At 71.4% G+C, this 57,671-nt stretch carries 45 protein-coding genes (2 of these 45 cut by a window edge); 31 read left to right on the top strand and 14 right to left on the bottom strand.

Annotated elements, in window-relative coordinates; genetic code table 11:
* On the top strand, positions 1-1,109 hold the 3' portion of the coding sequence (pruA, locus tag B082_RS0118090; protein ID WP_018553228.1) for an L-glutamate gamma-semialdehyde dehydrogenase. The gene continues 523 nt to the left of window position 1, outside the view; 1,109 of the gene's 1,632 nt are visible here — the last part of the coding sequence; the start codon falls outside the window, past its left edge; the stop codon is at positions 1,107-1,109.
* A 114-nt stretch (positions 1,110-1,223) separates the two neighbouring features.
* On the opposite strand, the gene B082_RS0118095 is transcribed toward pruA, so the two are convergent.
* The 4 genes from B082_RS0118095 to B082_RS0118110 all read right to left on the bottom strand — a co-directional run bounded on the left by B082_RS0118095 (position 1,224) and on the right by B082_RS0118110 (position 4,974).
* The gene (locus B082_RS0118095; RefSeq protein ID WP_018553229.1) at positions 1,224-2,429 is read right to left on the bottom strand and encodes a lysophospholipid acyltransferase family protein; all 1,206 of its coding nucleotides are present in this window, start codon (positions 2,427-2,429) and stop codon (positions 1,224-1,226) included.
* Positions 2,429-3,289 carry a phosphatidate cytidylyltransferase gene (locus B082_RS0118100; protein ID WP_018553230.1) on the bottom strand — a complete coding sequence of 287 codons (861 nt, stop codon included), beginning with the start codon at positions 3,287-3,289 and terminating at the stop codon, positions 2,429-2,431. The genes B082_RS0118095 and B082_RS0118100 overlap by 1 nt, the downstream gene beginning before the upstream one ends.
* Positions 3,286-3,858, bottom strand: coding sequence for a CDP-alcohol phosphatidyltransferase family protein (locus B082_RS0118105; protein WP_018553231.1), 573 nt, complete (start codon positions 3,856-3,858; stop codon positions 3,286-3,288). The genes B082_RS0118100 and B082_RS0118105 overlap by 4 nt, the downstream gene beginning before the upstream one ends.
* Positions 3,859-3,960: 102 nt before the next feature.
* Positions 3,961-4,974 carry an NADP-dependent oxidoreductase gene (locus B082_RS0118110; protein WP_018553232.1) on the bottom strand — a complete coding sequence of 338 codons (1,014 nt, stop codon included), beginning with the start codon at positions 4,972-4,974 and terminating at the stop codon, positions 3,961-3,963.
* A 118-nt stretch (positions 4,975-5,092) separates the two neighbouring features.
* Here B082_RS0118110 and B082_RS0118115 point away from each other — a divergent pair, with 118 nt between their 5' ends.
* Positions 5,093-5,974, top strand: coding sequence for a LysR family transcriptional regulator (locus tag B082_RS0118115; RefSeq protein ID WP_026249920.1), 882 nt, complete (start codon positions 5,093-5,095; stop codon positions 5,972-5,974).
* 257 nt (positions 5,975-6,231) lie between these two features.
* Positions 6,232-6,363 carry a hypothetical protein gene (locus tag B082_RS40260; RefSeq protein WP_018553234.1) on the top strand — a complete coding sequence of 44 codons (132 nt, stop codon included), beginning with the start codon at positions 6,232-6,234 and terminating at the stop codon, positions 6,361-6,363.
* Positions 6,364-6,382: 19 nt separating this feature from the next.
* On the opposite strand, the gene B082_RS0118125 is transcribed toward B082_RS40260, so the two are convergent.
* Positions 6,383-7,948, bottom strand: a complete 1,566-nt coding sequence (locus B082_RS0118125; protein WP_018553235.1) for a purple acid phosphatase family protein — start codon at positions 7,946-7,948, stop codon at positions 6,383-6,385.
* Positions 7,949-8,078: 130 nt separating this feature from the next.
* Between B082_RS0118125 and B082_RS0118130 the strand changes: the two genes are divergently transcribed.
* The 13 genes from B082_RS0118130 (at position 8,079) to B082_RS0118190 (ending at position 27,657) form a co-directional block, all read left to right on the top strand.
* On the top strand, positions 8,079-9,152 hold the full coding sequence (locus B082_RS0118130; protein WP_037710418.1) for a 3-isopropylmalate dehydrogenase: 1,074 nt from the start codon (positions 8,079-8,081) through the stop codon (positions 9,150-9,152).
* Between the two features lie 234 nt (positions 9,153-9,386).
* Positions 9,387-10,475: a branched-chain amino acid aminotransferase gene (locus B082_RS0118135; RefSeq protein ID WP_018553237.1), complete on the top strand. Its 1,089-nt coding sequence runs from the start codon at positions 9,387-9,389 to the stop codon at positions 10,473-10,475.
* 338 nt (positions 10,476-10,813) lie between these two features.
* Complete coding sequence (cimA, locus tag B082_RS0118140; RefSeq protein WP_018553238.1) at positions 10,814-12,421, top strand: citramalate synthase; 1,608 nt, start codon at positions 10,814-10,816, stop codon at positions 12,419-12,421.
* A 368-nt stretch (positions 12,422-12,789) separates the two neighbouring features.
* The gene (locus B082_RS0118145) at positions 12,790-13,764 is read left to right on the top strand and encodes a LacI family DNA-binding transcriptional regulator (RefSeq protein WP_018553239.1); all 975 of its coding nucleotides are present in this window, start codon (positions 12,790-12,792) and stop codon (positions 13,762-13,764) included.
* 106 nt (positions 13,765-13,870) lie between these two features.
* Complete coding sequence (locus tag B082_RS0118150) at positions 13,871-15,547, top strand: ABC transporter substrate-binding protein (RefSeq protein ID WP_018553240.1); 1,677 nt, start codon at positions 13,871-13,873, stop codon at positions 15,545-15,547.
* A 30-nt stretch (positions 15,548-15,577) separates the two neighbouring features.
* A complete protein-coding gene (locus B082_RS0118155) occupies positions 15,578-16,639 on the top strand; it encodes an ABC transporter ATP-binding protein (RefSeq protein WP_018553241.1) in 1,062 nt (353 codons plus the stop codon).
* A complete protein-coding gene (locus B082_RS0118160) occupies positions 16,636-17,616 on the top strand; it encodes an ABC transporter permease (RefSeq protein ID WP_018553242.1) in 981 nt (326 codons plus the stop codon). Before B082_RS0118155 ends, B082_RS0118160 begins: the two co-directional genes overlap by 4 nt.
* 4 nt (positions 17,617-17,620) lie before the next feature.
* The gene (locus tag B082_RS0118165) at positions 17,621-18,601 is read left to right on the top strand and encodes an ABC transporter permease (protein ID WP_018553243.1); all 981 of its coding nucleotides are present in this window, start codon (positions 17,621-17,623) and stop codon (positions 18,599-18,601) included.
* Complete coding sequence (locus B082_RS0118170; protein WP_018553244.1) at positions 18,598-19,611, top strand: ABC transporter ATP-binding protein; 1,014 nt, start codon at positions 18,598-18,600, stop codon at positions 19,609-19,611. The genes B082_RS0118165 and B082_RS0118170 overlap by 4 nt, the downstream gene beginning before the upstream one ends.
* A gap of 32 nt (positions 19,612-19,643) precedes the next feature.
* Positions 19,644-21,062 (top strand): GH1 family beta-glucosidase, encoded by a 1,419-nt coding sequence (locus B082_RS0118175; RefSeq protein ID WP_018553245.1) that lies wholly within the window; start codon positions 19,644-19,646, stop codon positions 21,060-21,062.
* Positions 21,063-21,117: 55 nt separating this feature from the next.
* Positions 21,118-22,995, top strand: coding sequence for a discoidin domain-containing protein (locus tag B082_RS0118180; RefSeq protein ID WP_026249921.1), 1,878 nt, complete (start codon positions 21,118-21,120; stop codon positions 22,993-22,995).
* A gap of 107 nt (positions 22,996-23,102) precedes the next feature.
* Entirely contained in the window at positions 23,103-26,180 is a 3,078-nt protein-coding gene (locus B082_RS0118185; RefSeq protein WP_018553247.1) for a glycoside hydrolase family 3 protein, read from the top strand.
* Positions 26,181-26,253: 73 nt separating this feature from the next.
* Positions 26,254-27,657 (top strand): hypothetical protein, encoded by a 1,404-nt coding sequence (locus B082_RS0118190; protein WP_018553248.1) that lies wholly within the window; start codon positions 26,254-26,256, stop codon positions 27,655-27,657.
* A gap of 71 nt (positions 27,658-27,728) precedes the next feature.
* Here B082_RS0118190 and B082_RS0118195 read toward each other — a convergent pair whose 3' ends face one another.
* Entirely contained in the window at positions 27,729-29,327 is a 1,599-nt protein-coding gene (locus B082_RS0118195; RefSeq protein WP_018553249.1) for an adenosine deaminase family protein, read from the bottom strand.
* Between the two features lie 136 nt (positions 29,328-29,463).
* The gene (locus B082_RS0118200; protein WP_158688882.1) at positions 29,464-29,871 is read right to left on the bottom strand and encodes a hypothetical protein; all 408 of its coding nucleotides are present in this window, start codon (positions 29,869-29,871) and stop codon (positions 29,464-29,466) included.
* Between the two features lie 334 nt (positions 29,872-30,205).
* Here B082_RS0118200 and B082_RS0118205 point away from each other — a divergent pair, with 334 nt between their 5' ends.
* Together B082_RS0118205 and B082_RS0118210 are read left to right on the top strand one after the other, a co-directional pair.
* The gene (locus B082_RS0118205; protein ID WP_018553251.1) at positions 30,206-31,081 is read left to right on the top strand and encodes a GH25 family lysozyme; all 876 of its coding nucleotides are present in this window, start codon (positions 30,206-30,208) and stop codon (positions 31,079-31,081) included.
* Between the two features lie 150 nt (positions 31,082-31,231).
* Positions 31,232-32,359, top strand: a complete 1,128-nt coding sequence (locus B082_RS0118210) for a glycoside hydrolase family 3 N-terminal domain-containing protein (RefSeq protein WP_018553252.1) — start codon at positions 31,232-31,234, stop codon at positions 32,357-32,359.
* Here B082_RS0118210 and B082_RS0118215 read toward each other — a convergent pair whose 3' ends face one another.
* Both B082_RS0118215 and B082_RS0118220 read right to left on the bottom strand, forming a co-directional pair.
* A complete protein-coding gene (locus B082_RS0118215) occupies positions 32,360-32,611 on the bottom strand; it encodes a DUF397 domain-containing protein (RefSeq protein WP_018553253.1) in 252 nt (83 codons plus the stop codon).
* Positions 32,608-33,438 carry a helix-turn-helix domain-containing protein gene (locus tag B082_RS0118220; RefSeq protein ID WP_018553254.1) on the bottom strand — a complete coding sequence of 277 codons (831 nt, stop codon included), beginning with the start codon at positions 33,436-33,438 and terminating at the stop codon, positions 32,608-32,610. The genes B082_RS0118215 and B082_RS0118220 overlap by 4 nt, the downstream gene beginning before the upstream one ends.
* 111 nt (positions 33,439-33,549) lie before the next feature.
* Between B082_RS0118220 and B082_RS37480 the strand changes: the two genes are divergently transcribed.
* The 3 genes from B082_RS37480 to B082_RS0118235 all read left to right on the top strand — a co-directional run bounded on the left by B082_RS37480 (position 33,550) and on the right by B082_RS0118235 (position 36,252).
* Entirely contained in the window at positions 33,550-34,017 is a 468-nt protein-coding gene (locus tag B082_RS37480; protein ID WP_018553255.1) for an ATP-binding protein, read from the top strand.
* Between the two features lie 14 nt (positions 34,018-34,031).
* Positions 34,032-35,606: an FAD-dependent oxidoreductase gene (locus B082_RS0118230; RefSeq protein WP_018553256.1), complete on the top strand. Its 1,575-nt coding sequence runs from the start codon at positions 34,032-34,034 to the stop codon at positions 35,604-35,606.
* A gap of 88 nt (positions 35,607-35,694) precedes the next feature.
* Complete coding sequence (locus B082_RS0118235) at positions 35,695-36,252, top strand: DinB family protein (RefSeq protein WP_018553257.1); 558 nt, start codon at positions 35,695-35,697, stop codon at positions 36,250-36,252.
* A gap of 82 nt (positions 36,253-36,334) precedes the next feature.
* Here the strand turns inward: B082_RS0118235 and B082_RS0118240 are convergent, their stop codons facing one another.
* Positions 36,335-36,946: a YceI family protein gene (locus tag B082_RS0118240; protein WP_018553258.1), complete on the bottom strand. Its 612-nt coding sequence runs from the start codon at positions 36,944-36,946 to the stop codon at positions 36,335-36,337.
* A gap of 226 nt (positions 36,947-37,172) precedes the next feature.
* Here B082_RS0118240 and B082_RS0118245 point away from each other — a divergent pair, with 226 nt between their 5' ends.
* Complete coding sequence (locus tag B082_RS0118245; protein WP_018553259.1) at positions 37,173-37,712, top strand: hypothetical protein; 540 nt, start codon at positions 37,173-37,175, stop codon at positions 37,710-37,712.
* Between the two features lie 40 nt (positions 37,713-37,752).
* Positions 37,753-38,823 carry a DUF4185 domain-containing protein gene (locus B082_RS0118250; RefSeq protein ID WP_018553260.1) on the top strand — a complete coding sequence of 357 codons (1,071 nt, stop codon included), beginning with the start codon at positions 37,753-37,755 and terminating at the stop codon, positions 38,821-38,823.
* A gap of 65 nt (positions 38,824-38,888) precedes the next feature.
* Here the strand turns inward: B082_RS0118250 and B082_RS0118255 are convergent, their stop codons facing one another.
* The 3 genes from B082_RS0118255 to B082_RS0118265 are packed head-to-tail and all read right to left on the bottom strand — an operon-like array spanning position 38,889 to position 42,406.
* Positions 38,889-39,644, bottom strand: a complete 756-nt coding sequence (locus tag B082_RS0118255; RefSeq protein ID WP_018553261.1) for a copper homeostasis protein CutC — start codon at positions 39,642-39,644, stop codon at positions 38,889-38,891.
* A complete protein-coding gene (locus B082_RS0118260; RefSeq protein WP_018553262.1) occupies positions 39,641-41,164 on the bottom strand; it encodes a M81 family metallopeptidase in 1,524 nt (507 codons plus the stop codon). Before B082_RS0118260 ends, B082_RS0118255 begins: the two co-directional genes overlap by 4 nt.
* Before the next feature lie 21 nt (positions 41,165-41,185).
* A complete protein-coding gene (locus B082_RS0118265; protein ID WP_199783816.1) occupies positions 41,186-42,406 on the bottom strand; it encodes an ROK family transcriptional regulator in 1,221 nt (406 codons plus the stop codon).
* A gap of 286 nt (positions 42,407-42,692) precedes the next feature.
* Between B082_RS0118265 and B082_RS0118270 the strand changes: the two genes are divergently transcribed.
* From B082_RS0118270 to B082_RS0118290, 5 genes are read left to right on the top strand one after another with little or no spacing between them, the layout of a single operon-like run.
* Positions 42,693-44,510: a peptide ABC transporter substrate-binding protein gene (locus B082_RS0118270; protein ID WP_018553264.1), complete on the top strand. Its 1,818-nt coding sequence runs from the start codon at positions 42,693-42,695 to the stop codon at positions 44,508-44,510.
* 50 nt (positions 44,511-44,560) lie between these two features.
* Positions 44,561-45,520 (top strand): ABC transporter permease, encoded by a 960-nt coding sequence (locus B082_RS0118275; protein ID WP_018553265.1) that lies wholly within the window; start codon positions 44,561-44,563, stop codon positions 45,518-45,520.
* Positions 45,517-46,419, top strand: a complete 903-nt coding sequence (locus B082_RS0118280; protein WP_018553266.1) for an ABC transporter permease — start codon at positions 45,517-45,519, stop codon at positions 46,417-46,419. The genes B082_RS0118275 and B082_RS0118280 overlap by 4 nt, the downstream gene beginning before the upstream one ends.
* On the top strand, positions 46,416-48,125 hold the full coding sequence (locus B082_RS0118285) for a dipeptide ABC transporter ATP-binding protein (RefSeq protein ID WP_018553267.1): 1,710 nt from the start codon (positions 46,416-46,418) through the stop codon (positions 48,123-48,125). The genes B082_RS0118280 and B082_RS0118285 overlap by 4 nt, the downstream gene beginning before the upstream one ends.
* Positions 48,122-49,060: an ROK family protein gene (locus tag B082_RS0118290; protein ID WP_018553268.1), complete on the top strand. Its 939-nt coding sequence runs from the start codon at positions 48,122-48,124 to the stop codon at positions 49,058-49,060. The genes B082_RS0118285 and B082_RS0118290 overlap by 4 nt, the downstream gene beginning before the upstream one ends.
* Positions 49,061-49,134: 74 nt before the next feature.
* Here the strand turns inward: B082_RS0118290 and B082_RS0118295 are convergent, their stop codons facing one another.
* Complete coding sequence (locus B082_RS0118295; protein WP_018553269.1) at positions 49,135-50,364, bottom strand: glycoside hydrolase family 64 protein; 1,230 nt, start codon at positions 50,362-50,364, stop codon at positions 49,135-49,137.
* Positions 50,365-50,713: 349 nt separating this feature from the next.
* Here B082_RS0118295 and B082_RS0118300 point away from each other — a divergent pair, with 349 nt between their 5' ends.
* From B082_RS0118300 to B082_RS0118310, 3 genes are all read left to right on the top strand, one after another.
* Complete coding sequence (locus B082_RS0118300; RefSeq protein ID WP_026249923.1) at positions 50,714-54,586, top strand: endo-alpha-N-acetylgalactosaminidase family protein; 3,873 nt, start codon at positions 50,714-50,716, stop codon at positions 54,584-54,586.
* Between the two features lie 101 nt (positions 54,587-54,687).
* Positions 54,688-56,070 carry a S1 family peptidase gene (locus B082_RS0118305; protein ID WP_026249924.1) on the top strand — a complete coding sequence of 461 codons (1,383 nt, stop codon included), beginning with the start codon at positions 54,688-54,690 and terminating at the stop codon, positions 56,068-56,070.
* Positions 56,067-57,671 carry the 5' portion of a serine/threonine protein kinase gene (locus tag B082_RS0118310; protein WP_018553272.1) on the top strand. The gene runs 693 nt beyond the window's last position, so the window shows 1,605 of its 2,298 coding nt (coding positions 1-1,605); its start codon is at positions 56,067-56,069; its stop codon lies beyond the right edge, outside the window. Before B082_RS0118305 ends, B082_RS0118310 begins: the two co-directional genes overlap by 4 nt.

Raw genomic sequence — 57,671 nt, forward strand, 5'->3', positions numbered from 1 at the left:
TGGACCACCGCCCGCTGGAGGGCTTCGTCTACGCGATCACGCCGTTCAACTTCTCGGCCATCGCGGCCAACCTGCCGACCGCGCCCGCCCTCATGGGCAACGTCGTGGTGTGGAAGCCGTCCCCGACGCAGACGCACGCCGCCGTGCTGCTGATGCGGCTCCTGGAGGAGGCGGGCCTGCCCAAGGGCGTCATCAACCTGGTGACGGGCGACGGCATCGCCGTCTCCGAGGTGGCGCTCAACCACCGCGACCTGGCCGGTATCCACTTCACCGGCTCGACGCCCACCTTCCAGCACCTGTGGAAGACGGTCGGCAACAACATCGCCAACTACCGCACCTACCCGCGGCTCGTCGGCGAGACCGGCGGCAAGGACTTCGTGGTCGCCCACCCCTCGGCCGACCACGCGATCCTGAAGACCGCCCTGACCCGGGGCTCCTTCGAGTACCAGGGCCAGAAGTGCTCGGCCACGTCGCGCGCCTACGTCCCGGCCTCCATCTGGAACTCCGGTTTCAAGGAGGCGTTCGCGGCCGAGGTCGACTCGATCACCATGGGCGACGTCACCGACCTGTCGCACTTCATGGGCGCCGTCATCGACGACCGCTCCTTCGCGAAGAACAAGGCCGCCATCGACCGCGCCGCCGCCGACCCGGCGTGCACGATCATCGCGGGCGGCACGTACGACGACTCGGTGGGCTACTTCGTCCGTCCGACCGTCATCGAGTGCAGCGACCCCGAGAACGAGGTCTTCACGACCGAGTACTTCGGCCCGATCCTCGCCGTGCACGTCTACGAGGACGAGAAGTACGACGCGATGCTGGAGCAGATGGAGTCGGTCTCCGACTACGCCCTGACCGGTTCCGTCATCGCGAACGACCGCGCCGCTGCCGCGTACACGATGGAGAAGCTGCGGTACGCCGCGGGCAACTTCTACATCAACGACAAGTCGACCGGTGCCGTCGTCGGCCAGCAGCCCTTCGGCGGCGGCCGCGCCTCCGGTACGAACGACAAGGCGGGCGCGCCGCAGAACCTCCAGCGCTGGACCCTCACCCGGGCCATCAAGGAGACCTTGGTCCCGCCGACCGAGTACACCTACCCCCACCAGGGCTGACACCCCCGGGGCGCCCCACCCCGGCGCCCCGCCCCGAGTCCCGCCCCCCGTTCGGTTCCCCTGCCGGACGGGGGGCGGTTTCCATGGGCGCCCCCCAACCCCAGCCGCGCACGATCAGCCCCAGCCGTGCACGATCAGCGCCAGCCCGGCCGCGGACCCGCCGCCCAGCAGCGCCAGGTAGCGGCCGTACAGCCGACGGTGGCGGCGCAGCAGCAGGCCGAACGCGGCGAAGGCCAGGCCCACCGTCAGGGTCCGGGCACCCCGCGCCGCCGCCGAAGCGGCCGGCCAGTCCTTCGCGGGCACCGGGGCCCGGCCCGCCTCGGCGCCGTACACCTTGAAGGGGATGCCGTTCCACGGCTGGTGGCGTACCGCCGCCGCGCCCTCCAGGGCCAGTTCCTGGCGGACCTGCGCGCGCATCCGGTCCGTGGTCAGCGGGGCCGGCAGGTGCACGCCCGCCGCCGCCAGGTGCAGGGCGAGCAGCCCGCCCGCGAGGCTGCCGGCCAGGGCGGCCAGCGACATCCGCAGGGCCGCGCGGGGCACCGCCACGCACACCACGCCCAGCAGCAGCTCCGGCATCAGCGGCCAGCTCAGCGCCTCCGCGAACGCCCAGCAGAACGCCAGCGGCAGCCCCAGCCGCGAGGTGACGACGGCGGCCACCCGCCTGCGCGCCGCGGAGTCCCCGAGCGGTTCGGCGGCCGTGCGGTCGTGCAGCTCGCGCACCGCGTCGCGGGCGGCCTCGGGGGAGACCCCGGACGGCAGCGGCTCGCCGATCGTGACCCGGACCAGGGACGAGCGCAGCCGGCCGTGCTTGGGCAGCAGCCGGTCCGTGCCCGCGATGCCCACCGGCACCACCGGGACCCCCGCCTCGTCGGCGAGGACCAGCGCGCCCCGGTGGAAGGAGCCCAGGGCGCCGTCCTTCGCCCGGGTGCCCTCGGGGAACAGCACGACCGCCCGGCCCTCCCGCAGCTCGCCGGTCATCGAGAGCAGGTCCGCCATGCCGCCGCCCGCCCGCCGCACCGGGAAGCCGGCTGCCAGCCTGCGGCAGATCCGCCGCCGCCAGGGGGAGGCGAACCAGTAGTCGGCCGCCGCGCCGATCGCCGGGCCGTGCCGGGCGTCGAGGGCGGCGAGGAGGGCCGCGGTGTCCGCGTGCGAGGTGTGGTTGGCGACGACCACGCAGCCGCCGCGCGGCAGCCGGCCGCGCCGCTCGACCCCGCCCGTGAGGCTGAGCACGCCCCACCACAGTCCGCGCCGCAGCGCGGAGGCGACGCGGGAGCGGACCGGGAGGACCCGGTGGCCGGGGGTGCGCAGCAGGGTCGTCATCACGTCATCACCATCGCCAGGAGGAGGGCCACCAGCAGGGAGTCGATCCGGTCGAGCAGCCCGCCGAAGCCCGGCAGCCAGCTGCCCGCGTCCTTCACCCCGGACTCGCGCTTGACCATCGACTCGACCAGGTCACCCAGGACACAGCCGCCGATGACGGCACCCCACAGGGGGAGGCCGAACTCGCCGAGCGCCAGCAGGAGCAGGGCCGTCGCGAGTCCCGCGCCCAGTACACCGGCCCAGGTCTTGTTGGGGGAGAGCGGCGACAGGGGGCGGGACAGCGGTCCGCGCCGCCCGAGTGCCGTACCGCCGCACCAGGCGCCGACATCGCCGAGCGCCACCGCCAGGCCCACCGCGACCGCCGTCTCGCCGAGCGTCACCAGGCCGGTCAGCGCGACCGGTATCCACAGCAGGCCGAACACGGTCCGGGCGGTCCGGGTGAAGCCCGACCGGTCGTCGCCGCCCAGCACGGACGGCAGCGCCGCCGCGACCAGGAGGAGGGCCGCCGCACGCGGGTCCAGCAGGTGCGGGGCGAGCCACGCCAGGGCCGGCAGGGCCACCGAGGCCGTCACCAGCACGGCCAGGTCGCCCCGGCGCAGCCCCGCCATCCGGGCGTACTCGCCGGCCGCGACCACGCCGAGCCCGGCGGCCAGCGCGTACGTTCCGCCGCCGCCCAGGAAGAACGCCCCCAGGAAGACCGGGGCGACCAGCGCCCAGGTCCGCCAGCGCCTGCGCAGTTCGGCGCGCATCCGCAACCGCGCGGGGAGGACCGCGACGGCGACCCCGCCCGCGCCCAGCACACCCGCGACGAGCGGCAGGGCGCGGGCGGCCGCCTCCTCGGCGATCAGTACGGCGCTCATGCCAACTCCCGCCGGAGTCCGGCCAGCCGGAGCGCCGCGGTGAGCAGCGAGCCCGCGGCGATCACGATCAGCACCGGGACGGCCCAGCCGCTCGCGGCGGCGACCACCACCAGCAGGCAGCGCTCGGTCTTGCCGACCGGGCCGCCGTTGCGCCGGGGCGCCCCGGCGGCGGCCCCGGCCAGCGAGACCCAGGACGGCAGCGTGGCCGCGAGGGCCGCCACGGCCACCAGCCCGAGCGGGGCGAGCGCCAGGAAACCGGCCAGCACCACCAGGTCCGCGACCCGGTCGCCCAGCTCGTTGAGGACCGCGCCGCGCCGGGTCGTACGGCCCGTGTCGCGGGCCAGCGCGCCGTCCAGGTTGGCGAAGGCGAGCCGCGCCGCGAGGAGGACCGCGACCGGCAGGGCGGCCGGGCCCGGGGGCAGCAGGGCCAGGGCGGCGGCGGCACCGGCCGCGGCGGCCACACCGGCGGCGGTGAGGGTGTCGGGCGACACCTCACGGCGGGCCAGCGAGGCGCGGACACCGGAGAGCCGGTCCGCGTACCAGGGCTTGAGAGCGTAGAGGCCGTTCATGGCTGCAACTCTCGTGCGACGCACGTTCTTTCGGCACGGGGCGGGTACTCAAGTACGGCTGAGTACCCGGGCGGGGGGCTACTGCCCGGCCGTACGGATGGGCTACTGCCCGGTCGTACGGATCAGCATCTTGCCGGTGTTCTCGCCGCGCAGCATGCCCAGGAAGCCGTCCACGGTCCGCTCGAACCCATCCACCACCGTGACGTCCGGCGCGATCCGGCCGGTGCGCAGCCGAGGCACGAGCAGGGCCTCCAACTCGCCCTGCGCGTCCCGGTGGTTGCGGACGAGCACGCCTTCGAGGCGCAGGCTCTTGCCCACCACGTCGAACAGGTTGCGCGGGGCCGGCGGCGGCCGGTGGGCCGAGTGGTACTGGGCGATGGCGCCGACCCAGGCGATCCGGCCGAACTCGCGCATCGCCGCGATCGTGCCCTCCAGGTGGTCTCCGCCGACGTTGTCCACGGCGGCGTCGATCCCGTCCGGCGCGGCCTTCGCCAGCAGCTCGCCGACCGGCCCGTCGTGGTAGTCGAACGCGGCGTCGAAGCCGAGCTCCGAGGTGAGCCGGGCGGCCTTCGCCGCCGAGCCCGCGCTGCCGACGATCCGGCCCGCGCCGAGCAGCCGGGCGATCCGGCCGACCGCCGTGCCCACCCCGCCCGCGGCGGCGGAGACGAACAGGTCCTGCCCCGGCCGCAGTTCCAGGACACGCGTCAGGGCCACGTAGGCGGTGAGCCCCGTGCCGCCGAGGATCGAGAGGTGGGCGGTCAGCGGCACCCCCTCGTACGACGGGAGCAGGCGGGTGCCGTCGGTGCCGGCCGTGACCAGGGCGTGGGTGCGCCAGCCCTGCCGGTGGAAGACGAGGTCGCCCTCCGCGAGGCCCGGGTCCAGGGAGGCGGTGACCCGGCCCACCGCGCGTCCCTCCAACGGTGCGTTCAGCTCCCAGCCCTCGTCCATCTCCTCGCGGTGGTACGGGTCCACGGAGAGGTAGAGGTTCTCCACCAGGGCCTGCCCGGGGGCGGGGGCGGGCAGCGGGGACTCGGCGAGGGCGAAGAGATCCGGGGTGGGGAAGCCCGTGGGGCGGGCGGTCAGGTGGAAGGCGCGGGCGGTGCGGGTCGTCGTCATGGCAGTGACCGTAGGAAGGAACTTTCCGGCCCGGCAGCGGGTTGCGTCGATGGAAAGACCGTTTCCATGAACAGCTTTCATGGATCGGCGGATCGAATGGATCGAGGGGACCCGCGCGATGGCCGACCTGACCCCGCACGAGCTGCGCATCCTGCTCGCCGTCGAGAGCGCGGGCAGCTTCTCCGGCGCCGCCGTGGCTCTGGACATGACGCAGTCGGCCGTCTCCCACGCGGTCCGGGCGAGCGAGCGCAGGATCGGCGCCGTCCTCTTCGAGCGCGGCCGCAAGGGTGCCACGCCCACCCCGGCGGGCGCGAGCGCACTCGGGTACGCCCGGCGCGTCCTGCGGCTGTTGGAGCTGATGGGCGCCGAGGCGCGGGCGGCCGCGGCCGGGCCCGGGGCGGCCGCCCCGGCGGGGGTACTGCGGATCGCGGCCTTCCGCAGCGCCGCGCTGCATCTGCTGCCGCCCGCCCTGGAACGGCTGCGGGCGCGCCACCCGGGGATCGAACCGGTGGTGCGGGTGGTGCGCGAGCTGGGGCGGGGCACGGCGGGCGAGGTCCTGGCCGGGCGCGCCGATCTGGGGATCGCGACCATCGGGACGAGTGCGCCGGTCCCCGATGAGCTGGTCGGGGGAGTGCTGCGGGAGGAGGAGTACGCCCTCGTGTACCCGGCCGGTCATCCGGCGCCCCGGACGCTGCCGCTGCTGGACTGGGCGGAGAACTGCACCTCGTACACCCGGGACTGGTGGGCGGCGCAGGACTGGATTCCGCGGGCGACCGTGGAGGCCGAGGACGACGGAGCGGTGCTCTCGATGGTGTCCGCCGGTCTCGGCATGGCGATCATGCCCGGACTGTCCCTCCATGGAGCACCGGACACCGTCGGGATCACCGCACTCGGACCGGAGCGCCCGACCCGCTCCGTGGGCTACGTCACCACCCCTGAGCTGGCACGTTCCCCCGCCGTGCGGGCCCTCATCCGGGAGCTGAGAGTGAGCGGCGGGTGAGTCGCCGTAAACCTCCGTCTCAGATAGTAGGAAGTCCGAGTAATTATGGAGACAGACCGGCGAGGCTGTTCTAGCTTTGTAGAAGCCGAACGTCTCGCTCGATCAAGCGACTGGCGGTCGTGAGCGCGCGCCCTTGAGCAGGCAACCCCTGCGGCGCCTGCTCCCCGCCCCTTCCGGCACCTCGAAATCACTGATCTCGACATCACTTCACGCTGTTCGATCTCGAAATCCGCGCGATCTCAAGGAGTCGATCCACCATGGCCGAGACCACCATCCGCCGCCGCGTCCGTCACGCCCACCGCCCGGCCGAATCGGAGCGCAAGGCCGCCGCCGCGGCCCTCCAGCGCGCCCTCGACCGCAGGGACAACGGCGGCGCCACCGGTCACTGAACCGGCCCGCCGGCCGCGCTCAGCCGCGGCTGATCTCGAAGTGGTCGACGCGTTCGCCGGACTCGGCGAGTGCGGTGACCTTCATCCGGGCGTTCCGCCCGGTCTCCACCTCCACCGCGAGGAACGAGAAGCCCGTGTAGCGCACCCGCGACCACTCCACGGTCTCGGTGCTCTTCGCGCCGCCCTCGGCCACGTGGTAGGTGTCCACACTCTCCAGGTCCGTGACGTGGCCCTCGTAGCTGTCGGGCGCCGGGAAGTCGTACAGCGCCTTGCCCGCGCCGCCCGCCGTGACGTAGACGATGCCGTCCCGCCTCGGGTCGGTGCGCCCGCCGATGGGCACCTCGCGCTTCACGGTGTTCCTCAGGATCGCGTCGGTGCGCTCGTAGACGTGGTTGTGCCCGTTGATGACCAGGTCCACCTGGTGCTTCTCGAAGAGCGGCACCCAGGCGTCCCGCACCCCGCCGTCCGAGGCGTGCGCGTTCGTCGTGGAGAAGGCGCAGTGGTGGAAGAAGACCACCAGGAAGTCGATGTCGTGGCGGGCCCGCAGCTCGCCCAGGCGCCGGTCCAGCCACTTGGTCTGCCTGCCGCCGCTGATTCCGAAGTTGGCGGGGATCTCGTAGCTGACGTCGTTGGCGTCCAGCGCGATCACGCCGACGTTGCCGTGCACGAAGGAGTAGGCGCCGGGCTGGTTGACCGGGTCCGGGCCGTTGTCCGGCAGGGTCCAGCGGGCGTTCTGGCCGCCGTAGCCGTCCGGCGAGTACCAGGCCTCCATGTCGTGGTTGCCGGTCGTCACCATCCACGGCACGGTCTTGGAGACCGTCTCCGTCTGCGCCAGGAACTGGTCCCAGGTGCGCGCGTCATAGGTGTCGCTCGTCCGGCCGGAGCCCGACGGGTCGGCGTAGCAGATGTCACCCGCGTGCAGGTGGAAGGCCGGGTTCTGGCCCAGGATCAGCTGGTCGTTGCCGAGCGCGTGGTAGCTGACGCCCTGGTCGCCGAAGGCGGTGAAGGTGAAGTTCCGGGCGTGCGGGGGCGCGGTGGTGAAGGTGCCGAGCGTGCCCAGGTTGCGGGTGTCGGCCGGGTCGAAGCCGTCGTGGCCGACGCCGTAGTAGTACGTCGTGCCGGGCTTCAGCCGCTCCAGGGACGCGTGTACGTAGAACTGCTCGGCCGCCGCGATCTTGCCGTCGTTCAGCAGCGGCGTCGTCAGGTGGCGCACCTCGGCGTCGATCTTCCGGCTCAGCGCCCACGGCTTGAGCCCGATGCGGACGTAGGGGCGGCGCACCGCGAACGGCACCTGCCAGGAGACCGCCATCCGCGTCCTCGGGTCGGCGCCGTACGCCAGGTGCCGGCCGAACGGGGCGACCAGCGAGCCGTCGACCCGGGTGGTGGCGCGCGAGGTGACCACGGTGGGCGCCGCGTAGGCGGGGGAGGAGGCGAGGCCGATCCCGGTGCCGACGACGGCCGCGGTCGCCGCGCCGGTCCGCAGCGCCCCGCGGCGGGTCAGCCGGGTGCGCAGGTAGTCGTGCTGCTCGGCCATGCTCATGCGGTCGGCGAGCTTCTCGGGGATACCGAAACGGGGGATGTCCATGGCCGACAACCTCCACCGGCCGCCTGACCTGATCCCGTCGAATAGGTGAACGGTACACGTACAGCTGCCCATGTGTCCGTATGGTGGACGTGACGTGTCATGGGGTGGGACGGGCAGTAAGGTGCCGGACATGTCTCGCAGCATCAATCTCGCAGTGATCCCCGGTGACGGTATCGGCCAGGAGGTCGTGGCCCAGGGCCTCAAGGTCCTCAACGCTGTTCTCCCGCAGGATGTGAAGCTGGAGACCAAGGAGTACGACCTTGGCGCCCGGCGCTGGCACCGTACCGGCGAAACCCTTCCCGACGCGGAGCTCGAAGCCCTCAAGGGCCACGACGCCATCCTGCTCGGCGCGATCGGTGACCCGTCCGTGCCCTCCGGCGTCCTGGAGCGCGGGCTGCTGCTGAAGCTGCGCTTCGCCTTCGACCACTTCATCAACCTGCGGCCGTCGAAGCTGTTCCCGAACACGGACACCCCGCTGGCCGGCCGTCCGGACATCGACTTCGTCGTCGTCCGCGAGGGCACCGAGGGCCCGTACACCGGCAACGGCGGCTCGCTGCGCACCGGCACGGAGCACGAGGTCGCCACCGAGGTCAGCCTGAACACCGCCTTCGGTGTCGAGCGGGTCGTCCGCGACGCCTTCGAGCGCGCCGCCGCCCGCCCGCGCAAGAAGCTGACGCTGGTCCACAAGAACAACGTCCTCGTCTACGCGGGCCACCTGTGGAAGAACACCTTCGACAAGGTCGCCGCCGAATACCCGCAGGTCACCACCGACTACCTGCATGTCGACGCCGCGACGATCTTCTTCGTCACGCAGCCGGAGCGCTTCGACGTCATCGTCACCGACAACCTCTTCGGTGACATCCTCACCGACCTCGCCGCGGCCGTCTCCGGCGGCATCGGCCTGGCCGCCTCCGGCAACGTCAACCCGACGGGCGCCTTCCCGTCGATGTTCGAGCCGGTCCACGGCTCCGCCCCCGACATCGCGGGGCAGGGCAAGGCCGACCCGACCGCCACGATCCTCTCCGTCGCCCTCCTACTGCGCCACCTCGGCTACGAGGCCGAGGCCGCGCGCATCGAGGACGCCGTCTCCGCCGACCTCGCGGAGCGAGGGGGGCAGCTCCCAGGCTCTTCGGGCTCTGGGGGAGGTTCCGCTCGCAGCACCGACGAGATCGGCGACGCCCTCGCGGTACGCGTAGCGGGCTGATCCGACGACTCCCACAGAAGCCGCCGGGTCGCAACGCACCCGGCGGCTTCTCCTGTGCGGCCCCGGGTGTCACCATCGAACCCTGGACCGCATTCGCGCCATTTCCTGCACGGCCCCCGTCGGGCGATAATCGAACGGGACCGTGGTTCGCAGTGAAGCTCGGACGTCCTAGCACCTGTCCCCGTCAGGGGCGCGGACGCGGTCCTACACACACAAAACGGTGAAGGACAACTCATGACGACGCCCACGATCGAGCTCAAGCCCTCCTCGAACCCGCTGTCCGACGCGGAGCGCGAGGCGTACATGGCCAATCCCGGTTTCGGCCGCTACTTCACCGACCACATGGTGACGATCAAGTGGACCGAGGGCCGCGGCTGGCACGACGCCCAGCTCGTCCCGTACGGGCCGCTGGCGCTCGATCCCGCCAATATGACGCTGCACTACGGCCAGGAGATCTTCGAGGGCCTCAAGGCCTACCGCCAGCCCGACGGCTCGGTCGCCACCTTCCGCCCCGAGGCCAACGCCGCCCGCTTCCGGGCGTCCGCGCACCGGGTCGCCATGCCCGAGCTGCCCGTCGAGACCTTCGTCGCGGCCTGTGACGCGCTCGTCCGCCAGGACGAGGCGTGGGTGCCGCCGCACGGCGGCGAGGAGTCCCTCTACCTGCGTCCCTTCATGATCGCGACCGAGGTCGGCCTCGGTGTGCGGCCGGCCAACGAGTACCTCTTCGTCGTGATCGCCTCGCCCGCCGGCGCCTACTTCCCCGGCGGTGTGAAGCCGGTCTCCATCTGGCTCTCCGAGGACCGGGTGCGCGCCGTCCCCGGCGGCATGGGCGACGCCAAGACCGGCGGCAACTACGCCGCGTCCCTCCTCGCCCAGGCCGAGGCCGCCGCCAAGGGCTGCGACCAGGTCGCCTACCTCGACGCCGTCGAGCACAAGTGGGTGGAGGAGCTGGGCGGGATGAACCTCTACTTCGTCTACGGCAACAAGATCGTCACCCCGGCCCTGACCGGCTCCCTGCTCGCGGGCATCACCCGTGACTCGCTCCTCAAGGTCGCCGCCGACCTCGGCTACGAGCCCGAGGAGGCCCGCGTCTCCATCGACCAGTGGCGCGACGACACCGCCGCCGGCACCCTCACCGAGGTCTTCGCCTGCGGCACGGCCGCCGTCATCACCCCCGTCGGCACCGTGAAGAGCGCGGGCGCCGAGTGGACCCAGGGCGACGGCACGCCCGGCCCGGTCACCCTCCGGCTGCGCGAGCAGCTGCTCGACATCCAGCGCGGTGTCGCCGAGGACACCCACGGCTGGATGCACTCCCTGGCGTAAGGGCGCGCGGGCGGGAGGGCCGGGCCCGGTGCCCGGACTTCCCGCGACCGCATCCTGAGACGGGGCGGGGCGCGGGGGCGGTCCTGTGCCAGACTGCTTCCGTGTCCTCGTTCGTCATGATTATTGGCAACAGGCGCGCCGGTCCGCAGTGACCGTCCCGTACCACCACGTACGGCGCGGCCACCGTGCCCCAGACCCGCGCGCAGACCTCTCGCACCCGCGAGGGGTTTTTTGTTTTCCGGCCCTCACCTCGGCCGGGACGCGAGGCGCGCGGGATGATGGGGGCAAGTGGAGCCAGACCGTCCGGATCCACTCACCCGACAGGAGTCAGACCAGCAATGACCACCAAGGCCAAGGCCACCGACGACAGCTTCCATGTCTTCGACACCACGCTGCGCGACGGTTCACAGCGTGAAGGCATCAACCTGACGGTCGCCGACAAGCTGACCATCGCCCGGCATCTGGACGACTTCGGCGTCGGCTTCATCGAGGGCGGCTGGCCGGGCGCCAACCCCCGCGACACCGAGTTCTTCGCCCGCGCGCGCCAGGAGATCGAGTTCCGCAACGCCCAGCTGGTCGCCTTCGGCGCCACCCGCAGGGCGGGCGGCTCGGCGGCGACGGACCCCCAGGTCAAGGCGCTCCTGGAGTCGGGCGCCCCGGTGATCACGCTGGTCGCCAAGTCCCACGACCGCCATGTGGAACTCGCCCTGCGCACCACCCTGGAGGAGAACCTGGAGATGGTCCGCGACACCGTCTCCCACCTCCGCGAACAGGGCCGCCGGGTCTTCGTCGACTGCGAGCACTTCTTCGACGGCTACCGCGCCAACCCCGAGTACGCCAAGGCCGTGGTCAAGGCCGCGTCCGAGGCCGGCGCCGACGTCGTCATCCTCTGCGACACCAACGGCGGGATGCTCCCGGCCCAGATCCAGGCCGTCGTCTCCACCGTCCTCGCCGACACGGGCGCCCGGCTCGGCATCCACGCCCAGGACGACACCGGCTGCGCCGTCGCCAACACCCTGGCCGCCGTGGACGCGGGCGCCACCCACGTCCAGTGCACCGCCAACGGCTACGGCGAGCGCGTCGGCAACGCCAACCTCTTCCCCGTCGTCGCCGCGCTGGAGCTCAAGTACGGCAAGACGGTGCTGCCCGAGGGCGCCCTCGCCGACATGACCCGTGTCTCGCACGCCATCGCCGAGGTCGTCAACCTCACCCCCTCCACCCACCAGCCCTACGTCGGCGTCTCCGCCTTCGCGCACAAGGCCGGACTGCACGCCTCCGCGATCAAGGTCGACCCGGACCTGTACCAGCACATCGATCCGGCCCTGGTCGGCAACACCATGCGGATGCTGGTCTCCGACATGGCCGGCCGCGCCTCCATCGAGCTCAAGAGCGACGAGCTGGGCATCGACCTCGGCGGCGACCGCGAGCTGGTCGGCCGGGTCGTGGAGCGGGTCAAGGAGCGCGAACTCAAGGGCTACACCTACGAGGCGGCCGACGCCTCCTTCGAACTCCTGCTGCGCGCCGAGGCCGAGGGCCGGGTGCGGCGCTACTTCCGCACCGAGTCCTGGCGCGCGATCGTCGAGGACCGCCCCGACGGCACCCACGCCAACGAGGCGACCGTGAAGCTCTGGGCCAAGGGCGAGCGCATCGTGGCCACCGCCGAGGGCAACGGCCCGGTCAACGCCCTGGACCGGGCGCTGCGCGTGGCCCTGGAGCGGATCTACCCGCAGCTCGCCAAGCTGGAGCTGATGGACTACAAGGTCCGCATCCTGGAGGGCCGCACCGGCACCGACTCGACCACCCGCGTCCTCATCACCACGGGCGACGGCACCGCCGAGTGGTCGACCGTCGGGGTCGCCGAGAACATCATCGCGGCGTCCTGGCAGGCGCTGGAGGACGCGTACACCTTCGGCCTGCTGCGGGCCGGAGTGGAGCCCACCGACTGACGCACCGGCACGACGCCGGTACGGCACACCGATACGACGCACCGCCCCCGTTCACCCGCCGGTTCCCGGCGGGGCGAGCGGGGGCGCGCGCGTTTTCGGACCGTGTACGCGGTCAGAGTGAACTGCCTCCACAGGCTCACGTCAAGGGCCTGTGCGTTCAGGAGTTGAACTCAGGGGCCGTGTCCGGACCGTTAGCAAATGGGTACGGACCAATCTGGACGTGAAGTATTGACGGCCCCGTTTCGGCGGGGTTAACTCACGCCACCAACGCCGGTACCGGTTCCGGAACCGGTTGCGGTACCGGTTCCATCGCCGGTCGTTCCCTGCCCCGTTGTGTGATCCGTCCTGTTATGTCCCGGAGGCCCCCGATGCGTGTCACCATCGCTGATGTCGCCCGCGAGGCCGGCGTCAGCAAGACGACCGTTTCCCGGGTGATCAACACCAAGGGCGAAGTGGACGGTTCGACGGCGGCCCGTGTTCGTGAAGTGATCGCACAGCTCGGTTACGTGCCCAGCTCGGGCGCCGTCGGTCTGGCCCGCGGCAGCAGCCGTACGGTCGGCATGCTGGTGCCCTCGCTGACCTGGCCGTGGATGGGCGAGGTGCTCCAGGGCGTCGTCGACACCGTCGAGGCCGCCGACTACGGGCTGCTGCTGTTCACCTGCAACCGCGGGGCCGAGTCCGTCCAGCGCTTCACCAGCCAGGTGTCGGCGCGGGCCTTCGACGGACTGGTCGTGGTGGAACCCGAGAACACCCTGGACCACCTCACCGAACTGCACCGTGACGGCCTCCCGATCGTGCTGATCGACGATCGCGGCCACCACCCCGAATTCCCCTCCGTCGTGACCACCAACCACGAAGGAGGCGCGTCGGCCGCCCGTCATCTGCGGGACGCCGGCCGCACCAGGCCCGTCGTGATCACGGGCCCCCAGGACTTCGGCTGCGTCACCGACCGGCTGGCGGGATTCCTCTCGGTCCTGCCCACCGATCTCGTCGTGCGCGGGGACTTCACCGAACTCTGCGGCCGCCAGGCCATGGAGGAACTCCTCGCGTCCGGCACGGAGTTCGACTCGGTCTTCGCGCACAACGACATCACCGCGGCAGGGGTACTGCGGGCGCTGCGCGCCGCCGGCAGGACCGTGCCCGGTGACATCGCGGTCGTCGGCTTCGACGACATCCCGATGGCCGAGCACACCGAACCGCCCCTGACGACCGTGCGCCAGCCCACCCGGCAGATGGGTGAGACGGCCGCACGGATGCTGCTCTCCCACCTCGGCGGCACGCCCGTACCCGACGCACCGGTCGTGCTGCCCACCGAACTGGTCGTGCGCCACTCGGCGCCCTAGCGGACAGGGCCCAGGCCCGCACCGCACCCGCAACGCCCGCACTCGGCGCGCCGAGCGCTGCCCGTTTCCGGATCTCCCAGACCCGCCAGTCCCTCCTGGAGTCGTTATGTCCGCACGCCGTCACACGCTCAGAGCCGCAGCGCTCGCCACCGCGGTGGTCGCACTCGCCGCCGGCTGTTCCTCGGCCAACTCGAACCACAACAAGAACAGCGGCAGCGCCGCTTCGGGCGTCCTGACGCTGGGCAAGCCGGACGGGCCGCAGACGAACAACAGCAACCCCTTCCTCAGCACCTCGGCCGGCGCCACCCTCGGCTACCGCTGGATGATCTACGAGCCGCTGGCGATGACGAGCCAGATCCGGCCCGCCGACAAGGCCGACCCGTGGCTGGCGACCGACTGGAAGTGGGACCTCAACTTCACCAAGGTCACCTTCACCCTCGACGACCGGGCCAAGTGGGCCGACGGCAAGCCGCTGACCGCCGAGGACGTGGCGTTCACCTTCGACCTGCTGAAGAAGCACCCCGCGCTCAACGGCGACGGCATCGAGTGGGGCGGGATCGAGGTCAAGGACAAGAAGGTCGTCCTGACCTTCGACGAGTCGCAGTACGTCAACCAGAACAAGATCATCCAGCAGTTCATCGTGCCCAAGCACATCTGGGAGGGCGTGAAGAACCCGGAGACCTGGCCCAACCGCACGCCCGTCGGCTCGGGCCCGTACAAGCTGAAGACCTTCACGCCGCAGACCACCACGCTGACCGCGACGCCCACCTACTGGAAGGGCTCGACCAAGGTCAAGGAGCTGCGCTACAGCACGTACAACGACAACAGCGCCGCCACCACCGCCCTGGCCAACGGCAAGCTGGAGTGGTCCTTCGTCTTCATGCCGGACTACAAGAAGCTGTTCATCGCCAAGGACCCGGACAACCACAAGCTGTGGTTCCCCTCCGGGCTCGGCATCCACGGCCTGTGGTTCAACACCACCCGCGCCCCGTTCGACAACCCGGCGCTGCGCAAGGCCATGGCGATGGTCGTGGACCGCAACGCGATCTACACCCAGGCCGAGGCCACGCTCTACCCGGAGATCACCAACCCGACCGGCATCCCGCTGCCCGCCGGTGACTCGTTCATCTCGCCCGAGTACAAGAACGCCACCACCAAGCCGGACGTCGAGGGCGCCAAGAAGGTCCTGGAGAAGGCCGGCTTCACGCTGAGCGGCGGTGTCCTCAAGGACCCGAAGGGCAAGCCGGTGAAGCTCACCTTCACCGACCCGGCCGGCTGGAACGACTACATCACCGGCCTGTCGATCATCAAGGACAACATCAAGCAGATCGGCATCGACGCCAAGGTCAAGACCCAGACGGCCGAGGCGTGGGGCAACGACGTCGCCAACGGCAACTTCGACGCCACCCTGCACTGGACCAACAGCGGCGCCACCCCGTACGACATGTACCAGAACATCATGGACGGCGCGATCCTCCAGCCCATCGGCAAGGCGTCCCAGGCCGGCAACTTCGGCCGCTTCAAGAGCCCCGAGGCCACCGAGGCGCTGAAGGACTTCGCCCAGGCCACCACGGACACCGCCCGCACCTCGGCGATGAACACCCTCCAGAAGATCATGGTCGAGCAGGCGCCGATGATCCCGACCGCCGCGGCGCCCATCGGGGCGGAGTACTCCACGAAGAACTGGGTGGGCTGGCCCACCGAGGACGACCCGTACGCCGACCCGCAGCACACCCAGCGCTCCTCACTGGAGATCGTGCTGAAGCTCAAGCCCGCCAAGTAGTACGCAGGGATCAGGGACCAGGTACCGGCCATGTCTGAACAGTCAGAGAACAACCACATCGTGCTCGAAGCACGCGGAGTCACCAAGCACTTCGCCGTGCGGCGCACCGGCCGCGATCTCCTCGCGGGCAAGCGCCGCGCCGTCCACGCCGTCGACGACGTCTCGCTGCGACTGCGGCGCGGCACCGTCACGGCACTGGTGGGGGAGTCGGGCTCCGGGAAGTCCACCGTCGCCAGACTGCTCGCCCAGCTGTATCCGCTCACCTCGGGCGAGATCCACCTGGGCGGGCAGCCGGTGAAGGCCGGACGTGGCCGGTCCTTCCGCAGTTACGTACGCCGGGTCCAGCTCATCTTCCAGGACCCGTTCGCCTCGCTGAACCCGGTGCACACCGTGCGCTACCACCTGACCCGGGCACTGAAGATCCACGGCCGGGCGGGCAGCGGCGAGGCGGAACTGGAGAAGAACCTGACCGCTCTGCTGAACCGCGTCCAGCTGACTCCTCCTCATCAGTACCTGGACAAGTTCCCGCACGAGCTGTCGGGCGGTCAGCGCCAGCGCGTGGCCATCGCCCGCGCGCTCGGCGCCGACCCCCAGGTCCTCCTGGCCGACGAGCCGGTCTCGATGCTGGACGTCTCCATCCGGCTCGGGGTGCTCAACCTGCTCAAGGACCTCAAGGACCGGCTCCACCTCGCGATCCTCTACATCACCCACGACATCGCCTCCGCCCGCTACTTCGCGGACACCACGCTGGTGATGTACGCGGGCCGGATCGTCGAGGGCGGTGACAGCGAGACCGTCACCCAGCGCCCCGCACACCCCTACACCCAGCTGCTCATCGCCTCGGCGCCCGACCCGGACCGGGTCGTCGCCGAGGAGGAGCAGGAGGAGACCGGCAGCGGCGAGCCCCCCTCGCTCATCGACCCGCCGGCCGGCTGCCGCTTCCACCCCCGCTGCCCCAAGGCGATGGAGCGCTGCCGCACCGAACTGCCGCCGCGCTTCGACCTCGCCGACGGCCAGTGGGCCGCCTGCTGGCTGTACGAGGGCGACGGCACCGCCCGCACCGACGACCACGAGAAGGAGGCTGCGAAGTGAAGTACCTGCTCCAACGGCTCGCCTTCTACCTGGTCACCGCCTGGGCAGCCATCACGATCAACTTCCTCATCCCGCGACTGATGCCCGGCGACCCCGTCCAGGCGCTCATCGCCCGCTACCAGGGTCAGCTGGACACCAACGCGATCATGTCGCTGAAGGCCCTGTTCGGCCTCGACAAGAAGCAGTCGCTCTGGGAGCAGTACACCGACTACTGGGCGCACCTCTTCCACGGCGACCTCGGGATGTCCTTCACCTTCTTCCCCACCCCGGTCAGCGAGGTCATCGGCCAGGCGCTGCCCTGGACGCTCGCGCTCGTCGGCATCACCACCCTGATCAGCTTCGTCCTCGGCACCGGCATCGGCGTCTTCACCGGCTGGCGGCGCGGCTCCTGGATGGACAGCCTGCTGCCCGTCACCACGTTCATTTCCGCCATCCCGTACTTCTGGCTCGGCCTCATCGCGATCTCGCTGTTCGCCGTCAAGTGGCCGATGTTCCCCTTCGAGGGCGGGTACGACAACTCCCTCGTCCCGGCCTTCGACTGGCCGTTCATCTCCAGCGCGCTCTACCACGGGGTGCTGCCGGGCGTGACGATCGTCCTGAGCGCCGTGGCCGGCTGGATCCTCGGCATGCGCAACATGATGGTGACCGTCTCCAGCGAGGACTACGTGATGGTCGCCCAGGCCAAGGGCCTCTCCGAGCGCCGGGTGATGTTCGGATACGCGGCACGCAACGCGATCCTGCCCAACATCTCCGGCTTCGCCCTCTCGCTCGGCCTCATCGTCGGCGGCACGCTCCTGGTCGAGATGGTCTTCAACTACCCGGGCATCGGCTTCCAGCTCCTCCAGGGCGTGGGCGCCAAGGACTACCCCCTCATGCAGGGCATCTTCCTGATCATCACGCTCTCCGTCCTCGTGGCGAACCTCCTCGCCGACGTCCTCTACATGGTCCTCGACCCCCGTACCCGAAGGGAGGCGTAGGGCGATGGCCGTCACCGCCACCGAAGTCGCCGTACTCGACGCGGCCGAAACCCCGGCAGCGAGCAAGCGCAGGTTCCGTTTCCTGCGCGGACGCAAGACCGTCGTCGGGCTGTGCATCCTGCTCTTCTTCGTGCTGATCGCGATCATCGGCCCGTGGATCGCCCCGTACGACCCCGACGCGATGAGCAGCGACCTGCTCCAGCCGCCTTCCGGTTCGCACTGGTTCGGCACCACGCACACCGGTCAGGACGTGCTCTCGCAGATCCTCGTCGGCACCCGAGGCGTCCTCGTCGTCGGCTTCGTCGCCGGCATCCTCGCCACGGTCCTGTCCGTGCTGATCGGGGTCACCGCCGGCTTCCTCGGCGGCGTGGCCGACGAGGCGCTGTCGCTGCTGTCCAACGTCTTCCTGGTCATCCCCGGACTGCCGCTGATCATCATCATCGCCAGCTTCGTCTCGGACACCGGGGACCTGCTGATCGCCTTCGTCATCGCCCTCACCTCCTGGGCCTGGGGCGCCCGTGTGCTGCGCGCCCAGACGCTGTCGCTGCGCCGCCGCGACTACGTGGAGGCGGCCCGCGCCACGGGCGAGCCGACCTGGCGGATCATCATCTTCGAGGTCATGCCCAACCTGACCGCCGTCATCGCCTCCGGCTTCGTCGGCACGGTCATCTTCGCGATCCTCTCCGAGATCACCCTCGCCTTCATCGGCGTCGCCGACATCTCCAACTGGAACTGGGGGACCGTCCTGTTCTGGGCGCAGTCCAACCAGGCACTCGCCCAGGGCGCCTGGTGGTGGTTCGTCCCGGCCGGGCTCTTCATCGCCCTGCTCGGCATGTCCCTCGCGCTCATCAACTTCGGCATCGACGAGTTCGTCAACCCGCGGCTGCGCACCGAGACCGGCGGCTCCCGCAAGGTCCGGATGCGCGTCGGCTTCACCCCGGTGGCCCGTACCGGCACCACCCCGCACAAGGAGACCCGCTCATGAGCGAGCCCGTCCTCACGATCAGCGGCCTCAACGTCGACTACGGGACCGGGAACGACGCCGTCCACGCCCTGCGCGACGTCGACCTCACCCTGCACCGCGGCGAGGTGCTCGGCCTGGCCGGCGAGTCGGGCTCCGGCAAGTCCACCCTGGCCTACGCGGTCACCCGGCTGCTCTCCCCGCCCGGGGTCATCACCGGCGGCGACGTCCACTACCACCAGCGCGACGGCTCCGCCCTGGACCTGCTGGCCCTGTCGGCGACCGAACTGCGCGCCTTCCGCTGGCAGGAGCTGTCGATCGTCTTCCAGGGCGCGATGAACTCCCTCAACCCGGTGCACACGGTCCACAGCCAGCTCACCGACGTCCTCCAGGCCCACCGCCCGGAGATGCGGAAGAACGAGCGCACCGACCGGGCCAGGGAACTGCTGAACCTGGTCGGGATATCCGCCGACCGGCTCGGCGCCTACCCGCACCAGCTCTCCGGCGGCATGCGCCAGCGCGTGATGATCGCGATGGCGCTCGCCCTGGAACCCGAGATCGTCATCATGGACGAGCCCACCACCGCGCTCGACGTCGTGATGCAGCGCCAGATCCTGCGCCAGCTGGTCAGGCTCCGCGAGGAACTGGGCTTCTCGGTCGTCTTCATCACCCACGACATCTCGCTGCTGATCGAGTTCTCCGACCGCATCGCGATCATGTACGGGGGCCGGATCGTCGAGCAGGCCGGCGCCTCCGAGATCTACCGCGACCCCCGCCACCCCTACAGCGCCGGGCTGCTGCACTCCTTCCCCGCGCTGCACGGCCCCCGCCGCGAACTCAGCGGCATCCCCGGCTCGCCCCCGCACCTGTCGGCGATGCCGGCCGGCTGCGCCTTCCACCCCCGCTGCGCCAAGAAGGTCGAGGGCTGCGACACCCACGTCCCGGTGCTCGCGACGCCGGACACGGACGGCTCCCGCTCGGTGGCCTGCTGGCTCCACCACGAGGCCCCGGCCCCGGCCGCCGCCCGTTCGTAGCGTCTCAGAGCACCGCACACCACAGGAGAACCATGAACCTCGTCACCCCCCAGGCCTACGCCCGCGAGATCGCCGCCCAGGCCGTACCCGGCCTGCCCGCCGGTTTCCGCTGGGGCGTCGCCACAGCCGCCTACCAGATCGAGGGCGCGGCGGCCGAGGACGGCAGAACGCCGTCCATCTGGGACACGTACTGCAGGGTGCCGGGCATGGTCGTCCGCGGCGAGAACGGTGACGTGGCCTGCGACCACTACCACCGCATGCCCGAGGACGTCTCGCTGATCGCGGACCTCGGCGTCGACACGTACCGCTTCTCGCTCGCCTGGCCGCGCATCCAGCCGGGCGGCCGGGGCCCCGCCAACGCCAAGGGCCTGGACTTCTACAAGCGCCTGGTGGACGAGCTGGAGGCCAAGGGCGTCACCCCCTGGGTCACGCTCTACCACTGGGACCTGCCGCAGGAGCTGGAGGACGCGGGCGGCTGGCCGGTCCGCGACACCGCCTACCGCTTCGCCGAGTACGCCGCCCTCGCCTACGACGCGCTGGGCGACCGGGTCAAGCACTGGACCACGCTCAACGAGCCCTGGTGCTCGGCGATGCTGGGCTACGCCTACGGCAACCAGGCGCCCGGCCGGCAGAACTTCGGCGAGGCGATCCACGCCGTCCACCACCTGCTCCTCGGCCACGGCCTGGCCTCCCAGCACCTGCGCGAGCAGGCCGCGGCCCGCGGCAACGAGCTGGAGCTCGGCCTCACCCTGAACCTGGGCACCGCCACCCCCGAGACCGACAGCCACGAGGACGCCGAGGCGTGCCGGCGCGCCGACGGGCTCGGCGCCCGGATCTATCTGGACCCGGTCGTCAAGGGTGCCTACCCCGAGGACATCGTCACCGACCTCGCCGCCCAGGGCATCGAACTCCCCGTCCAGGACGGCGACCTGGCCGTCATCTCCACCCCGCTGGACGTCCTCGGCGTCAACTTCTACCGCGGCTCGCTGTTCTCCGGTGTCACCGAGGACGGCGCGGCCACGGACGCCGAAGGGCTGCCCGTCACCCGCCAGGTGGAGCGCGATCTGCCGCGCACCGCCATGGACTGGGAGATCACCCCCACCGCCCTGACCGACCTGCTCGTCCGCCTGGAGAACGACTACGGCCTCCCGACGGTCATCACCGAGAACGGTGCCGCCTTCGACGACACCGTCTCCGAGGACGGCGAGATACACGATGCCGACCGCACCACCTATCTCGCCGACCACATCGCCGCCGTCGCCGCCGCCCGCGATCGGGGGGCCGACGTCCGGGGGTACTTCGCCTGGTCGCTGATGGACAACTTCGAGTGGTCCTACGGCTACGACAAGCGATTCGGCATCGTCCGCGTCGACTACGACACGCAGGTGCGGACGCTCAAGGACAGCGCCAAGTGGTACCGCGACACCATCCGCCTCACCCGCAACGCGTAGCCGCGTCCCCGCGCGTGGCCGCGCCACCCTCATGGTTACGAATGGGAGCCCCACCATGCCCTCTCGTACGACTCTGGCAGCCACCACCGCCGCTCTGATAGCCCTGGCCGCCCCCATGGCCTTCGCCGCCCCGGCCCCCCGGCCGGCGGCTGCGGAGGCCGCGGCCTGGGACACGGACCGGGCGGCAGCCGCCTACACCGCCGACCCCGGGTCGGTCACCGCCTCCGGCAGCGAGAACGACGCCGCCGGACCGGGCAAGGCCGTCGACGGCGACGGCAGCACCCGCTGGACCAGCGACGGGGCCGACGACGCCTGGATACAGGTCGACCTCGGCTCCTCGATCCGGGTCAGCAGCGTCACCCTGGACTGGGACGAGACCGCCTACGGCAAGAAGTACGTCCTTGAGGTGTCCGGGAACGGCACCGACTGGACCGCCTTCTACACCGAGGACGCCGGCACGGGCGGCAGCGTCACCGCGCACACCTACCCGCAGGAGACCACCGGCCGCTACGTCCGGATGCGCGGCGTCGAGCGCGCCACCGGCTCCGGCTACTCCCTGGCCTCCTTCAAGGTGTACGGGGGCGAGCCCGCCCCCGCCTCCACCACCCGCGCCAACCTCGCCCTGAACCACCCCGCCTACGGCGACCTCTACCAGGACGCCGGAAGCTCGCCCGCCTTCGTCACCGACGGCGGCTGGCCGGCCGACCTCAAGGGCGGCCAGTCCCGCTGGTCCAGCGACTGGAACGCCAACCGCTGGGTCGGGGTGGACCTCGGAGCCACCTCCACGATCGACAGCGTCGACCTGTACTGGGAGGCGGCCTACGGCGTCGACTACCGCATCCAGGTCTCCGACGACAACCGCACCTGGCAGACCGTCTACCAGCCATCCGCCGATGAGGTCGCCGCCCGCCGCGCCGACGTACAGGCACCCGGCGACGCGGCCGGCCGCCACGACACCATCACCCTGCCCACCCCGGCGACCGGCCGCTACGTGCGGATGCTGGGCGTCGAGCGCCGCTCCTTCTACAACCCGGCGCCCTCGACCGCCCAGTTCGGGTACTCGCTCTACGAGTTCCAGGTCTGGGGCACCGGAGGCAGCGCGGACGCCGCCTACCCGGCCCTGCCCAAGGACCCCGGCGGCGCGTACAGCACCACCTTCTTCGACGACTTCGACGGCTCCGGTCTGGACCGCTCCAAGTGGCGGGTGGTGCGCACCGGTACGGAGATGGGCCCGGTCAACGGGGAGTCCCAGGCGTACGTCGACTCGCCGGACAACATCCGCACCGAGAACGGCTCGCTCGTCCTGGAGTCGAAGTACTGCAAGGGCTGCACCCCGACGCCCAACGGCACCTTCGACTTCACCTCCGGCCGCATCGACACCAACACCAAGTTCGACTTCACCTACGGCAAGGTCAGCGCCCGCATGAAGCTGCCGGTCGGTGACGGCTTCTGGCCCGCCTTCTGGCTGCTGGGCAGCAATGTGGACGACCCGGACGTGTCCTGGCCCGGCTCGGGCGAGACGGACATCATGGAGAACATCGGCTACGGCGACTGGACCAGCTCCGGGCTGCACGGCCCCGGCTACTCGGCCGACGGCAACATCGGCGCGCAGCAGACCTATCCGGACGGCGGCAGCGCCGACGAGTGGCACACCTACGGCGTCGAGTGGACGCCCGAGGGCATGACGTTCACCGTCGACGACCGGGTCGTGCAGACGACCTCCCGCCAGAAGATGGAGTCCACGCGCGGCCAGTGGGTCTTCGACCACGACCAGTACGTGATCCTCAACCTGGCACTCGGCGGCGCCTACCCGGCCGGCTGGAACCAGGTCACCGAGCCCTACTGGGGCCTTCCGCAGTCCAGCGTCGACCGCATCGCGCAGGGCGGCATCAAGGCGGAGATCGACTGGGTGCGGGTCGAGCAGAAGAAGTAGCGCAGCAGTGACCTCTTGAGGCATCGCCACCCCCCGGTCCACCCCGCGCGCGGCACGGCACGCTCCCCCGCCGTGCCGCGCGCGGCCACCGCACGAAGGAGCCGCACATGCCACCCCGCACCCGCCGCCGGGCGAGACCCACCACCGCCGCGCTGGCCGCGGCCGCCGTCCTGGCCGGACTGCTCGCCGGGGCCGTCCCCAGCGCCGCGGCCCCGGCCGACGACGAACCCGCCCCCGTCGCCATCGACCGGTTCGAGGGCGAGGTGCCCTTCGCCGAGCAGCCCGCCGAGGGCATCTTCACGTGGGGCGGCGACGCCGACGACCCGCCCACCCTGGAGCTGAAGGAGCGCGCGGACGCCCCCGAGGGCGCCAAGGTCCTCGAAGGCAGCTACGACATCAGCGGCTACGGCGGCTTCAGCCACGACTACGCCGCCGACCAGCCGGCCCACGACTGGTCGGCCCACAAGGGCATCCGCTTCTGGTGGTACGGCCAGAACACGGCGCCCCTGCCGCCCGGTTCGGGCAAGAGGATCAGCTTCGAGATCAAGGACGGCGGCACCGACGGCGAGGCCTCCGAGCTGTGGACGACCTCCTTCACCGACGACTGGGAGGGCTGGCACCAGGTCGAGATACCGTTCGCCGACTTCACCTACCGCGGCGACTACCAGCCCGTCGGCGGTATCGACCAGATCCTCGGCCTGAACGAGATGTGGGGCTACGCCCTCACCCTGCCGCCCGGCGCCCCCGGCACGTTCGCCATGGACGGCATCGAGCTGTACGGCAAGGCCGACGCCGCCCTGAAGGCGAGCGTCGTCACCGACGCGGCCGTGCTCCCGGTCGGACAGGGCACCACCGCCACCATCGGCCTCTCCGTCGCCACGACCGGCTCGGGACCGCTGGAGGAGCCGGTCACCGTCGACTACGAGACGAAGGGCGGCACCGCCGAGTCCGGTACCGACTTCACCCCGGTCAGCGGCAGCTACACCTTCCCCGCGGGCACCGCGTCCGGCACCACGCACCAGGTCTCCGTCACCACGAAGAAGGTCTCCGGCGCCTCCGCCGCGAAGACGATCCCGCTGGAGCTGACCGTCACCGGCGCCAGGGCGCCCAAGGAGAACCCGCAGGTCGTCATCGACGCCCACGGGCTGCCCTACCAGAACGCGAAGCTGCCGGTGAAGCAGCGGGTCGCCGACCTGCTCGCCCGGATGTCGCCCGCCGAGAAGGCCGGCCAGATGACCCAGGCCGAGCGCAACGCGCTCGCCTCGCAGAACGACATCGCCACCTACGACCTCGGCTCGCTGCTCTCCGGCGGCGGCTCGGTCCCCACGCCCAACACCCCCGAGTCGTGGGCGAAGATGGTCGACGGCTACCAGCTGCGCGCCCAGGCCACCCGCTTCCAGATCCCGCTGATCTACGGCGTGGACGCGGTGCACGGCCACAACAACCTGGTCGGCGCCACGATCATGCCGCACAACATCGGCCTCGGGGCCGCGCGGGACCCGAAGCTCGCCGAGAGGACCGGCGCCGTCACCGCGAGCGAGGTGCGCGCCACCGGCGTCCCGTGGGACTTCGCGCCCTGCCTCTGCGTCTCGCGCGACGAGCGCTGGGGCCGCACCTACGAGTCCTACGGTGAGGACCCGGCGCTCGTGGAGTCGCTGGAGACCGTCATCCAGGGCATGCAGGGCGCCGCGTCCGGCAAGGACCTCGCCCGCAACGACAAGGTGCTGGCCACCGCCAAGCACTTCGTCGGCGACGGCGGCACGGAGTACGGCTCATCGACCACCGGTTCGTACCCGATCGACCAGGGCGTCACCAAGGTCACCCGGCAGGAGCTGGAGGCCGTCCACCTGGCACCCTTCACCGAGTCGGTGCGGCGCGGGGTCGGCACGGTCATGCCGTCGTACTCCTCGCTCGACATCATCGGGGACGACGAGGGCCCGGTGAAGATGCACGCCGACGCCGCGATGATCAACGGCGTCCTCAAGGACCGGATGGGCTTCGAGGGCTTCGTCATCAGCGACTACAAGGCGATCGACCAGATACCGGGTGACTACGCGAGCGACGTGCGGACCTCGGTCAACGCCGGGCTCGACATGATCATGGTCCCGACGGAGTACAAGGACTTCACGAGGACGCTCCAGGACGAGGTCACCGCGGGCCGCATCCCGCAGGCCAGGATCGACGACGCGGTCTCCCGCATCCTGACCCAGAAGTTCAGGCTGGGCCTGTTCGAGAAGCCGTACGCGGACACCTCGAACCTGAAGGAGATCGGCTCGGCCGAGCACCGGGCCGTGGCCCGCGAGGCCGCCGCCAAGTCCCAGGTGCTGCTGAAGAACGACGGCGGTGTGCTGCCGCTGAAGTCCTCGCAGAAGGTGTACGTGGCCGGTTCCAACGCCGACGACATCGGCAACCAGGCCGGGGGCTGGACGGTCAGCTGGCAGGGCTCCTCCGGCGACATCACCCCGGGCACGACGATCCTGTCGGCCATGGAGAAGGACGCCGCGTCCGTCACGTACTCCAAGGACGCCTCCGCCGACACGGCCGGCCACGACGTCGGTGTGGTGGTCGTCGGCGAGACCCCGTACGCGGAGGGCGTCGGCGACGTCGGCAACGGCCACGACCTGGAGCTGTCCGCCGCCGACAAGGCGGCCGTGGACAAGGTGTGCGCCGCGATGAAGTGCGCGGTCCTGATCGTCTCGGGCCGCCCGCAGCTCATCGGGGACCGGCTCGGCGACATCGACGCGCTGGTGGCGTCCTGGCTGCCGGGCACCGAGGGCGACGGCGTGGCCGACGTGCTCTTCGGCAAGCGGGCCTTCACCGGGCAGCTCCCGATGACCTGGCCGAAGTCCGAGTCCCAGCTGCCCATCAACGTGGGCGACGCGGCGTACGACCCGCAGTTCCCCTACGGCTGGGGGCTCACCACGCTGACCAAGCCCCCGGCGGGCGGCGAGCTCACGCTCACCGCGCTCGCGCTGGCCGCCCAGGTCGCCGAGCGGACCGGCCTCGCCCGCACGGACGTGGGCCGCGTCATCGTCGGCCAGGCCCGGCTGCTGGTCCAGCAGAAGACCGGCGGGAAGCTGACCGAGAAGGTGTCCAAGCCGTTCGCGGACGCCGACCACCTGCTGCTCACCGGTGATCTGACCGGTGCGGTGGCGAAGCTCAGGACGGCCTACCGGGCCGCCTGACAGGACGCGGGACGGGCGGGTGGCACGGGAGGCCACCCGCCCGTTTCGTACGTCTGTGCGTTAGCTTGGGAATATGCGGAACAGGCCGTTCCTCACCACCGCGGTCCCGGCCCTCCTGGCGGGACTCCTGATGATGCTGTCCGCCCTCGCCCTCTTCCTGGCCCCGGCCGCCCCGGCCGCGACCGGCGCCTCCACCGTGGACGACGTCGCCCAGGCCCTGCGCAAGGGTCCCGTCTACGTCGATCCGGCCGCCTCCGACCAGCTCTCCCGGGCGCAGGCCGCCGCGCTCACCAAGAAGATCAAGGACGCGGACAAGCCGGTCTTCGTGGCCGTGCTGCCCAGGAGCGACGCCTTCCCCGAGAGCAGCGTCCTGCGCACCCTGCGCAACGACACCGGGATCACCGGCCTCTACGCGATCCGCCTCGGTGACGGCTTCAACGCGGGCGCCGACCCGCAGGTGATGTCCCGCAGCGCGGTCATCAACCTCACCGCCGCCGTGAAGACGCCGGGCGCCGACACCGACGCCGCGACCCAGCTGAACGCCTTCGTCGACCGTGCCGTCGAACAGGCCCGGGGCCACGCGCCGGGCTCCTGGGGCGGCGGCCACAGCGACTACGAGGGCTCGACCGCCATCGGTCTGGCCGTGGCCGGCGCCGTGGTGCTCATCGGCGGTGCCGCGGCCTTCACGGTCGTACGCCGTAACCGCAGGCGCAAGGAGGCCGAGGAGCGGGCCGCGCTCGACAAGCTGCGGGTGGTCGTGGACGAGGACATCACGGCGTACGGGGAGACGCTGGAGCGGCTCGACTTCCATCCGGCGGAGTCCGGCGCCGACGACGCGATGCGCGCCGACTACGAACGCGCCCTGGACTCCTACGAGAGCGCGAAGACCCGCATGGCGGGGGCGCGGCACCCGTCCGACGTGCGCGGGGTGACCCGGGCCCTGGAGGACGGGCGCTTCTCGCTGGCCGTGCTGGACGCCCGCCGCTCGGGCCGTGAGCTGCCGGCCCGCCGCCCGCCCTGTTTCTTCGACCCGCGCCACGGCCCCTCGGTGGCGGACGTGCGCTGGTCCCCGTCCGGCGGCGCGGTCCGCGAGGTCCCGGTGTGCGCGGCCGACGAGGTGCGGCTGCGCGACGGCGAGGACCCGATGAGCCGGACCGTCGACGTGGGCGACGGCACCCGCCGCCCGTACTGGGAGGCGGGCCCGGCCTACGGTCCGTGGGCGGGCGGCTACTTCGGCGGCGGGCTGCTCCCCGGCCTCCTGATGGGCACCATGCTCGGCTCGATGCTCGCCACCCCGGCCTACGCGGCGGACTACGGGGGCGGTGACTTCGGCGGGGGCGACTTCTCCGGCGGGGACTTCTCCGGCTCCGACTTCGACTCGTCCGGTTTCGGCGGCGGCGGTTTCGGCGACGGTGGCGGAGGCTTCGGCGACGGTGGCGGTTTCGGCGGCGGGGGCGACTTCGGGGGCGGCTTCTGACGCCCCGCGCGGGCCATGCGAAAGGGGTGCGGGACCTCGGTCCCGCACCCCTTTCCGGTATCCGTTACGCCTCAGGCGCGGCCGCTGTGGGCGCGCTCGAAGGAGGCGAAGGCCACCTCCTGGCGCCACTCGGTCGCCGCCTTCGGGCTGGCCGCCAGGAACCTGGCGCAGCGGGCGCTCGGGCTGCCGTCACCGGGCCGGTCGGCCCGGCAGGCGGCCACCGGCCGGTAGCCGGAGGGCGCGGAACCGGCGGTCCACAGCGAGCGGCCGTCGCGGAAGGCGTACTCCAGCGAGGCGCGGGCCAGGTCCTTCAGCTCGGTGTACGAGAGGTCGTACGTCTTCGCGGCGTACTGGTACTCGTGGCTGATGTCGATCCGCGAGACGCCCGGGTCGTCGGTGGCCAGCACGATCGGGACGCCGTAGCGGCGGTACGCGTTGAACGGGTGGTCGTCGCCCGCGATGCCGAGGATCTGCTTGTTGCTGGAGAACGGCACCTCGACGGCGACATGGCGCCGGGCCATGGTCCGGGCCAGCCGCTGCCAGTTGTCCTCGTGGACCAGGTCCACACCGTGTCCGATGCGCTCGGCCCCGGCGACCCGCACGGCCTCGTCGATGTGGAAGGTCAGGTCCTCCGGCTTGACCAGGCCGGGCGCCAGCTCTCCGGAGTGCAGGGTGACGTGGGCGCCCGGGTACTGCCGGCCCAGGTACTTCACCATCCGCATGTGGAGGCTGTAGTCGCGGAGCGAGATCTCGCCGTCCTCCGGCTGGACGAGGTTGACCGCGACGAACCTCGGGTCGCGCTCGGCCAGCCGCATGCCGACGGCGATCTGCGTGAACACGCGGGCCGGGCTGCTGTTGCGGGAGACCTGGGAGATCCAGCGCACGGGCAGCCGGCAGCCGGGTGCGGGGCGCGAGGTGTCGCAGTGCGCCGTCTCCCGGAACTGGACGTCGGTGTCGTCGGCCTCCTTGACCGCCTCGTCCACCACCTTGTCGAGCTGCCCGCCCGCCAGGAGCTTGCGGTGCAGCGCGGCCAGGTCGGCGTCGTAACCCACCGTCTCGGCCAGCTTCTTGGCGCTGTCCGACGCCGGGCTGACCAGCGTCTCCAGGTAGAACTGGTTCTGCTTGACGACGGTGTCGGCGACATTGGCGAGCATCTTGCCCCGGCTGTACCAGGTCGCCATGGAGAACTTGCCGAAGGTGTCGAAGAAGTGGTCGTGGCCGGACTCGTTGTCCGGGAAGTCCTGCATCGACCAGGCCCGGACGATCTGCTGCCGGAACGCGCTGTCGGTGCGCGCGTCGGACGCGGGCCGGGTGCCGGAGCCGCACGGCGGGGCCACCGCGGTCATCGTGGCGTCGATGCACAGGCCGTCGTCGATGGCGAGCTTGATCAGGTACTCGGTCGTGACCGCGCCCGACAGGTGGTTGTGCAGGTCGCCGCCCTTGGGTAGTTCCTTGAAGAAGGCCGCCAGCCGCGCGGGGCTGTTCCGCGCCGCGTCGAGGTAGGCGGCGGTCGCACGCTCGGCCGAAGTCACCGCGCGGGGCGCGGAGTCGGGTACGGGTGCGGCGGTCGCCGGGGCGGCCGGCAGCAGGGTCAGCAGGGCGAGCGCGCCGCCGAACCCGGCCAGCAGGGGGGACTTGGGACGGCGTGCCGTCCGGTGGATAGAGATCACCGAGGCATGATCGCGCCCGACCGGGCCGTTTATCCCCGGAACCACGACAATGACCGGAACGTCCACCCGATCGAGTGTGCGGGCCCGCCCCGGCCGCCCCTTTTGAGCTATGGGGCGGCCGGGGCGGCCGTGCGGTCTACTTGTGGATCGTGGCGCAGGCCTTGGTCCCGGGGAACTTGTGGAACCAGCCGCAGACCTTGCTGCCGTCCTTCGCGTTGAGCCCCCACTTGGTGCCGACCCGCTTGGTCTCCGTGCGGGCGGCGCTCACGGTTGCGCTCATGTATCCGCCCGATCCGTCCGAGAACTCGATCTCGCCGTAATCGGTCCACGAGGTGTTATTCGACCTCTTCTCGACGTATACGCTGTCGACCTTGAGGCCTGAGCCGTTGACGATGATGCAGATCTCTCCGGAACCGTCCGTCATACCGGCGTTCCCCGTGCACTTGGTCGCGCTCAGTACGCCCACGTCCGCCGCCTGGGCGCTGCCGGCGAGGGAGAGGCCGGTCATGGCGGCGAGCGCCATCGCTACTACGTATTTCCGCACACTTCCACCTTCGTGACGTGACATCGGGAAGACCGAGATCATGGAAACAAGCGCCCGGAATCATGAACAGTCATTTCAAGTCCCACTTTTTGGCTGGAAGTCGACCGGTGTGTGGGCCTCATGTGCGGCGTGATCAGCGGGAAGCCCTGAAAACTTCCGCGGGGCGCCGGTTGTTTGCGCAGCTCATGGGGATCGACATGGGACTAGACCACTAACGAAACGGGAAAGCTATTTACCCCGGGCCTGTTTTTGTGGCTGACTATGTCGTGTTCGCGACAACAACGCGCGTAGACCGTCGCCGAACAGCCCGTCCCCCCACCAGCAGGAGGCCGCTGTGCTCCGGAGCATTTCCCTCAAGCCCACCCAGAAGAGACTCACTGTGGCCGGTGTCGTCGGCACGAGTGCCGCGCTGCTGCTCGGCCTGCTGTCCGGCGGTACCGCGTCGGCGGCGCCCGCCGCGGACCCCGTGCCGTACGGCCAGGGTTACATGGGCGTCGGCTACATCCAGGACGCCAAGGACTTCAAGCCGGACGCCCGGAAGCTGCACCTCGACGCCCAGGCGGACGCCAACCTCAAGGCGAACCCCGAGGGCATCGACGTCTCCAGCTGGCAGGGCGGCATCAACTGGAGCTCGGTCCGCGCCGCGGGCATCGAGTTCTCCTGGATGAAGGCCACCGAGGGCCTGTCGTACAAGGACTCGACGTTCAGCGCCAACTACCTGGGCGCCTACAACGCCGGCGTGATCCGCGGCGCGTACCACTACGCCCGGCCCGACGTCTCCGGCGGCGCCGCCCAGGCCGACTTCTTCGCCAGCAACGGCGGCGCCTGGTCCCGCGACAACCTCACGCTCCCCGGCGTGCTGGACATCGAGGGCACCTGCTACGGCTACTCCCAGGCCGGCATGCAGCAGTGGATCCTCGACTTCTACAACAAGTACAAGGCCCGTACCGGCCGTGACGTCGTGATCTACACCAGCCCGAGCTGGTGGAACACCTGCACCGGCGGCTGGAGCGGAATGTCCGCCCGCAGCCCCCTGTGGGTCGCGAACTGGACCACCGGTACGCCCAGCATCCCGTCGGGCTTCCCCTTCTACACGGTCTGGCAGTACACCTCCACCGGCTCAGTGAGCGGCGTCTCGGGCAACGTCGACCGCGACCGCTTCAGCGGCGACCGCTCCCGTCTGCTGGCCCTGGCCAACAACACCCCGTGACGGTGGGTGCCTGAACTGCTCGCCCCCTCCCCGGGCGTGGCCTCTGAATGAGGGGTACGCGGGCCGGAGCGGCCTTACCCGGCCGCTCCGGCCCGCGTCTTTCGTCCCCCGGCCCGCCCCGTTCCACGACCGTTCACGAAGGAGCACCACATGACATCCCCCCTCAGCAGGCGCGGCGCCCTCATCGCCGGGGCCGCGGCCCTGGCCGCCGGGCTGGGACCCGCGGCCTCCGGCGCCGCCGCGCGCGCCCCCGAGATCATGCGCCCCCGCTTCTCCGCCCTGTCCCCGCAGCAGCGCGCCGGGCAGTGCGTCATCCACTCCTACCCCGGCCTCACCCCGCCCGCCTCCCTGATGAACGCCATCAAGGAGGGCCGTACCGCCGGGGTGATCTTCTTCGGCGAGAACATCGAGAGCCTGAGCCAGATCGAGAGCGTCATCAACCAGATGAACGCGGCCCACGCCTCGTCCCCCGTCACGGCCCCGCTCCTGCTCATGACCGACCAGGAGGGCGGCATGATCCGCCGCCTGCCCGGTGAGCCCGTCATGTCGGCCAAGGACGTCGGTGCCTCCGCCGACCCGCACCAGTGGGCCGACTTCACCGGCAGCGGCGCGGGCCTGAACCTGGCGGGCATCGGCATGAACGTCAACCTCGCGCCGGTCCTGGACGTCTACCGCAAGAACGGTGACTTCACCGACCAGTACGAGCGGTCCTACAGCAACTCCGCCGCCGAGGTGTCCAGTTGCGGCAAGACCTTCATCACCGCCCAGCAGGCCGTCGGCGTCGCCGCCACCGCCAAGCACTTCCCGGGGCTCGGCCCGGCCACCGCGAGCCAGAACACCGACCTGCGGCCCGTCACCATCACCACGTCCGCCGCCACCCTGCGCAGCGTGGACGAGGTGCCGTACAAGGACGCGATAGCCGCCGGCACGAAGCTCGTCATGCTGTCCTGGGCCATCTACACCGCGCTGGACTCCAGCCGCCCCGCGGGTCTCTCCCCGACGGTCATCGGTGAGCTGCGCAACCGCCTCGGCTACACCGGGGTCACCATCACCGACGCGCTGGAGGCGGGCGCCCTGACGTCCTTCGGCACCACCTCGCAGGTCGCCGTGAAGGCCGCCGCCGCGGGCATGGACCTGCTGCTCTGCTCCTCGCGCAGTGTCGCCCAGGGGGACGAGGCGGTGACCGCCCTGAGCGACGCGCTGGGAACCGGCGCGCTGGACGCGGCGGCGTTCGAAGCCGCCGCGGCGCGCGTCAACGCCCTGCGCGCGGGCCTGTAACTAGACGCTCGCCCGGAGGAAGGCGGCCCAGGCGTGCGGCGGGACGGTGAGAACCGGCCCGTCGCTCACCTTGGAGTCCCGCACGTGCACGGCGGCGGGGTGCGCGGCGACCTCTACGCAGTTGCCGCCCTCGCTGGCGCTGTAGCTGGACTTGCGCCAGTCGTAGGCGACTTCGAGGCAGTCGCCGCCCTGGCTACCGCTGTAGCTGGACTTGAACCAGTTGAGGCCGGTGCGGTGTGCTGCGCGAGTCATCTCTCTCCAAGCAGGTATTCCAGTAGGCGGATGCTCTCCTCGGGCGAGAGAGCCTGCGACCGGAGCATCCCATATTTCTGCTGGAGGACGCTGACGTCATCGGGGTCATCGTGGAGGTAGCTGACCAGCTGCCCCTCCACGTAGGCGAGATGGTCGTGATCCGGGGTCTCAAGGAGGACCATCGGGCCGTCGAGGGCAGCGTGCTTCGACTGCTTCATCGGCATGATCTGGAACCCGAGGAAGGGGAGTTCGGCACATTCGCGCAGGTACTTGATCTGCTCGCGCATCACAGAGGGATCTCCCAGCTCGCTGCGCAGAATGCTCTCCTCCAGGATGAAGTGCAGCATGGGGCGCGGCTTGCGGGTCAGGAGGCGCTGCCTGCCTAGGCGGGCAGCTACCTGGTCCTCCTGTTCGTCCGCCTCCAGCGGTGGGTACTGGCAGGAGAAGACGAACCTCGCGTACGCCTCTGTCTGAAGAAGCCCAGGTACAACCTGGTTCTGGTACGACATCAGGCTCACCGCCTCCTGTTCGTACTCCACGAAGTCCTGGACGAACGCCGGGAACCGCTCCTTCTCCGGCACCTTCTCCACGGCGACCTTCAACGCGCCCTTGGTTTCCAGTAGTTCGTCCAACATGATGGCGAAGTCCAGCTGGAGCGGCCGCCGTCCCTGCTCGATCGACGCGATCGTGTCCTCGCTGACACGGCATCGCTCCGCGAGCGTCGCCTGTGTCATCCGGGCCGCCCGGCGGAACATGGCCAGTTGGGCACCGATCAAGTGCCACGACGTGACGCGCTTCGTCCTCTTCTGCTGCTTCGCCTGTTGCATGCGGTCTCTCTCCCCGTTCGGGCTTCCCGATGACCCGTCAGCCGTCGTACATCGACTCCGTACGACCTGACTCCCTGCATAACCGTAGTGACGGTATGTGACCTTCGTCTCATGAACGAAACAACTCAACTCCCCGACTTCCGCGAGGCCTTCTACCGCCGTGAGCGCAGGTCGGTGCCGCTCGTACGGAAGTTCGTCCGGGAGGCGCTGGTCGACTGGGCGTGCGAGGAGCGCAAGGTGTGTGCGGACGATGTGCTGCTCTGTGTGAGCGAACTCGCGACCAACGCGCTCGTGCACGGCGTGCCGCCGGGGCGCGGGTTCAAGCTGTTCCTGTACTGGGAGCAGGGCGGGGGCCGGCTCCGCGTCGAGCTGCATGACAGCGGGGACGGTGAGGTGCCGGAGGCCGCGCCGTGCCCCGAGCCGACCGCCGAGGGCGGGCGCGGGCTGATGCTGGTGGCGGCGCTGTCCGAGCGCTGGGGGGTCGGGGAGCGGAACCCGGGCAAGATCGTCTGGTGCGAGTTTGCCGCACCGGCAAGGATGTTTGCCGAGACGTCGGGCGGAGCGCACCATCTCCCGTAGATGGAGGTGTGCGCATGAGCGACATGACGCAGATGTACGACGTGGTGGTCATCGGCGGCGGGGCCGCCGGTCTGAGCGGGGCGCTGGCCCTGGCGCGGGCCCGGCGGTCGGTGCTGGTGATCGACTCGGGCAGGCCGCGCAACGCGCCCGCGTCCCACGTGCACAACTACCTGGGCCGCGAGGGCACGCCGCCCTCCGCGCTCCTGGCGACCGGCCGGGACGAGGTGACCGGGTACGGGGGCGAGATCGTGGAGGGCGAGGTCACGGTGGCCGAGCGGCTGCCGCAGGACGCCGGGTTCCGGGTCGTACGGGGGGACGGGACGGCCGTGACGGCGCGCCGGCTGCTCGTCACGACGGGGCTGGTGGACGAGCTGCCGCCGATCCCCGGGCTGGCCGAGCGGTGGGGCCACGAGGTGCTGCACTGCCCGTACTGCCACGGCTGGGAGGTCAGGGACTCGGCGATCGGGATCGTGGCGTCGAGCCCGATGGCCATGCACCAGGCGCTGCTGTGGCGGCAGTGGAGCGACGACGTCACTCTCTTCCTGCACGACGGGCCGGAGCCGAGTGACGAGGAGTACGAGCAGCTGGCCGCACGCGGCATCGCGGTGGTGGACGGCGAGGTGACCGGTGTGGAGGTGAGCGGCGACCGGCTGACCGGGGTACGGCTGGCGGGCGGCCGGGTCGTGGCGCGGGACGCGGTGGTCGTACAGCCGCGGTTCACCGCGCGCTCGGGCGTACTCGAAAGCCTCGGGCTGCGGCCGGCCCCGCTGGAGATGGGCGGGCACACCCTCGGTACGTACATCGAGGCCGACCCGATGGGCGCGACGGACGTGCCCGGGGTGTGGGTGGCCGGCAATGTGACCGGACTGATGGAGCAGGTCATCGGCTCGGCGGCGGCCGGGCTGAAGGCGGGCTCGGCCATTAACGGGGACCTCGTCATGGAGGACACCCGGCGGGCGGTCGACGCGCGCAACGCGCCCTCCGACGCGGAGATGTGGGACAACCGCTACCGGGAGAGCCACCGCATCTGGAGCGGCAGGCCGAACACCGTGCTGGTCCGCGAGACCGAGGACCTGAAGCCGGGCCGGGCGCTGGACCTCGGGTGCGGGGAGGGGGCCGACGCGGTGTGGCTGGCCCGGCAGGGCTGGCAGGTCACCGCCACGGACATCTCACGCGTCGCGCTGGCACGGGCCGCCGAGCACGCGGCCGAGGCCGAGGTCTCCGAGCGGATCGACTGGCGGTTCCACGACCTGGGGGTCTCGTTCCCCGAGGGGGCGTACGACCTGGTCTCGGCGCAGTTCCTGCACTCCATGGGCGACCTGCCGCGCGAGCGGATCCTGCGCCGGGCCGCGCGGGCGGTCGCGCCCGGGGGCGTACTCCTGATCGTCGGGCACGCGGGCTTCCCGCCGTGGGACCACGAGCACGCGGAGATGGAGCTGCCGACCACCGATGAGGTGCTGGCCGCGCTCGAACTGCCGGAGGGGGAGTGGGAGGTGCTGCTCAGCGCGGAGCACGAGCGGGTCCAGGACGACCCGGACGGCAACCCCGTCACCCGTACCGACAACGCGCTGAAGGTCCGGCGCCTGTGACCCCGGAAGCCGTATAGGGCGCGCCCTGTCCTATACGGCTTCTAGCGTCGTCTTCGAAGGCGGAACGAGACCGACGAAGGGCAGATCCATGAGCGACACCGCGACGGACACCAGCACGACGGCCACCACGCCCGGCCTGGACGGTGAGCGTGCCGAACTGCTGGAGGCGCTGACCAAGCAGCGGCACTTCCTGCGGTTCACCGCCCGCGATCTGACGGACGAGCAGGCGGGGCAGCGGACCACGGCGAGCACGCTGTGTGTGGGCGGGCTCATCAAGCACGTCACGGAGGCCGAGCAGACCTGGGCCGACTTCATCGTGGAAGGGGCGTCGAGCATGCCCGACTTCACCACGATGACGGAGGCCGACATCGCGAAGCGGATCGAAACATTCGCGATGCAGCCCGGGGAGACCCTGGCGGGCGTGCTGGACGCCTACGCCGAGGTGGCCGGCCGCACCGACGAACTGATCGCCACGCTGCCCGACCTGGGCGTCACGCACGCCCTGCCGAAGGCCCCCTGGTTCGACGGGGACGCGCGGTGGTCGGCCCGCCGGGTCCTGCTGCACGTGCTGGCGGAGACCGCGCAGCACGCGGGGCACGCCGACATCATCCGTGAGTCGCTGGACGGTGCCCAGAGCATGGCCTGACCCGCGACACGCCGAGCGCCCGCCGTCCTCCCCGGAAAGGGGCGGGCGGCGGGCGCGCTCGGTCGGGGGAGACCCGCGGGGATCAGGCCGCGGCCTTGATCGCGGAGATGTCGAAGTTCAGCTTCACCTTGTCGCTGACCATCACGCCGCCGGTCTCCAGCGCCGCGTTCCAGGTCAGGCCCCAGTCGGAGCGCAGGATCTCGGCGCTGCCCTCGAAGCCGACGCGCTCGTTGCCGTAGACGTCGGTGGCGGAGCCGTTGAACTCCAGGTCGATGGAGAGCGGGCGGCTCACGTCCTTGATGGTGAGGTCGCCGGTGACGCGGTACTTGTCGCCGCCGAGCTGCTCGGCGGAGGTCGAGCGGAACGTCATCAGGGGGAACTTCTCGGCGTCGAAGAAGTCGCCACTGACCAGGTGGGCGTCGCGGTCCGCGATGCCCGTGTCCACGCTGGCGATCCTCACGTCGATGGAGGCGGTCGAACCGGCCGGGTCGGCGCCGTCCAGCTTCAGGGAACCCTCGTGCTCACCGAAGGAACCGCGGACGTTGGTGACCATGGCGTGGCGCACGGTGAAGCCGATGCTGCTGTGGGCCGGGTCGATCGTGTACTCACCCGTGAGGGCGGCCAGGGCGGGGTCGACGTCGACCGTGGTCGTGGCGGTCGCGGTGTCGTTGGACTTGCGGTTGAACAGAGCCATGGCTCCTCCTCGGGGACGGGGTCGAGCGGCGGGCCCGACTTGTTGTTTAACCTTCAACGAGATTCACTGTAGACCCGTGTTGTTCAAAGTTCAACATCTGTGATCCGGGTCGGTGCGTCCGCGTCCGCGTGTTCACCCCGTCGTTACGCCGCACCCTCTGGTGACGCGCGTAGAACTCGGGCACTATCTCCCTGACAGGATTGTCATGAACAGGAGGAGACCCCCCATGGTGTTCCGCGCCCCCCACATGCCCCGGATGACGCTGCGTCCCGCCCTGACCGCCCTCGCCCTCGTTCTCGGCGTCCTCTTCGCCCCCGGCATCGGCGTCGTCAGCGGTACGACCGACGCCTACGCCGTCACCAAGCTCACCCACAGCCAGGCGACCTCGCGCTTCAGCTCCTCCGGCGTGGGCTGGACCTCCTCGGGCGGCTGTTCCAACCGCAACGTCTCCACGTGCACCTCCTTCGACCAGCTCAACCTGCCGAGCGCCCAGGGAGCCCAGACCCTCAAGAGCGCCTCGGGCTGCGCGCTCACCATCACCGGGGGCACCGAGACCGGGCACGCCAGCGGCACGTACTCGCACTGGAACGGCTACAAGCTCGACTTCAGCAAGACCACCTGCGTGACCAACTACATCAAGGGCCACTTCACCTACATCGGCCTGCGCGGTGACGGGGCGGCCCAGTACAAGTCGGGCTCCGGCAACATCTACGCCGACGAGGGCAACCACTGGGACACGACGTTCTACAACTGCGGCGGCTGCTGAGCCGCGTAGCCCCCTCCCCACAGGAGCTGCCTTGAACGCAATGAACCCGAGCCGCCGCGCGCTGCTGCGCACTGGGGCGGGAGCCGCGCTCGCCGCCGCCGGACTGGCGGCCGGCGCCCCGGCCGCCACCGCGGACGGGAGCCGCGCGGCCCTCGTCACCGGGGGCAGGGTCCGCAACCTCACCGGACCCGCCGAGACCGGCCGCTTCGCCGCCCCCTGGACCGACCTCGGCATCCCGGCCCGCTGCCCGGACGGCAGCATGCTCTTCGTCTGCGGCGACACCTTCGACGGCGGGGGTGTCGGCGGGCCCGACTGGCGGTCCCCGGTCGGACTGCGCTCCTCGAACGCCTCGCCCGGCTCCCTCGCCATCGACGGCAGCGTCGGCGGCGCGCACGCCGTCGGACTCGTCCCCGAGGGCCACGACGGCGGCACCACGGCCATCCCCTCCGACGTCTTCACCGTCGGCTCCACGATGTACATGCACCTGATGCGCGGAGTCATCTACCGCACCCACCACTCCGACTTCTGGCGCTCCGACGACAACGGCGAGACCTGGCAGTACCTCTGCCAGTGGCCCGGGGACCAGTACGGCGGCCAGTTCCAGCAGAAGACGTACGCGGTCGCCGACGACGGCTACTGCTACGTCCTGTCCACGGCCTTCAACCGGGACATCACCTCCGGGCTGCTGCTCCACCGCGTCCCGCAGAACGCGCTGGGCGACCCGGCCGCGTACCAGCCGTGGGGCTACGCGGGCGGCGCCTGGGGCTGGGGGAATCCGCCGACCACCATCACCGGGGCGCGCCGCTGGGGCGAGATCTGCTTCCGGGCCATGGGCGGGAAGTACGCGTTCACCTGGCTCAACATGGCGCCGCTCGACATCCGGGCGCAGGTCTTCGCGCTGCCGACCTCGAACCTCTTCACGACCCCGGAACAGACCATGATCCTGCCGACCGTGCCGGGACTTGAGGTCGGCAACGCGGTGGCGAGCCCGTACGGCGGGTTCATCGTCCCGGGATCGACGTTCGCCGACTTCCACATCGCCGTCAGCCAGTGGTTCGACAACCAGAACTACCGGGTGATGCAGTACCGCATCAACGGGCTCGCGGCCTGAGCCCGCACAAGCCGGCGCCCCCGCTGTTCCCGGGCGGGGGCGCCTTCATGCGTGCGGGGCCGGGGTCAGAGGGCCGTGTCCAGGGCCCGGCGTGCCAGGGCGACGACCTCGGCGTCGGTGACGAAGTGGGTGTCCTGGTCCGCCGAGGCCCCGCCCGCGCCGAGCGGGACCCAGGTACCGCCGGGCCGGCGCGGGGCGCGGGCCTTGGCGGAGAGGTGGACGGCGGCGACACCGGCACGGGCCAGCGCCGGGATGTCGGCGACGCGCACGCCGCCGCCGGCCATGACCTGCACCCCCGGGGCGGCGGTCACCATCGCGGTGATCGCCGCCAGCCCGTCGGCCGCGGCCGGGGCGCCGCCCGAGGTGAGGACCCGGGTCAGACCGAGCGAGGGCAGCAGCGTGGCGGCGGCGACCGGGTCGGCGGACTGGTCGACGGCCCGGTGCAGGGTCACCTCCACCGGGCGGCCGGCGGCGCGGGCCGCGTCGGCGAGCCGGGCGACCGCGTCCGTGTCCAGGGCGCCGTCGGCGGTGAGCGCCCCGATGACCACTCCGGCGGCGCCCGAAGCGATGACGGACCGCACCTCTGCGGCCATCAGCGCCAGCTCCTCCGCGTCGTGCACGAAGTCACCGGGCCGGCACCTGACGAGCGCCTGCACCGGCAGCCCCTCGGCCGCGACCGCCTCGACCAGGGCGGCCGACGGGGTCAGGCCGCCCAGCTCAAGAGCGGCGCACAGCTCGACCCGGTCGGCGCCGCTCTCCCGGGCGGCGCGGGCACCGGCCGGTGAGGTGACGGCGATCTCCAGCGCGGGGCGGGCGCTCACTCGTCGTCCCCGGTCAGCGGCTGGTCGGAGGCGGGGATGATGCGGGCCGACAGGTCCGGGTCGGCCATCTCGCGGTCGAAGGGGAACATCGGGCGGCGGATGCGGTGGTGGCCCAGGCGCACCAGGTCCTGGTCCACACCGCCGGGGGTGAGCGCCATCTTCCAGCCCACCGACATGTCGAAGAGCTCGGGCTCCAGGTAGCCGATCTTCACGATCACGATGTCGGCGCCGCGCGGGTCGAGGTCCAGGTCGGTGAAGTCGTGCTCGTGGTGGTACGGCTTGCGCAGCTCGGTGAGGATCGCGTACACGCTGCCGACCCGGATCACGACCTCGGTGCGCGCGTCGCGGTCGCCGTGGCGGACCGAGTGCACCGTGCCGGTCAGGGTGACCGGGCCCGCGTGCCGGTCGTCCACCTCCGCGCCCGCGGTGACCGTGACGGTGGCGCCGACCCCGGCGGCGGCGGCCTTCGCGACGGCGGCCGGTCCGGGCACCGAGGCGTAGATGACGGTCGGGCCGTCGTCCTCCCGGAACTCCGGGCGGGCCAGCAGCTGGGTCAGCCCCCAGGTCATGTCGCCGGAGCCGCCCGCGGTCGGGTTGTCCCCGGTGTCGCTGATGAAGTACGGGCGCCGGTCGGAGTCCAGGGCCTCGTCCAGGATTCCGTCGAAGGTGCCGGTCGGGGCGACGAACTCGAAGTCGTCGCGGGCCTTCCAGAAGCCCTGGGCCAGCCGCTCCGCCCCCGCCGCAACGGCGGCCCGGTCGGTGCCGGTGACCACCACGACGGCGCGGTTGCGGGGCTCGTCCGCCCAGGCGTAGCCGACCCAGATCGCGGCGTCGGTCACGCCGTCCACGGCCTCGACGTCGGCCACCGCCGCGTACACGCTCCTGGCGGGCTCGATCCGGGTGGAGGTCTGCTCGCCGGCCAGCAGCACCGGCACCGGCACCCACGCCTTGACCGGGCGCGGCGCACCCGAGACCAGCAGCTCCACCAGGTTGCGAACGGCCCGCTCCTTGGTCTCCATGTGGTCCTCGTGAGGGGCCAGCCGGTAACAGGTGATCAGGTCGCTGCCGTGCGCGAGCTCGCGGGAGACGTTGCCGTGCAGGTCCATCGAGGTGGAGATGATCACGTCCGGGCCGACGGTGGCGCGGATGCGGTCCAGCAGGACGGCCTCCGCGTCGTCGACGCCCTCCACGGTCATCGCGCCGTGGATGTCGTACCAGAGGCCGTCCGGGCGGGGCAGCGCGGCGAGCCGTTCGATCAGCTCGTCGGTCAGCTCCTTCCAGGCGGCGGCGGTGACGGTGCCGCCCGGCAGCGACTTGCCGACCAGGGCGCCGTGCCAGTCGGCCGCCTCGCGCAGCTCCTCACCGGGGGCCAGGAAGGGGTAGCGGTCCAGCACCTCGGCGCCGCGCGAGGGGTGGAAGGCGGCGGCCCGGGTGCGGGCGGGGGAGAAGGTGGAGGACTCGATGCCGAGCCCTGCGATGGCGATGACCGGGCGGGATGCGGCGGTGCGGGATTGCGACATGGCTCCTCGTAGGGTCGGGCGTCAGAGTTGACGGGGGTCGAGCGCGGCGATCCGGTCGGTTCCGCCCACCTCGTGCAGGGCGTGGGCCAGGGCGCGCTGGAGGGCGAACTGCCCGGCGCCGACCAGTCCGGCGTCGGCGCCGAGCCTGGTCCGCTCGATGGTGAGGTGCTCGGTGACGAGCGGATGGCAGCTCTCGTAGAGCCGGCTGCGCACAGCGGCGACGAACTGTTCCAAGGTGGAGAGGATGCCGCCCAGGTAGACGGCGTCCGGGTTGAAGAAGTTGACGTTGGCGGCGAGCACCTGGCCCAGGTAGTCCCCGGCCCTGCGGACCGTGCGGGTGGCCAGCGGGTCGCCGTCCAGAGCCAGCCGGGCCACGTCCTCGGTGCTGTGCACGTCCGCCCCGCGCTCGCGCAGGATGCGGACCAGCGCGGCACCGGACGCCACGGTCTCCAGGCAGCCGGTGTTGCCGCAGGAGCAGGGGATACCGGCACCGGCGTCGATCCGGATGTGGGTGATGTCCCCGGCCGCGCCCTGCGCGCCCCGGTACAGCCGCCCCTCGACGATCACGCCCGCGCCGATCGCGGAACCGATCTTCACCATGATCGTCTGGGCGTTCCCGTCGGGCCGGACGGTGTGCTCGCCGACCGCCATGCAGTTGGCGTCGTTGTCCACGGCCGCCGGGACGCCGAAGCGCTCCTGGAGCCAGTCGGCGACCGGGAAGCGGTTCCAGCCCGGCATCCGCGAGGGCCGCACGACCGACCCCGACACGGTGTCCACTGGGCCGGGCAGCGAGAGCCCGACCCCGCGCAGGTTGCCGGTGCCGTGCTGCTCGGCCAGCGCCTCCAGGGCCTCGGCCAGCCGGGGCAGGGCCGCCTCGGGCCCGTCGGCGATCAGGAAGGGGACCGTCGAGACGTCGGTCAGGCCGCCGCCCGGAAGGACCACGCCGATCCTGGCGTGCCGGCCGCCGAGGTCGGCGGCGACGGCGAACTCGTCACGGCCCCCGATCCTCAGCGCCTTGCGGGGGCGTCCGCCCGTGGAGGACTGGGTGCCCTCCTCGGCGACCAGACCCCGGTCCACCAGGTGCGCCACGGCGAGGGAGATGGTGGAGGCGGCGGCCCCGAGGCGCTCGGCGAGTTCGGCACGTGAGGTCGCCTGACCCGAAGCGATGAGTTCCAGAACACGCACGGCGAGGGACGGGGTCCCTTTCGTGGCCTTGCGGTCCCACGCACTTATTCCAGTCATGTACAAAGTTACTTCCGCAACGGGGTATGTGGCGAAGACGATACGCCCGGACTTCGCACAGGGGAACACTGGAATGAAGGAAGTGCGTCACCCGCAAAATCCCTTATATCCACCCAATCTGCCCCAAGGGGTCGGGAGAAAAGGGGCAGCGAGACTTTCGTCGAATGTGCAGTAACTTACTTGTTACTAATTCTTGTTTGTTTCTTCGGCAACTGCGGCGTTAGCTGTCGTGAACGCAGCGCCGACCCCCCGAGCGGCTGCGGGCCCTTTCAATCCGAGGAGTGTCATGATCCTTACCCGCACGGTGAAAAACCGTCGCTGGGCCCTCGCCGCGGGCGCCGCCACCACCGCGGCCGTACTGCTGTCCGGCTGCTCCGGCGGGGGCACGACCTCGTCCGGCTCCGGCTCGTCGGACAGCATCAACTACGCGCTGCCGGCGAACTTCACGCCGAACTGGATCCTCCCGGTCGGCACCGCCGCCCACCTGAACACCAACAACTCCTCGATATCCCAGTCCCTCTGGGAACCGCTGATCGCCTACGACGGCTCCACCGGCAAGGTCGGCTGGAACAAGGACAACTCGCTGGCCACCGCCGCCGACTTCGCCGACGACAGCAAGAGCGTCACGATCACGCTCGGCGACCGGCACTGGAGCGACGGCGAGCAGATCACCTCGCGCGACGTGCAGTTCTGGTTCAACCTGGTCAAGGCCAACAAGGAGGACTGGGCGAGCTACAGCCCGGGTAAGGCGCCGGACAACTGGACCGCGCTGAAGATCGTGGACGACACCCACTTCACGATCACCTTCGACAAGGCGTACAACACGCAGTGGATGCTCGCCAACGAGCTGAGCATGATCCGCCCGATGCCGCAGCACGTCTGGGACAAGACCAGCGACGCGGGCGAGGTGTCGGACCTCGACCTCACCCCGGCGGGCGCCAAGAAGGTCTGGACGTACCTCAACACGGCCGCCAAGAAGATCTCCGGTTACGCCACCGACCCGCTCTGGAAGACGGTCAGCGGCCCGTACACCATCAAGTCCTTCTCCACCGCCGGCAAGGTGCAGCTGCTGGCCAACGCCAAGTACGACGGCGGCGGCAAGGCCAACATCAAGACCGTGAACCTGCTCCCGTTCACCACCACGGACGCCGAGGAGAACGCGCTGCGGGCCGGCACGGTCGACTACGGCTACATCAACGCCACCAACCTCAGCCAGGAAGCGTCCTTCACCGCCAAGGGCTACACCCTCAAGCCGTGGGCCGGCTGGGCGATCACCTACATGCCCTACAACTTCAACAACCCCACCATGGGCCCCGTCTTCAAGCAGCTCTACGCCCGCCAGGCGATCCAGATGTCGGTGGACCAGGCGACCCTGTCCAAGGTGATCTACAACGGCACCGCCGTCCCCACCTACGGGCCCGTCCCGCAGGGTCAGACCTCCTCCTTCATCTCCCCGGCACAGAAGGACAACCCGTACCCCTTCTCCACCGCCAAGGCGAAGAAGCTGCTCACCGACCACGGCTGGACCGAGCAGAACGGCACCATGGTCTGCACCGACGCGGGCAGCGGCGACGACCAGTGCGGCGCCGGGGTGGACAAGGGCACGAAGTTCCGGATGCAGGTGCTGTCCCAGTCCGGCTCGACCGTGACCGACAACCTGATGAGCGCGCTCCAGTCCTCCTTCGCCAAGTCCGGCATCGGCTTCGGCATCAAGACCGCACCGGTCAACTCCGTGCTCTCGCAGGCCGGTCAGTGCGAGACCGGCGACGCCGGCTGCAAGTGGCAGCTGTCCTTCTTCGGCAGCGCGGGCAGCTGGTACTTCCCCGCCTACCCCAGCGGTGACGCGCTCTTCGCGACCGGCGGCGGCTCCAACTTCGGCAGCTACTCCAACCCGGCCGCCGACAAGCTGATCAGCAAGACCACCACGGACTCCTCCGACGCCGCCATGCAGGAGTACAGCGAGGCCCTGGCCAAGGACCTCCCGGTCATCTGGCTGCCGGAGCCCGACTACCAGGTCTCCGTGGTCAAGAGCGGCCTCGGCGGCTTCGCCCAGGACTCGCTCGCCAACTTCCACCCCGCCATGTGGAAGTGGACCAAGAAGTGAGCCGGGTCGCCGACCACGCGCACCACTGAGCCGAAGCGACCGGATAACACATGAGCACTTCCTCGTACCTCCTCAGGCGGGTCCTCCAGGCCGTCGTGGTGATCGTCATCGTGACGATCGTGGTCTTCGGTCTGCTGCACGCCCTGCCCGGGGGTCCCGCACGCGGGATCCTCGGCCCACAGGCCACCGCACAGCAGATCACGGCCTTCAACCACGAACAGGGCCTCGACAAGCCGCTGCCCGTGCAGTACTTCTACTACCTGAACCAGCTGCTCCACGGTGACCTCGGGACCTCGTACACCCTCAACGAGCCGGTCTCCCAGCTCATCACCGAACGGCTGCCGAAGACACTGCTCCTCACCGTCCTGTCGGCCGTCGTCGGCCTGGTGCTGGCGATCCCGCTGGGCATGTGGCAGGCCATGCGGCGCAACAAGCCGGCGGACTACGTCATCACCACGCTGAGCTTCATCGCCTACTCCACGCCCGTCTACTTCCTCGGGCTGATCCTGGTGCTGGTGTTCAGCCAGGCGCTGCCGTGGTTCCCCTCCCAGGCGCCCCAGGGCGACACGCTCGCCCAGGTCTTCTCCGAACCGCAGGCGCTGGTGCTGCCGGTGGTCGCGGGCGCCGCCTCGATGATCGCGGTGTTCAGCCGCTACATGCGGGCGGCCACCCTGGAGAACCTCTCCGAGGACTACGTCAGGACCGCGCGGGCCGGCGGCTCCCGCTCCCGCGCCATCCTGTGGCGGCATGTGTTCCGCAACTCGCTGACACCCGTGGTCGCCATGCTCGGCTACTACGTGCCGGTGCTGTTCGGCGGCGCCCTGGTGGTCGAACAGCTCTTCAACTACCCCGGCATGGGCCTGCTCTTCTGGACCGCCGCACAGTCCTCCGACTACCCGGTGCTCCTGGGCTGCGTGCTCGTCATCGCCATCGCCACCGTGACCGGCACGCTCCTCGCCGACATCGTCCAGCGGTTCATCGACCCCCGAGTGAAGGCAGGCCGGGCATGAGCGCCGTCATCCAGCCGGGCCAGGTGCCCGGCAAGGCCACCGCCGCCCCCGTCACGGCGTCCGGCACCCGCCTCGCCGTCCGGCGCTTTCGCCGCAACAAGCTCGCCGTCGTCGGGCTCGGCGTCGTCGCCTTCTTCTTCCTGTTCTGCTTCGCCGGTCCGCTGGTGTACTCCACCGACCAGACCCACACGCTGCTGGACCAGGTCAACCTCGCCCCCAGCGGCTCGCACTGGCTGGGCACCGACGCGGTCGGCCACGACGTGCTGGGCCGGCTCATGTACGGCGGCAAGGTGTCGCTGATCGTCGGCCTCGCCGCAGGCGTCCTGGCCACCGTCATCGGCACCCTCTGGGGCGCCGTCGCCGGTTACGCGGGCGGCTGGGTCGACGCGGTCATGATGCGGGTCGTGGACGCGGGCATCGCCATCCCCGCCCTCTTCATCCTGCTCGTGGTCTCGGCCATCACCACCCCGGACCTGACCGGGCTGGTCGTCATCCTGGGCTTCGTCTCCTGGCTGGTGCCGTCCCGGCTGATCAGGGCCGAGACGCTGAGCCTGAAGAACCGCGACTACGTGCTGACGCTCCGCGCCATCGGCGGCACGCACGGCCGGGCGATCATCCGGCACATCCTGCCGAACTCGGTCTCGACCATCATCGTCGCCGCCACCTTCCAGATCGCCGACGCCATCCTGCTCGTCGCCTACGTCTCCTACCTGGGCCTGGGCGTCCAGCCGCCGTCCACCGACTGGGGCGGCATGCTCTCCGCCGGTCTCACCGCCGCCTACTCCGGCTACTGGTGGCTCATCATTCCGCCCGGCCTGGCCATCATCCTGGTGGTGTGGGCGTTCAACGCGATCGGGGACGGGCTCCGCGACGCATTCGACGTGAGGGGACGCGGATGACCGTCACCCAGAGCCCCGCCGCACCGCAGGCCGGGCCGATTCTCGAACTCGACGACCTCGGCGTCGTCTTCACCACCGAGAGCGGAGAGGTACCGGCCGTCCGGGGCGTCTCCCTCCACGTCGAACCCGGCGAGACGCTCGCCCTCGTCGGCGAGTCGGGCTCCGGCAAGTCCACCATCGCGCTCGCCGCGATGGGCCTGCTCACCGGCAACGCCCGAGCCACCGGCAGCGCCGTCATCGCCGGCACCCAGGTCGTCGGCGCCCGCGAGAGCGACCTCGCCGCGCTGCGCGGCCGGACCGCCTCCATGGTCTTCCAGGAGCCGGCCACCGCGCTCGACCCGCTGACCCGCGTCGGCCGGCAGATCGCCGAGGTCATCCGCAACCACCGCGAGATCTCCGCCAAGGAGGCAGCCGCCGAGGCCGTCGCGCTCCTGCGCAGGGTCGGCATCCCCGAGCCGGAGCGGCGGGCCACCGCCTACCCCTTCCAGCTCTCCGGCGGACAGCGCCAGCGCGTCGTCATCGCCATGGCCATCGCCAACAACCCCGCCCTGCTCATCGCCGACGAGCCGACCACCGCGCTCGACGTCACGGTCCAGGCCGAGATCCTCGACCTGCTGCGCCGGCTCGCCGCCGAGACCGGCACCGGGGTCCTGCTGGTCACCCACAACATGGGCGTCGTCGCCGACTTCGCCGACCGGGTCGCCGTGATGTACCGCGGCGAGATCGTGGAGACCGGACCGGTCGAGGACGTGCTCCTGCGCCCGTCGCACGAGTACACCCGTCGGCTGCTCGCCGCCGTGCCCCGGCTGTCGGTGGCCGAGGCGGGCAGGGCGGCCCCGTCCGCCACCGACGCGGCCCCCGGCACCGAGCCGGTCGCCGAACTCCGCGACGTCTCCGTGGTCTTCGGCCGCGGCAAGAACGCCGTGCGGGCCCTGGACGGTGTCTCCCTCGCCGTGCACGCGGGCCAGACCCTGGGGCTGGTGGGCGAGTCGGGCTCCGGCAAGTCCACCGCGTCCAGGGTCGCGCTCGGGCTGATCGCGCCGACCTCCGGCACGGTCTCGCTGTTCGGCACCGACCTGGGGCGCGCCAGGTCCCGGGCCCGCCGGGCCCTGCGGGCCGGAATCGGCGTGGTCCTCCAGGACCCGGTCGCCTCGCTCGACGCCCGGATGACGGTCGGCGAGTGCGTCGCCGAACCGCTCAGGGTCCACCGCCGGGGCCTGAGCGCCAAGGACCGCCGGAGCAAGGTCGCCGCCATCCTCGACCGCGTCCGGCTGCCGCGCGAACTCGCCGACCGGGCCCCCCGGGAGCTTTCCGGCGGCCAGCGCCAGCGGGTCAGCCTGGCCCGCGCACTGGTCCTGGAGCCCCGGCTGCTGGTCGCCGACGAACCCACCAGCGCGCTGGACGTCAGCGTGCAGCAGGCCGTGCTCGAAGTGATCTCCGAGCTCCAGGACGAGCTGGGCTTCGCCTGCCTCTTCGTCTCCCACGACCTGGCCGTCGTCCAGCACTTCGCGCGGCGCGTCGTGGTGCTGCGGGGCGGCCGCATCCAGGAGCAGGGCCCCACCGGGCAGACCCTCCTGCACCCGGAGACCGACTACACCCGCGGCCTGCTGGCCGCCGTACCGGTGCCGGACCCGGTGGTCCAGCGCGGCCGCAGGGCCGAGCGCCTGGCCGCCCTCACGGCCGGCCGGACGGAGGCCCAGGCATGAACGACGCGTACGACCGCGGGCTCTTCGCGGGCGTCGACATCGGCGGCACCACCACGCAGGTGGTGCTGTGCGACGACGACCTGAACGTCCTGGACCGGGCCGAGACGGCGACCCCGGCGGACCGGGGCGGCCGGGCCATGATCCGCGCGGCCCTGGACGTCCTGGCCCCGCTGCTGGAGCGCACCCCCGGCCGGCTCACCGGATGCGGGGTCGGCGCCGCAGGGGTGGTGGACTCCGCCACCGGGCGCATCCTGGTGGCCAGCGACTCCTTCACCGGCTGGGCCGGTTTCGGGGTGACGAAGGCCCTGGAGGAGGCGCTCGGGGTCCCGGCCTTCCTGGACAACGACGTCAACGCCTTCCTGTACGGGGAGACGTCGGGCGGCGCGGTCCGGGACGAGCGAGACGTCCTCGGGATCACCCTCGGCACCGGCGTCGGCGGCGCGCTGTGGAGCGGCGGCGCGCTGTTCACGGGACCGCACGGCGCGGCCGGCGAGATCGGGCACATCCCCGGCTTCGGCGACCTGCTCTGCTCCTGCGGCGGACGGGGCCATCTGGAGACCCTGGCCTCCGGCCGCTCCATCGGCGCCCGCTACGCGGAGCGCACCGGCCGGCGGCTGACCGCCCGGGAGGTCGCACAGGCGGCGGAGCACGGTGACGAGGACGCCCTCGCGGTGTTCCGGGCCGCCGGAGACGGCATCGCACGGGCGATCGTGATGACGGCGGGCGTCGTCGACATCACCACGGTCGTCGTGGGCGGCGGGGTCAGCCGCGCCTGGCCGCTGCTGAGCCCGGTCGTCCTCGCCTCGCTGGCCGCCGAACCGCCGGTCAGCGGGCACCCCGTCCGGCTGGTCAGGTCGGGCCTCGGCTCCGACGCCGTACCGGTCGGCGCCGCCGCCCGCGCACGGCGTGAACTCGCGGTGGGTGCCCCGGCCTGACCCCGGGCCCCCGGACACAGAGGAAGGACCCCCGTCCCGCCCGGACGGGGGTCCTCCCTGTCTCGTGGGTGAGGTCAGGACCCGACGCTCACCGTGAACCGCCGCGGGTTGCCGTCGTTCGCGGCGCCCGAGACGTCCGGCTCACCGTCCGGGCGTACGTCGTCGTACGGGAAGGCGTACCCGATCGGGCTGTTGGCGTGGACGATCCGCGACCAGTGGTTGGTCACCGCGCCCTGGTAGTAGTCGGCCACCGAGGTGCCGTTCGGCTGGTCCGGGTGGCTGAGCATGATCGACCGGTTGAAGCCGGCCGCGAGCCGGGCGAGCAGCGCCTTCTTGTCGTCGTTGTCCGCCGGGTTGTTGGTGAAGGGCCCGTGGTTGCAGGTGAAGATGTCCTTCGAGACGGGCTTGGAGAAGGTGTGCCCGCCGTCGAACGTCAGGGTGTCGCCACTGACCCGGCCGGCCCGGACGCCGCGCCCGCCCTGGAGGTCGATGCGCAGGTCCTCGGAGCGGTACTTCTCCCAGACCTCGTCGATCTGCGCGGTGAACAGGTCGCGGAACGGCATCTCGTCCGGGCGGTCGAAGTACGGCGCCATCAGGTTCTGCGGCGAGACGACCCGCAGCACGTTGCCGTCCGAGCCGCGCGTCACCAGCTGGTCCCAGGGCTGGCCGTCGGCCGCCGCCTGGGCGATGAGGCCGTCGGCGATGCGCTGCACGGCACCGTCCGGGAGCGGGGCCACGGTGTGCGTGGAGTCGCCCTCCAGGGTCAGGCCGATCGGCAGGGCCGTCACCAGGTCGACGTAGCTGATGTTGGCGTACAGCTGCTGCGGGTTGAAGGTGAACTCGCAGAACGACCAGGTGCGCCCGTAGTTCGGGTCCGTGGACGTGGCGAAGGCCGGCTCGACCAGGGCCGGGCCCGGGTTGACGTAGAAGTCCAGGGTGTCGTCGCGCACGAAGTAGACCCGGGCGCCGTACATCTGGGGGAGCGTCAGCACGACGGGCGCGCCGCCGGCCGCGTTCAGCGGGATGGCGCAGTCCACCGGGAGCGGGGTCTGCGGCTCGGCGGGGGAGTCCGGGGAGTAGACGCTGCCGTCGGCGCGCAGCAGGACCCAGCGGTCGGTGCCCTGCTCGTGGCCCGTGACGTAGGCGTTGACGCGGCCGGGCAGCGAGCGGTTCTCCAGGGCCAGTTCGCAGGTGGCCGCGGACGCCGACGCCGCCGGGCTCAGGGCGCTGCCCCACAGGGGGTAGGTGAGCGCGGTCGCGGTGGCGGCGGCGCCGCCCGTGAGGAACTTCCGGCGCGAAATCATGAGGCGACTCCGGGGGTACGTGGGGGGCGCGGACGAGTGGACCGTGCGGGGAGGTGGAACGAGGTCGTCCGCGGTGGCACCACTTTCGCGAGGAGCGGCGCAGGCGTCAAGACTTGTGACTGAGAGCGCTCTCAAAAATAAGGACTCTTCACAACTCGACGCTGGTCGGGGCCACTTGGCGGCCCTGCGCGGAGCGTCCGGCGTGACGCGTGATCAGGAACTGAACGCGGTGTCCGGGATCGCCCGTCTCCGCCCCACTTGGACTAACGGATGGGGGTTGTTGGACTGGAGAAGCCGTCGGGACCGTACGCCGTTGACGGTGCGCGGAGCCGACGACTACGCAATGCACATGTCACCAAGAAGTACGCCGGTGGGCGCAGCAGCCGCCGCCGCAGCCGCCGTCCTGGCCCTGGTGGGGACCGCGCTCCCCGCCGTCGCCGCCACCCCCGCACCCGCCGCGGCCGGCAGCGCCGTCCCCGCGGGCAGCCCCGTCATCTCCTCCCACCAGCTCGCCGTCGCCGTCGCTGCCGACTTCCCGCGCGTCCTCACGTACACCGACCGCGCCTCCGGCAAGCGGCTGACCGGCTCCACCCGGCCGGTCACCGCCGTCACCCTGAACGGCACCGCGCACCCCGTACGGCTCAAGGGCGCTCCGAAGACCACCGGGTCGGCCGCCCGCTACACGCTGGTCTTCACCGACCTGCCGGGCGTCGAGATCGACGCCACGCTCTCCGTCTCCGGGCGCGCGACCACCTTCAAGGTGACCGCCGTCCGCGACACCGCCGCCTTCCGGGTCTCCACGATCGACATACCCGGCCACGATCTGGTCTCCGTCGCCAGCACCGACGCCGGGGCCGCGACCGCCTTCACCCGGCTGGACACCGACTCCACGAAGACCGCCGACGTCTTCGCGGACGTCACGAAGGACACCCCCGCCGACTCCGCGCCCTCCGGGGCCACCTACGCGATCCTCAACACCGGGTCGCTGGCCGCCGCCGTGGAGTCCAACTCCTCGTACGACAAGCCCTCCGGCGCCACCGACGGCGACGACGCCCGCTTCTGGCACCAGGCCCGCAAGGAGGACGACGGCTCCACCCGGGTCGCCGTCTGGTCGGGGCAGTGGACCTACCGGGGCGAGGGGGCGCCGAAGCCGGAGAGCGGCGACAACCTGCCCTGGGCGAAGGTCGTCGTCACCCCCGACGCCAACGGCGACAAGGCCGTCGACTGGCAGGACGGGGCCGTCGCGTTCCGCTCCATCGGCGTGGTCGCGCCGGGCAGCGAGGACACCGCGGACCGGGTGATCACGCACATCCCGTTCAACTTCGCCAGCCAGGCCACCCACCCCTTCCTGCGCACCCTGGACGACGTCAAGCGGATCTCGCTGTCCACGGACGGCCTCGGCCAGCTCGCCCTGCTCAAGGGGTACGCCTCCGAGGGCCACGACTCCGCCCACCCCGACTACGGCGGCGACTACAACAAGCGCGCCGGCGGGCTGAAGGACCTCAACGCCCTCCTGAAGGACGGCAAGAAGTGGGGCGCCACCTTCGGCGTCCACGTCAACGCCACGGAGGCGTACCCGGAGGCGAAGGCGTTCGACGAACAGCTCGTCGACAAGACGAAGCCGGGCTGGAACTGGCTGGGCCAGAGCTACTACATCGACCAGCGCCGCGACATCAACAGCGGCGACCTCGCCGAGCGCTTCCAGCAGCTGCGCGACGAGACCGGCGCCAACCTCTCCATGCTGTACATCGACGTCTACTACACGCACGGCTGGATCGCGGACAAGACCGTCCAGGCCCTCCAGAAGCAGGGCTGGAACGTCTCCAGCGAGTGGGCCGACAAATTCGAGCGGGCCTCGCTCTGGTCGCACTGGGCCAATGACCTCGACTACGGCGGCGCCACCAACAAGGGCCTCAACTCGAAGATCATCCGGTTCATCCGCAACGGCGAGAAGGACGTCTGGAACAACGACCCGGTCCTCGGCCAGAGCGCCATCGACGAGTTCGAGGGGTGGACCGGCGAGACCGACTGGAACACCTTCTACGACAACATCTGGCAGCGCAATCTGCCCGCCAAGTACCTCCAGCAGCAGCAGATCACCCGCTGGGACGGCAACGACATCACCCTGACCGGCGGGGTCAGCGGCACCGTCGAGGACGGCAGGCGCACCTTCTACGACCACGGCCGCAAGGTGCTCAGCGGCACCGACTACCTGCTCCCGTGGGACGGCGGCAAGAAGCTGTACCACTACAGCCAGGAGGGCGGTACGAGCAGCTGGGCGGTGCCGTCGAAGGGCACGTACACCGTCTACGCGCTCACCGACAACGGCCGCGTCAGGACCGGCACGGTCCGCCCGGTCGACGGGAGGATCACGCTGAAGGCCGAGGCCGGACAGCCGTACGTCCTCTACCCGAACCAGGCCCCCCGGGCCGCGGACGCCAAGTGGGGCGAGGACACCCTCGTCGCCGACCCCGGCTTCAACGACGACCGGCTCGGCGACTGGTCGAAGACCGGTACCGCCGTCCGTGACACCGACGACCGGGGCCGCAACAGCGCGAAGCTCTCGGGCACCGCGACCGCCGCGCTCTCCCAGCGCATCGACGGACTGAAGCCCGGCGCCCGCTACACCGCGTCCGCCCTCATCGAGGTCGAACCCGGAAGGAGCAGGCACACCACCCTCTCGGCCGGCGGGAAGTCCGTCGCCGTGGACCGCTCCACCGCCAAGGACTACGTCGCCGCTTCCGACTGGCACGGCACGTACTTCCAGCGCGCCGAGGTCAACTTCACCGCCCCCGCCCATGGCCGCACCACCTTGCGCATCGAGGCCGCGAAGGGCAGCACGGCGAGTGTCCGCGCCGACGACGTACGCATCGTCGCCAACGCACCGGCCACGAAGAAGAACACCGTCGTCCACGAGGACTTCGAGGACGTCGCCCAGGGCTGGGGCCCCTTCCTCAAGGGCGACGCGGGCGGCTCCACCGACCCCCGCACCGTCATCTCCCAGCTGCACGCCCCGTACACCCGGGCCGGCTGGAACGGGAAGCTCGTCGACGACGTGCTCGACGGCAAGGAGTCGCTGAAGGCCCACGAGGAGAACACCGGGCTCGTCTACCGCACCGCCCCCTGGACCGTCCCGATGACGGACGGCCACCGCTACCGGGTCGAGTACGACTACCAGTCCAGCCACGCCGGGGCCTACGAGTGGGTCGACGGCTACGACCGGATCACCGGCGACGGCAAGCCCGCGTCCGTCGAGACCCGGACCACCGCCATCGGCGCCCAGCACACCACCGGCCACTTCGCCGAGACCCTCACGGCGGGCTGCGGCGACACCTGGACCGGTCTGCGCAAGCGCGGCGACGCCCCCGAGGGCGCCGACTTCGTCCTCGACGGCTTCACCGTGACCGACCTCGGCAGCGCCCCCGCCGACGAGCGGGCCGCCTGCTCCACGCTCGCGGTGACGGCCGCCGCCGAGACCCTGGAACCGGGCACCGCCAACACCGTGAAGGCGAGCTTCACCAACTACGAGTCCACCGCCGCCACCGGTGTCTCGGTGAAGCTGACCCTCCCCGAGGGCTGGCGGGCCGAACCCACCGGGGCCGTCACCTTCGACTCGGTCGCGGCCGGTGCCACGGCCACCGCGAGCTGGCAGGTCACCCCTCCGGCCGACGCCGAGTACCGCACGTACGCCCTGGCCTCCGAGGCGTCGTACACGACCGGCGACGGGCAGCGCAAGCTCGGCGCGCAGACCTCCGTGCGCACCCTGCCGCCGCCGCCCACCACGGACAGCTGGGCCAGTGATCTGGACTGGACGGCCACCACCAACGGCTGGGGGCCGGTCGAGCGCGACCTGTCCAACGGCGAGACCGGAACCGGTGACGGCACCCCGCTGACCATCGGCGGCACGGTCCACGAGAAGGGCCTCGGCAGCCACGCCCCGGCCACCGTCCGCTACTACCTCGGCGGCCGGTGCACCTCGTTCACCGCGGAGGTGGGCGTGGACGACGCGCAGAAGACCGCGGGCAGCGTGCGGTTCTCCGTCGAGGCGGACGGCACCGAGGTGGTGAAGTCACCGGTCCTCAAGGCCGCCGACGCCGCCTGGCCGCTCACCGCCGACGTCACCGGAGCCAAGTACGTCGAGCTGATCGTCGGCGACGGCGGCGACGGAAACGGCAACGACCACGCCGACTGGGGCAGCGCCCGCTTCCACTGCGGCGGCTGAACCGGCCGCGACAGGGGGGCGGGGCCCGCACGGGTCCCGCCCCCCCGCAGTCTGCCCGGACTCTGGGAAGGAGGGCCCACGCACGCGTACGCTCGGAAACCATGGGGGAGTTGAGAGCGGACTGGCGGCTGCGGTTGCGCCGCGACGGCCCGGAGGGACCGGTGTGCGGGGCCGGTGTGCTGCTCACCCAGGACCGGATACTGACCTGCGCCCACGTCGTCGGTGAGGCGGACGCCCGGATGTGGGTGGAGTTCGCCGAGAGCCCCGGCATCCCGCCGGTCGCCGCCCGGGTCGCCCCGGACGGCTGGCTCCCGGGCCGCGAAGGACCCGACCGCGAGGACGTCGCCGTCCTCGCCCTGGACAGCCCCCGCCCCCAGGCCGAACCCGCCCCGCTCGGGCGGCGGCTGGAACGCGGCCGTGAGGTGTGGGCCGGCGGCTACTCGCAGACCTTCGACGACGGCATGTGGCTCTCCGGCCGGATCAGCGGACTGCACGGCGACTGGGTGCAGCTGGACGCCAGGAACAACGCCGAGGTGGTGCGCCCCGGCTTCAGCGGCGCCGCCGTCCACACCCGGCGCGAGGGCTCCCGCCCCGAACAGGTCGTCGGCCTCGTCGTCAGCTGGCGCGGCGACCTGGAGCTGGCACTGCCCACCGAGAACGACCTCGCCTTCTCCTACATGATCCCCGTCGACCGCATCGCCGAACTCGTCCCGCTGGTCGCCGAACTGTGCGGCCCCGACGGCTGGGACCCGGGGCTCGCGCGGCGGCTGCGCCACTGGTTCGCGGGCGTCGACCAGCCGTCCGTGCGCTTCGGCGTCGTCCCGTCCGGCGGCGGCCGGGACCGCACCCTGCGCCACCAGCTGCACCGCGCCCACCTCGTCCACCACGGCGGCCGGGACCGGCCCGCCGCGCTGGTGGAGACCCTGGTCGCCCAGCTCCGTCCCCCGCGCCACCAGCGCAACCGCTACCGCGACTGGCTCCTGGAGGGCGGCGACGAACCCGAACGCTCGCTCGCCGGCCGGCCCGCCGCCGGACCCGTCCTCGCCGTCCTCGGCCTGGACGAGGACCCGGACCCGGCCGGGCTCGTCCGCGTCCTGGCCCGGGTGCGCACCCTCGGCTTCCGGCTCCTGGTCACCGTGCGCGCCGCCGACGGCCCGTGGTTCGACCCGGTCGTGCGCGACCTTCTCGTACCGGCCCTGGACGAGCAGGCCGAGGAACTGCTGCGCCGGGCCGAACGCGGGGAACGCGAGTGGGCCCGGCTCAGCGGCCTGATCGACTCGGCGTCCGCACCCCCGCGCCCCGCCACCGACCCGGCCACCCGCCGCCGCCACCTCCGCGACCTGCGCGCACTCCCCGAACCCCACGCACGGCTGACCGCACTCAAACAACTGTTACGGGACTTGCGCACCGACCTCGGCACGCGGCCCGGACCGGGCGGCCCCGGCCTGCCGGAGCAGCGCACCGGACCGGCGGGGCGCCCATGAGAATCCCCTGCCCGCACCGCCGCTTCACCGGCGCCCCCTGCGAAGGCGCCGTGCGGTCCACCGGCTACTGCGACACCTGCGGGCGCGACGAGACCGCCCCCGGCCTCCCGCCCCTGCCCGCCGCCCCCGAGGACCACGGCCCCGCCGGACTCCTCGAACTCCCGCTGCTGGACCCGGGCAGCCCCGCCGAGCGCCTGGCCGCCGCCGAACGCCCGGTACGCATCGCGATGACCTGCTCCGCCAAGGCCTGCGGCACCGCGTTCGTCCCCCCGTACACCGCCGCCCCGCCCCCCGACGAGGGGCACTGCCCGGTGTGCGGGGCGCCCTACTCCTACCGCCCCGAGCTGACGAAGGACGGGCCGCCGCTCCAGGACCAGTACCGCATCCGGGGCCCCATCGCCCACGGCGGCCAGGGCTGGGTCTACCTCGCCGAGGACACCCACCTGGAGGACTTCGTCGCCGTCAAGGGACTCCTCAACCGCTACGCCGAACGCGGCGCGGCCCAGGCCGGTGAGGAGCGCCGCAGCCTCGTCGCCATCCGGCAGAGACGCATCGTCCAGATCCGCGACTTCGTCTCCACCGCCAGCCCCGACGGCACGGTCTCCGGCGGCTACATCGTGATGGAGGACGTCGGCGACCGCACCCTGTCCGCCCTCGTCGAATCCGTCCGGCAGGGCGCCTTCGTCCTCGACATCGAGCACGTCATCACCTACGGCTGCCAGATCCTGGAGGCCCTCGCCCATCTGCACGGCATGGGCTTCCTCTACGGCGACATGAAGCCGTCCAACGTCATCCACCACCTCGACGGCATCAAGGTCATCGACCTCGGCGGTGTCCGCAAGGCGGGCAGCGCCGACCCGCCGCCCGTCATCACCCCCTGGTTCGCCGCCCCCGAGACACACAGCGGCAGCCCCCTCACCGTCGCCCACGACGTGCACACGGTCGGCGTCACGCTCGCCGAACTCGCCGGCTGGGCCGTCGGCGACGACGTGCCGGGCCTCGGCACCAGCTCCTTCCGGCTCGTCGTGGAACGCGCCACCGCCCCGGACCCCGAACAGCGCTTCGGCTCCGCCGACGACATGGCCGGACAGCTGCGCGGGGTGCTGCGCGAGATCCGGGCCCTGCGCGGCAAGCGCGACCAGCCCGAACCCTCCGCCTACTTCACCCCCTCCACCGAACTGCTCGGCGCCCGCCTCGGCTCGGTGCCCGACTACGCGCACTGGCTGCGCCGCCCGCTGCACAGCCGCCGCGAGACGCCCCGGGCCCCCGTCCTCGACCCGGGCAGACCCACCCCCACCGAGATCGCCCGCAGGCTGCCGGTGCCCAGGCCCTACCCGGGCGACCCGCAGGCCGCCCGCTTCGGGGTCAGCAGCTACGACCCCGGCCAGCCGCTCGCCCAGCCCGCTGAGGGGGAGCGGTCGGTCGAGATCTGCCTGCACAACGCCCGGCTGCTGCTCGGCCAGGAGGACGACGACGCGCTCGCGCGGGCCCGCGCCCAGGTCGAGGCGGCGGCGGCCATACCGGGACCCGGACCGGTCAGGCAGTGGCGGCTCAGCTGGCACTGGGGCCTGGTCGCGCTGCGCGCGGCCGATGTGCTGGTG

Origin of the sequence: Streptomyces sp. ATexAB-D23 (assembly GCF_000373645.1) — a bacterium.
GTDB classification, from domain to species: domain Bacteria; phylum Actinomycetota; class Actinomycetes; order Streptomycetales; family Streptomycetaceae; genus Streptomyces; species Streptomyces castrisilvae.

Coding starts and splice junctions, on each gene's coding strand:
- B082_RS0118095 (WP_018553229.1), bottom strand. CDS start 2,429: ATGACGACCCTGCTGCGCACCCCCGGCCACCGGGTCCTCCCGGTCCGC.
- B082_RS0118100 (WP_018553230.1), bottom strand. CDS start 3,289: ATGAGCGCCGTACTGATCGCCGAGGAGGCGGCCGCCCGCGCCCTGCCG.
- B082_RS0118105 (WP_018553231.1), bottom strand. CDS start 3,858: ATGAACGGCCTCTACGCTCTCAAGCCCTGGTACGCGGACCGGCTCTCC.
- B082_RS0118110 (WP_018553232.1), bottom strand. CDS start 4,974: ATGACGACGACCCGCACCGCCCGCGCCTTCCACCTGACCGCCCGCCCC.
- B082_RS0118115 (WP_026249920.1), top strand. CDS start 5,093: ATGGCCGACCTGACCCCGCACGAGCTGCGCATCCTGCTCGCCGTCGAG.
- B082_RS40260 (WP_018553234.1), top strand. CDS start 6,232: ATGGCCGAGACCACCATCCGCCGCCGCGTCCGTCACGCCCACCGCCCG.
- B082_RS0118125 (WP_018553235.1), bottom strand. CDS start 7,948: ATGGACATCCCCCGTTTCGGTATCCCCGAGAAGCTCGCCGACCGCATG.
- B082_RS0118130 (WP_037710418.1), top strand. CDS start 8,079: ATGTCTCGCAGCATCAATCTCGCAGTGATCCCCGGTGACGGTATCGGC.
- B082_RS0118135 (WP_018553237.1), top strand. CDS start 9,387: ATGACGACGCCCACGATCGAGCTCAAGCCCTCCTCGAACCCGCTGTCC.
- cimA (WP_018553238.1), top strand. CDS start 10,814: ATGACCACCAAGGCCAAGGCCACCGACGACAGCTTCCATGTCTTCGAC.
- B082_RS0118145 (WP_018553239.1), top strand. CDS start 12,790: ATGCGTGTCACCATCGCTGATGTCGCCCGCGAGGCCGGCGTCAGCAAG.
- B082_RS0118150 (WP_018553240.1), top strand. CDS start 13,871: ATGTCCGCACGCCGTCACACGCTCAGAGCCGCAGCGCTCGCCACCGCG.
- B082_RS0118155 (WP_018553241.1), top strand. CDS start 15,578: ATGTCTGAACAGTCAGAGAACAACCACATCGTGCTCGAAGCACGCGGA.
- B082_RS0118165 (WP_018553243.1), top strand. CDS start 17,621: ATGGCCGTCACCGCCACCGAAGTCGCCGTACTCGACGCGGCCGAAACC.
- B082_RS0118170 (WP_018553244.1), top strand. CDS start 18,598: ATGAGCGAGCCCGTCCTCACGATCAGCGGCCTCAACGTCGACTACGGG.
- B082_RS0118175 (WP_018553245.1), top strand. CDS start 19,644: ATGAACCTCGTCACCCCCCAGGCCTACGCCCGCGAGATCGCCGCCCAG.
- B082_RS0118180 (WP_026249921.1), top strand. CDS start 21,118: ATGCCCTCTCGTACGACTCTGGCAGCCACCACCGCCGCTCTGATAGCC.
- B082_RS0118185 (WP_018553247.1), top strand. CDS start 23,103: ATGCCACCCCGCACCCGCCGCCGGGCGAGACCCACCACCGCCGCGCTG.
- B082_RS0118190 (WP_018553248.1), top strand. CDS start 26,254: ATGCGGAACAGGCCGTTCCTCACCACCGCGGTCCCGGCCCTCCTGGCG.
- B082_RS0118210 (WP_018553252.1), top strand. CDS start 31,232: ATGACATCCCCCCTCAGCAGGCGCGGCGCCCTCATCGCCGGGGCCGCG.
- B082_RS0118215 (WP_018553253.1), bottom strand. CDS start 32,611: ATGACTCGCGCAGCACACCGCACCGGCCTCAACTGGTTCAAGTCCAGC.
- B082_RS0118220 (WP_018553254.1), bottom strand. CDS start 33,438: ATGCAACAGGCGAAGCAGCAGAAGAGGACGAAGCGCGTCACGTCGTGG.
- B082_RS37480 (WP_018553255.1), top strand. CDS start 33,550: ATGAACGAAACAACTCAACTCCCCGACTTCCGCGAGGCCTTCTACCGC.
- B082_RS0118230 (WP_018553256.1), top strand. CDS start 34,032: ATGAGCGACATGACGCAGATGTACGACGTGGTGGTCATCGGCGGCGGG.
- B082_RS0118235 (WP_018553257.1), top strand. CDS start 35,695: ATGAGCGACACCGCGACGGACACCAGCACGACGGCCACCACGCCCGGC.
- B082_RS0118240 (WP_018553258.1), bottom strand. CDS start 36,946: ATGGCTCTGTTCAACCGCAAGTCCAACGACACCGCGACCGCCACGACC.
- B082_RS0118245 (WP_018553259.1), top strand. CDS start 37,173: ATGGTGTTCCGCGCCCCCCACATGCCCCGGATGACGCTGCGTCCCGCC.
- B082_RS0118250 (WP_018553260.1), top strand. CDS start 37,753: ATGAACCCGAGCCGCCGCGCGCTGCTGCGCACTGGGGCGGGAGCCGCG.
- B082_RS0118260 (WP_018553262.1), bottom strand. CDS start 41,164: ATGTCGCAATCCCGCACCGCCGCATCCCGCCCGGTCATCGCCATCGCA.
- B082_RS0118265 (WP_199783816.1), bottom strand. CDS start 42,406: ATGACTGGAATAAGTGCGTGGGACCGCAAGGCCACGAAAGGGACCCCG.
- B082_RS0118270 (WP_018553264.1), top strand. CDS start 42,693: ATGATCCTTACCCGCACGGTGAAAAACCGTCGCTGGGCCCTCGCCGCG.
- B082_RS0118275 (WP_018553265.1), top strand. CDS start 44,561: ATGAGCACTTCCTCGTACCTCCTCAGGCGGGTCCTCCAGGCCGTCGTG.
- B082_RS0118280 (WP_018553266.1), top strand. CDS start 45,517: ATGAGCGCCGTCATCCAGCCGGGCCAGGTGCCCGGCAAGGCCACCGCC.
- B082_RS0118285 (WP_018553267.1), top strand. CDS start 46,416: ATGACCGTCACCCAGAGCCCCGCCGCACCGCAGGCCGGGCCGATTCTC.
- B082_RS0118290 (WP_018553268.1), top strand. CDS start 48,122: ATGAACGACGCGTACGACCGCGGGCTCTTCGCGGGCGTCGACATCGGC.
- B082_RS0118295 (WP_018553269.1), bottom strand. CDS start 50,364: ATGATTTCGCGCCGGAAGTTCCTCACGGGCGGCGCCGCCGCCACCGCG.
- B082_RS0118300 (WP_026249923.1), top strand. CDS start 50,714: ATGTCACCAAGAAGTACGCCGGTGGGCGCAGCAGCCGCCGCCGCAGCC.
- B082_RS0118305 (WP_026249924.1), top strand. CDS start 54,688: ATGGGGGAGTTGAGAGCGGACTGGCGGCTGCGGTTGCGCCGCGACGGC.